Consider the following 56,916-nt stretch of genomic DNA (forward strand, 5'->3'; position numbering starts at 1 on the left):
CTAACAAACGCCTGGCGCATCAGGGCGACAATAATATGGTGAAGTCGATTGGGTTTGTAGTAGGCGACGCACTCTCTTTTGGCGATACTATTGAACGTTTACTGGCGGCTGGCATGATGGTGGTGCTGGGCGTGACGCTGGCGCAGCACTGGAACATCTATGGCGTGCTGATTGGCCTGGTGCTGTTTGTGGTGGTACGACCGCTGGCCGTCTGGCTGGTGACAGTACGCGCCGGGCTGCCGCTGGGACAGCGTCTGATGATTGGCTGGCTGGGCATCCGGGGAATTGGCAGCCTGAACTACATCGCTTATGCCTGGACGCACGGCATGCAAGGCCCGCAGATGGAAATCATGACGAATATGGCGTTAACGCTGGTGGTCTGCAGCGTGGTGGTTCACGGCACCACGGTGACGCCGCTGCTGAACTGGCGTCAGAAGCGCCTCGAAGCCCTTCAGCGCAAGGTTTAACCTGAACGAACAGGAGTTAAAAATGAAAGTCACTCAGATAGTGCTGCTAAGCCTCCTTGCCTCCGGCAGCGCGCTGGCAGCGGACGACGCTGATACTGAGCAGAATGTTTACGCCAGTCAGTTGTGTCACATTGTCAGCGGTGAGAAAAAGGTCGCCACTGCAGATCATTACGTCGAGCAGATGAAATCGACCGTGGCGGGCGGCCAGTCACCGTCGGCGATGAATCAGCCGGAATTTGATGAAGAGTCCGCGCGTGAAGTGGCCAGTGCCTGGCTGCAACTGGGCGACGATGAGCGGGCCAAACTGCGCGTCAACGAACAGCAGTGTGAACAGGCCGTGATGGCCCAATTCCAGCAGGAAGATTAACCACGCAGAATTAAATAAAAACGCGCCTGCCGGGCGCGTTTTTTTATGGCTTTTCAGGGGCCATTGCGTACATAATCGCCACCCATGGCACCAGACTTGCATCTGTTACTTCTTTTGTAGCCTGCCGCAACGGCTTGCTCATTACTCTGGCATCACACAACAGGCAATATGATTACGCGTCGACGCTTTATTCTCGGCACGGGAGCGCTCGGGCTCTCCATGACCACCGGCAAATTATTTGCCCGTGATGACATCATTCCCCTCTGGCCGGACGATCCGCCCGGCGGTGGCGGCCCATCCGGCCAGTTGCATATTAACAGCAGCGGTTCCTGGTCAAATATCGTCAGCCCGGCGATTCAGCGTTTTAAACCGGAAAATCCGAATGGCGAAGCGGTATTAATCGCCGCTGGCGGCGGGTATCGCTGGATCGGCATGGGACGCGAAGCCTGGCCGGTGGCGCGCTGGCTCAATGCCAGTGGCTATACCGCCTATGTGCTCAGCTACCGGTTGCCGCATGAGAAGTGGCAGGCGGGTCGTCTGGCACCGCTGCAGGATGCGCAGCGTGCCATCCGGCTGGTGCGATCTTTCGAACGTAAGGTGCATGTGCTGGGCTTCTCGGCAGGCGGACATCTGCTGGGGCTGGCGGCGGCGCGGCCAGACTTTGAATCTTATCCGGCCATCGATCCGCTGGATGAAGTGGTGCCGAAAGTCGACAGCGTCGGCCTGATCTATCCGGTCATCACCCTGGAAGCGCCTTATCAGCACACCAATACGCATCTGATGATGGTCGGCAAAAATGCCACGCCGCAGGATGAGGCGAACTGGTCAGTACAGAACTACGTGACCCGGCAATATCCGCCGACGTTTCTGGCGCAGGCCGAGGACGATCACACCTCCAATCCGTTTAACACCGAGCTGATGCGCGACACCTGTCGCCGCAACCGCGTACCGGTTGAGCTGATTCAGATTAGCAAAGGCGGACACGGATTTGGCCTCGGCAAGGCGGGTACGCCCGCAGCGTTATGGGATCAGGCGTATGTCCGCTGGCTGGATCGCGTAAGCTGAAGTGCACTGGCGCGGTGCTATGCTGCACGGTCAGAAAGCGGAAGTGGATGCGGCATAAAAAAAACAGGCGACCTTAAGGTCGCCTGTTCTGTTTCTGAAGCCCGGTGCGGATTAACGCATCGTCACAAACTCTTCCGCTGCGGTTGGGTGGATCGCCACGGTGTTATCGAAGTCTTTCTTGGTCGCGCCCATCTTCAGCGCCACGGCGAAGCCCTGCAGCATCTCATCCATACCGAATCCGATGCCGTGAATGCCGACGATCTTCTCATCGGCACCCACACAGACCAGCTTCATGCGGCACGGCTGACGATGCTGGGTGACCGCGGTGTACATGGCGGTAAACGACGATTTATAGACCTTTACCTGATCGTCACCATATTGTTCGCGCGCCTGCGGCTCGGTCAGTCCCACAGTGCCAATCGGCGGATGGCTGAACACCACGGTTGGCACGTTGCTGTAATCCAGATGCTCGTCCGGCTTGTTGTTAAACAGACGCTCAGAGAGACGGCGTCCTGCGGCAACCGCTACCGGCGTCAGCTCAACCGCACCGGTGTTGTCGCCCACGGCGTAGACGCCTGAGACATTGGTGTTCTGGAATTTATCGACGCTGATATAGCCTTTATCGTTCAGCGCCACGCCCGCAGCCTGAATATTGAGATTGTCCGTTTCAGGCTCACGGCCAATCGCCCAGACCAGGCAATCCACGGTGTAGTCGCTGCCGTTTTCCAGCTGCAGCGTCAGGCTGCCATCGCTGTTTTTAACTACAGCTTTTGGAATGGCTTCGGTATGCAGCGCCGGGCCTTCGGTGTTCATTACTTCGACCAGCGTCTCGGTGAGCAGCGGGTCGAAGCTGCGCAGCGGCGCATGTTTACGCACGAACAGGTGGGTTTCTGACCCCAGCGCGTTTACGACGCCCGCCAGCTCAACCGCGATATAGCCCGCGCCGACAACCGCGGTGCGTTTTGGCAGCGCATCCAGCTCGAAGAAGCCGTCGGAATCAATGCCGTACTCCGCACCCGGAATAGAAGGGTGAACCGGACGACCGCCGGTGGCGATCAGAATGTGGTTAGCCGTAATAATCTCGCCGTTCACTTCAACGCTGTGCGCATCGACAAAGCGGGCAAAGCCTTTGATCACTTCAACTTTGTTTTTACCCAGCACGTTGTCATACGAGCTGTGGATGCGATCGATATAGGCGCTGCGGTTTTTGACCAGCGTGGCCCAGTCAAAGCGATTGACGGTGGTGTCGAAGCCATAATCCGGGCCATAAAGATGGATAGCTTCGGCGATTTGCGCGGCGTGCCACATGATTTTCTTCGGCACGCAACCCACGTTCACGCAGGTGCCACCCAGCTCTTTTGCTTCAATCAGGGCGCATTTCTGGCCATACATAGCCGCACGGTTAATCGAGGCGATGCCGCCGCTGCCGCCGCCAATGGCGAGATAGTCGAAATGTCGGGTCATTGAAGTATCCATCCGGTTGCATAAAAAATTGGGGTTGAGTGTAACGCTGCGGGTCGAAATGACGCAAAGTTTGCGCCTATGATTGTAATAGGGTTCTGTTTTTTCACTCGCTGACAGGGAAGCATACCATGCACCTTACTTTTCTTGGCACCGGCGGCGGTGCTCCCAGCCTGCAACGTAACGTGACCTCCATTGCTTTTACCCGCGCGCTGAGTAGTGAAACCTGGCTGTTCGACTGCGGGGAGGGCACGCAGTTACAGTTTATGCGCTCCAGCCTGAAACCGGGCAAGCTGGATAAGATTTTTATCACCCATCTGCATGGCGATCATATCTTCGGCCTGCCGGGCTTACTCACCAGCCGGTCGATGGCCGGACTGACCTCACCCATGACGGTTTATGGCCCCAGAGGATTAAAAACCTTTGTTGAGACGGCGCTATCGATCAGCGGTTCCTACACCGATTATCCGCTGAACATTGTTGAGATTGAGGCGGGCTGGACGCTGGATGACGGTGAGTTTCGTATCAGTGCCTGGCCGCTGAGCCATCCGGTGGAATGTTTTGGCTATCGCATTGAACAGCATGACAAACCCGGCCTGCTGGATGCCGAGCGGCTGAAAGCCGAAGGCGTGCCTCGCGGCCCGTGGTTTCAGCAGCTGAAGCAGGGGGAATGTGTGACGCTGGAAGATGGGCGGGTAATAAACGGCGCTGACTACCTTGGCCCGGCGACACCCGGCAAAAAGCTGGCCATCTTTGGCGATACGGCTCCCACGGAGGTTGCGCTGCAGCTGGCGGCAGATGTTGACCTGATGGTGCATGAAACCACGCTGGAGGCGGCGATGGTGGAGAAAGCCAACGGGCGCGGCCACTCCACAACTCTGCAGGCGGCGGAGGTGGCAAAGCGCGCCGGGGCAAAGCGGATGATCGCTACCCATTTCAGCTCCCGCTATCTGGCAAAGGACATGAGCCGCCTGCTGGCGGAGTGCCAGACCATTTTCCCCCGCACCGAGCTGGCCTCGGACCTGGCGGTGTTTACGGTTTAGTGATGCAGTGCCGGATAAGTAAACAGCAGCAGATGGGTGAGGTTAAGCGCGAAGTGCAGGGCGGTCGCCAGCCATAAGCGGCCGCTCCAGTGCCACGCCAGAGCGTAAAGCAGCCCGGCCAGCGTCGCGAAAACTACCAGCAGTACGCCGCCGGTTGCATGCGCCAGCCCGAACAGCAGCGTGCTAATCAGCAGCGCGGGCATCCCACCCAGCTTCTCTCTCAGCCGCTGTTGCAGATAGCCCCGGAACAGCGCCTCTTCGGCCAGCGAGACAAAGAACAGATTCGCCAGCATAAACGCGGGCAGCCAGGGCGGAAAGTGAGGCTCAACGGCCAGACCACCCAGCAGCACGGCACTACCCAGCAGCAGCGGCACTGCTGCGATTAACGCCAGCGCAGCGATCCACGGATATCGTGGTGGACAGGCCCGGGCGCGGAACAGCGTCGGCAGGCAGGCCAGCAGCACAAAGGGGATGAGCGCTTTATCGAAGTTGAAGGAGAAACTGAACGGCAGGCTCTGTGCGCCCACCTTTACCTCATCGACGACGAGAGGATTGTGAAAGCCGGGAAAGAGATGGAGGAACAATCCCAGCGAAATCAGCACCAGCAGCGCTTCGCTCAGGATGTGCTGCCGCGAACGGATTGGGTCAAAGCGGCGCAGCGCGACCAGTGCCGCGATCACGGCCAGCAGCGGCAGCACTGGCCATGTCAGGACGTCATAATAAAACCCCAGCAGCGCGGCGAGCGCTAACAGCATCAGCGCCAGCCGCCGGGCGGGTTGCAGCGCGCCGAGCGCGCCTGCCAGCAGAATCCACATAATCGGTTATTCAGGAACGATCTGATTCACCACGAAGTGACCGGTACCGGCCGGAACCAGTTTTTTGTGCAGCCACGGCAGCAGGGTATTCATCTGATCGGCCAGCTTCCACGGCGGGTTAATCACGATCATGCCGGAGGCGGTCATGCCGCGCTGATCGCTGTCCGGACGGGCAGCCAGTTCGATCTGCAGGATATTGCGGATGCCGGTCGCTTCCAGGTCGCGCAGCATGTGTTTGATCTGCTGACGTAACACCACCGGATACCACAGCGCAAAGACGCCGGTGCCAAAACGTTTATGGCCTTCCTGAATGCCTTTCACCACTGCCTGGTAGTCGCTTTTCATCTCATAAGGTGGGTCGATCAGCACCAGACCACGACGCGACGGCGGTGGCAGCTTCGATTTCAACTGCTGATAACCGTCGGCACGGTCAACGCGTGCGCGGTTATCTTTACTGAATTCGTTGCGCAGCAGCGGGTAGTCGCTGGAGTGCAGCTCGGTGAGTTGCAGCCGGTCATCTTCACGCAGCAGATGACGGGCAATCAGCGGTGAACCCGGATAGTAGCGCAGAGAAGGGCCACGATTCAGCGCACCGATCGCGTCAAAATAGGGTTGCAGCAGTTCCGGTGCATCGGGCTGTTGCCAGATACGCGAGATGCCTTCCAGATATTCACCGGTACGCTCGGCGTGCTCGCCGCTCAGCTGGTAGCGGCCTGCGCCTGCATGGGTATCCAGATAGAAAAACGGTTTCTCTTTCTCTTTCAGCGCCGTGATGATCAGGCTCAGAACGGTGTGCTTCAGCACGTCGGCATGGTTGCCCGCATGGAAGCTATGGCGATAACTCAGCATTGTTTATCCTGTTGAATGTATAAGGTTTTAATTGATGGAAAATCAATTTATACCAATTATTACCTCACGTATTACCCACAGAACGACGCACAGCAACCGACGCAGGAAAAGCATGAGAATCGGCGATTATATCAGGGATGGACTGGCGATGGGCCAGAAGCGTGATAACAAATCGGGATGACAGGGCGCGGCATCCTGTTGCAGGCATGCAGGTACGGAAAGCTGCCCGACGCGCCCACCGTAATCACAGTCATAGTTTAAAAGCAGCGGGCTTTCGGGTAGCCATTCGCGCGTTTCTTCCCCACCTCATCCTGCCCCCCATTGATTTTCACTACACTAAGCCGCATGTTACTTAGATTGCGTTGCGCGACCCGCTGCGCCCCATACATCGATAAAGGACTGCGCTATGACCAATCCGCTACTGACATCTTTTACGCTTCCCCCTTTTTCTGCCATCCAGCCTGAACATGTTGTTCCTGCCGTGACGGAAGTGCTGAGCCAATGCCGCGCAGAAGTCGAAAAAGTGGTGGCGCAGGGTGCGCCGTACACCTGGGATAACCTGGTTCAGCCGCTGGCGGAAACCGACGATCGCCTGAGCCGTATTTTCTCTCCGGTCAGCCATCTTAATTCGGTAAAAAACAGCCCGGAGCTGCGCGAAGCCTATGAGCAGACGCTGCCGCTGCTCTCTGAATACAGCACCTGGGTCGGTCAGCATGAAGGCCTCTATCAGGCGTATCGCAACCTGAAAGAGGGCGATCAGTACGCGGCTCTGGATCTGGCGCAGAAGAAAGCGGTCGATAACGCCCTGCGTGATTTCGAACTCTCTGGTATCGGTCTGCCAAAAGATAAACAGCAGCGCTATGGCGAAATCGCCGCGCGCCTCTCTGAGCTGGGTTCGGCTTACAGCAACAACGTGCTTGATGCCACCATGGGCTGGAGCAAGCTAATCACCGATGAAAGCGAACTGGCCGGTATGCCGGAAAGCGCGCTGGCGGCGGCGAAAGCCCTGGCTGAAGCCAAAGAGCAGGAAGGCTGGCTGCTGACGCTGGATATCCCAAGCTATCTGCCGGTCATGACTTACTGCGACAACGCGGCGCTGCGCGAAGAGATGTATCGCGCCTATGCGACGCGTGCCTCCGATCAGGGTCCGAACGCCGGTAAATGGGACAATGGTCCTATCATGGCGGAAGAGCTGGCGCTGCGTCACGAGCTGGCACAGCTGCTGGGCTTCGACTCCTACGCGGATAAATCGCTGGCGACCAAAATGGCGCAAAGCCCGTCTCAGGTGATCGACTTCCTGAATGACCTGGCTGAACGCGCCCGTCCGCAGGGTGAAAAAGAGCTGGAGCAGCTGCGCGCCTTTGCGCAGAAAGAGCATGGCGTTGAGCAGCTGAATCCATGGGATCTCACCTATTACGGCGAAAAGCAGAAGCAGCATCTCTACACCATCAGCGATGAGCAGCTGCGTCCTTACTTCCCGGAAGAGCGCGCGGTCGCCGGTCTGTTCGAAGTGGTGAAACGCATTTACGGTATCACTGCGAAGCAGCGTACCGACGTTGAGGTTTATCATCCTGACGTGAAGTTCTTCGATCTGTTCGATGAAACCGGTGAACTGCGCGGCAGCTTCTATCTCGACCTCTACGCCCGCGAGCACAAACGTGGCGGTGCGTGGATGGATGACTGCGTCGGCCAGATGCGTAAAGCCGATGGCAGCCTGCAGAAGCCCGTTGCTTACCTGACCTGTAACTTTAACCGTCCGGTGAAAGGCAAACCTGCGCTGTTCACCCATGACGAAGTGATTACCCTGTTCCATGAGTTTGGTCACGGCCTGCACCACATGCTGACCCGCATCGAAGCGCCTGGCGTTTCCGGTATCAGCGGTGTGCCATGGGATGCGGTCGAACTGCCAAGCCAGTTCATGGAAAACTGGTGCTGGGAGCCGGATGCGCTGGCCTTTATCTCCGGTCACTTTGAGACCGGCGAACCGCTGCCGAAAGAACTGCTGGATAAAATGCTGGCGGCGAAAAACTATCAGGCCGCGCTGTTTATCCTGCGTCAGCTGGAGTTCGGCCTGTTCGATTTCCGTCTGCACACCGAGTTTAATCCGGAGAAAGGCGCACAGATTCTGGAAACCCTGCGCGAAGTGAAAAGCCGCGTGGCGGTCGTTCCGAGCCCGGAGTGGGGCCGTTTCCCGCACGCCTTCAGCCACATCTTTGCCGGTGGCTATGCAGCAGGTTACTACAGCTATCTGTGGGCGGATGTGCTGGCGGCGGATGCGTACTCCCGCTTCGAGGAAGAGGGCATCTTTAACCGTGAAACCGGTCAGTCGTTCCTGGATAACATCCTGACGCGTGGCGGTTCTGAAGAGCCGATGGAGCTGTTCAAACGCTTCCGTGGCCGTGAGCCGCAGCTCGATGCGATGCTGGAACATTACGGCATTCAGGGATAAGTCGGTTCGTGAAAATCTGTTTGCTCGATGAATCAGGCGCCGGAGACGGCGCCTTATCACGTTTAGCGCAGCGCTGGCAGCTGGAGCACGACGAAGATGCGCTGCTGGCACTGGTGCAAACGCCGATGCACCTTGAGCTGCGCAAGCGTGATGAGCCAAAGCTGGGCGGTATCTTTGTTGATTTCGTCACTGGCGCGATGGCGCATCGCCGTCGCTTTGGTGGTGGACGCGGTGAAGCTGTCGCCAAAGCGGTGGGTATCAAAGGCGGTTATCTGCCGGATGTGGTTGATGCGACGGCCGGACTGGGACGTGATGCGTTTGTGCTGGCGGCGCTCGGCTGCCGGGTGCGGATGCTGGAACGCCATCCTGTCGTGGCTGCGCTGCTGGAAGATGGCCTGCAGCGTGGTTATCAGGATGCGGAAATTGGTCCCTGGCTGCGCGACCGCCTGACGCTGATTCATGCAGCCAGTGCGCAGGCGCTGGGCGAGATTACGCCGCAGCCGGATGTGGTCTATCTCGATCCGATGTATCCCCATCGCCAGAAAAGTGCGCTGGTGAAAAAGGAGATGCGGGTCTTTCAGTCACTGGTAGGGCCGGATGAAGATGCCGATGCGCTACTGGAACCGGCCCGGCGGCTGGCGAAGAAACGGATTGTGGTGAAGCGGCCAGACTATGCGCCGCCGCTGGCGGGTGTTTTGACGCAGGCGGCGGTCGTAACCAAAAGCCATCGCTTTGATATTTATCCTCCGCTTTAACTGCTTTAAACGCATAAAAAAGCCGGCTCCGTGCCGGCTTTATTCATTTAAGCGGCTGAATTACGCCTCGTCTTCATCGCGCAGCGGCACAATCAGCATGTCGATGTGCACGGTGTTGATCAGCTGGCGGGCTGAAGACATCAGCTTGCTCCAGAAATCCTGATGATGACCGCACACCACCAGGTCAACGTCATATTTTTTGATCGCATCAACCAGCACCTGGCCGAGGTCGCCACTGCCGCTCAGCGTCTCACTGATCGGATAGCCCGCGGCATCTGATAATCCTTTCAGCGCCGCATGCGTCTCTTCAGAGATGCGCTTCTGCATATCCCCTAAATTGACATCAATCAGGCCGGTGTAGAGGTCGGAGTAATTCACATCAACGTGAATCAGGGAAATTCTGGCATCGTACGGGCGAGCCAGTGAGACGGCCTTATCCACCAGTAACTGACTTTCGGGAGAAAGGTCTACTGCAATCAGGATGTGTTTATAAGCCATGATAAAACTCCTTTCACGAGATTAAGGATGGCATCCGGTGTTCCTGCCGCGTCACAGCTTAGCGAAATCCTTTGCGCGAGCGGGCGATGAGCGCCACCAAAGTGTCTACCTGCGTTGCAGGTGATGATGTTGTTATGTTCTGAGTATAGCCTTCTCTCACTGCAAATGCTGCCGTTGCCGCCTGGCTTATGAATAAGATCAAGGCTATGCCAGATTTACTCGCGCTGAACGAAAATCATCGTTGGAAAAAATGTAAAGAATTCTCCTACACTGAAAAAAGGCGGTCCGGTTCGCAGCCGCTCAGGGGGTCGAAAATTTTCGCAGTCCGGTGATTCAGTGGCTGGTTTTTTCTGCAGGCGGATACAGTGTCTGACGCTGGGTCTGTTACTGCGATGCCAGTCGGGAGGGGGAGAATATGATCAACACTATTGCGCTTTTTTGGGCTCTTTGTGTGGTGTGTATCGTGAATATGGCGCGCTATTTTTCATCGCTGCGTGCACTGCTGGCGGTATTACGGGGCTGTGATCCGCTGCTGTATCAGTATGTCGATGGGGCGGGATTCTTCACCTCTCACGGTCAGCCGAGCAAGCAGGTGCGGCTGGTCACCTATATCTGGGCAAAGCGCTATCTTGATCATCATGACGATGAGTTTATCCGGCGCTGCGAGCGGGTGCGGGGGCAGTTTCTTCTGACCAGTGCACTGTGCGGACTGGTAGTGATAAGTCTGGTGGCGCTGGCGATCTGGCATTAAAAAAGGGCGACTTACGTCGCCCTTTTGTCTGCTGGCATCACACCAGTTTTAAGGCAATCCAGTAGAGCGAACCTGACAGCAGAATACAGACCGGCAGGGTGAAGATCCACGCCATGGCGATGTTCTTGATGGTCCGGCTCTGCAGTCCGCCCCCGTCAACCAGCATCGTACCGGCTACCGATGAAGAGAGGATATGCGTAGTGGAGACGGGCATGCCGGTATAGCTGGCGACGCCAATCGACACCGCGGCGGTCACCTGCGCTGACATGCCCTGTGCATAGGTCATGCCTTTTTTACCAATCTTCTCACCAATGGTGGTGGCAACACGACGCCAGCCAATCATGGTGCCGATGCCCAGCGCCAGCGCCACGGCCACAATAATCCAGATCGGCGCATACTCGATAGTGCCAAGCAGGTCGCTTTTCAGCTTATTGAGGAAGCGTTTGTCATCGGGCGAGGTCTCTTCCAGACGGGCCGCTTTATCGGCGGTGTCTGAGATACATAGCAGCAGACGACGCATCTGACCGCGCTGATCAACCGTCAGCTGGTCATAGCTCTGCAGATTATTCAGCAACACCTGAGCACGCTGAACTGCCTGCAGTGCGCGCGCGCTGTCACAGTGAAACTCCTGCGGGCTGGTCGCTGGCACTTCTTCCGGCGTAGGCAGCTTAGGCGGTGCCATCTGGATGATGTGCGTCAGCGAGGCATTATGCTGCTGGTAATACTGCTCCAGGTGATTAACTGCATCGCGGGTACGCGTAATGTCATAACCGGAGGCATTCATATTCACCACGAAACCGGCCGGTGCCACGCCAATCAGGACCAGCATGATCAGGCCAATGCCTTTCTGACCGTCATTCGCGCCGTGCGAATAGCTCACGCCAATTGCCGAAACAATCAGGGCGATACGGGTCCAGAATGGCGGCTTTTTCTTGCCGTCGATCTTCTCGCGGTCAGCAGGCGTCATATGAATACGCGCACGCTTTTTGGTATTGCTCCAGTAGCGACGCAGAATGAAGATCAAGCCGCCCGCCATCACCAGGCCGACAATCGGCGACAGGATCAGAGAAAGGAAGATGTTCAGGACTTTCGGGATGTTGAGTGCATCAACTACCGAGGTTCCGGTCATCAGGGCGTTGGTCAGACCGATACCGATAATGGCGCCGATCAGGGTATGGGAGCTGGAGGCCGGCAGACCGAGATACCAGGTGCCGAGGTTCCAGATAATCGCCGCCAGCAGCATAGAAAACACCATGGCGAGACCGTGAGCCGATCCAACATTTAACAACAGATCGGTGGGAAGCATATGAACAATAGCGTAAGCGACACTCAATCCACCGAGCAGCACGCCAAGGAAGTTGAATACACCCGCCATCACCACAGCAAGCTGGGCACGCATGGCACGCGTATAGATGACCGTCGCAACTGCGTTGGCCGTGTCGTGGAAACCGTTGATCGCTTCGTAAAACAATACAAACAGCAGGGCAAGAACCAATAACAGGCTAGTACTGAGGTCTAGACCAGCAAACAGATGTAGCATAAACGTTACGCCATTTTTGGAGGACATGAACGCGGCGCATTATCCGCGACAACGTGCTGTATGGGAAAGGAAAATATAGCGTTAATTTGACCTTTCGTCGTAAGGCTGAAGAGTAACTCAGCTAAAAAGGGTTAGATATTAAGCAGATACAATATGACACATTTACGGCAATTTTTTGACGCTGGCGTCTCAGTGAGCAGATCACTACAATCTGCGCCTTTCCAGTTAAGTGAGTGAACCGCAGTGGAACAGTTTGACGTTATCATCATTGGTGCCGGCGCCGCCGGGCTGTTCTGTGCCGCCCAGGCCGGACAGCGGGGTCGCCGCGTGTTACTGCTGGATAACGGCAAAAAGCCGGGACGCAAGATTCTGATGTCGGGCGGTGGCCGCTGCAACTTCACCAATCTCTATACCGAACCGGCGGCCTATCTGTCGCACAATCCCCACTTCTGTAAATCGGCGCTGGCGCGTTATACCCAGTGGGATTTTATCGATCTGGTCAATCGTCACGGGATTGCCTGGCATGAGAAAACGCTGGGCCAGCTCTTCTGTGATGACTCGGCTCAGCAGATTGTCGATCTGCTGCTGGCCGAATGTGACAAGGGCAATGTCACCCTGCGGCTGCGCAGTGAAGTGCTCAGCGTGGCGCGCGATGAAAGCGGCTATACCCTGCAACTCAACGGCAGTACGGTTCAGGCGGAGAAGCTGGTCATCGCCAGCGGCGGCCTGTCGATGCCAGGTCTGGGGGCTTCGCCATTTGGCTATAAAATTGCGGAGCAGTTCGGCCTGAGCGTCTTTCCGACGCGGGCGGCGCTGGTGCCTTTTACTCTGCACAAGCCGCTGCTGGAGCAGCTGCAGACGCTGTCAGGCGTTGCGCTGGAGACCACGATTGATGCGCAGGATGGCACCCGCTTCAAAGAGGCGATGCTCTTCACCCATCGCGGCCTGTCCGGTCCGGCGGTATTGCAGATTTCCAGCTACTGGCAGCCGGGTGAATTCGTCACTATCGATCTGTCGCCCGCCACACCGCTTGAGGCGTTTCTGACGGCACAGCGTGCAGCACATCCGAATCTCAGCCTGAAAAACAGCCTGGCGAAAATTCTGCCGAAGCGTCTGGTGGAAGTCCTGCAGGCGCTGAAGGTGGTGCCGGACATCACGCTGAAGCAGCTCAACAGCAAACAGCAAACGGAGCTGGCGCAGACGCTGCACGCCTGGCGCATCCAGCCAAACGGCACAGAGGGCTATCGTACGGCAGAAGTAACGCTGGGCGGCGTGGATACGACGCAGCTCTCCTCGAAAACTATGGAGGCGCGTGCGGTGCCGGGGCTTTACTTTATTGGCGAAGTGGCCGATGTCACCGGCTGGCTGGGCGGCTATAACTTCCAATGGGCGTGGAGTTCTGCCTGGGCCTGTGCCCAGGCGTTGTAACGCGCGTTTACCAGCGCTGATGGACGTGAGGCGCGATCTTCTCCTGATAGATCTGCTTCAGCGCCGCCATCGTCTCCTCAGAGAGCGCATCGACGTCGCTGGCGCGGGCATTGGCTTCAGCCTGTTCACGGTTTTTCGCGCCAGGGATTACCACGCTGACATCTTCGTTCATCAGGATCCAGCGCAGCGCAAACATCGCCATGGTGGTATCACCCGTCACGAAGCGGCGAATCTCCTCAACTGCTTCCAGCGCCACCTCATACGGCACGCCAGAGAAGGTCTCGCCCTTATCGAACGCTTCGCCATTGCGGTTAAAGGTGCGATGGTCGTCAGCGGCAAACACGCTGTCGGCATTCATTTTACCGGTCAGCAGACCTGAAGCCAGCGGCACACGGGCGATGATCGCCACATCACGGCGTTTCGCCTCACTCAGCAGCAGTTCTGCCGGACGCTGGCGGAAAATGTTGTAGATCAGCTGAATCGACGAGACGTTGGGAAATTCCAGCGCCTTCAGCCCTTCCTCGACTTTCTCAACAGAAACACCGTAGTGACGGATTTTTCCGGCGGCCACCATCTCATCCATCACCGCGAAGACGTCCGGGTTGTAGTAGACCTCGGTCGGCGGGCAGTGCAGCTGTACCAGATCCAGCGTTTCGGTCTGCAGATTTTCACGTGAGCGATCGATAAAGGCGTTGAGATTTTCGGCGTTGTAGCCCTCAGCCACGTGCGGTGAAAGCCGACGCCCCAGCTTGGTGGCGACAAACGGGCGTTCCCCGCCGTGCTGGTTCAGCACCTCTGCGATAATCTTTTCTGAGCGGCCATCGCCATAGACATCGGCGGTATCAATAAAGGTGATGCCCGCATCCAGCGCGGCGTTCAGCGCGGCTTTGGCATCCTCCATGCTCACTTCTCCCCAGGTTCCGCCAATGGCCCATGCGCCAAAGCCAATTTCAGAGACGCGCTGACCGGTACGGCCCAGTGTTCGTAATTTCATGCAAACCTTCCTCGATGCGTTTCAGACAGGGTGACAGAAAAGGGCTAACCATTGAGCTTAGCGCTTTCCGGCGGTGAGGCGATCCGGCGTTGTTGCATACCAGACCGGTATAAACAGGAGGCTTTTTGCGGCAGGCTGCTGGTTACGTTGAAGATTTCTGCAAAAAACAGGCCGGATCGTGTGGATACCGCTTCGCTAATTAATTGATTTTAAGAAATTTCACCTGAAATTAAACAGGCGAGAGTGTGGATTCGGTCACATACTTCAATTTTCAGGCCAACAAGTGGATCGCTATGTTTAAATTTGTTAAGTCGGTCTTTGCCAGTCCCGAGAAGTTTCTGCAGATCATGACCCGTCAGGATATCAACGACTCCATCGCCGAAGGTGAGCGCATCATTATTGATGAGAACGGCAATATCTCGGTCAATACGCTGAGTGAGGAAGTCCACGAAGATTTTGCCCGCCATGTGAATACGTTAAAGGGAGTGTAAGGTGGGTACCGCAATATTTATGGTGCTGATGGTCAGTGGTTACTGGTACACCAGCCGTGATTTAAACAGCCGCTTTAAAATCCGCCGCTCGTCGGGCTGGGATGTCTATTTTCTGGTCGCGCTCTACGGCTGTATTTTTGTTCTGCAGGGCGTGTTCGCCACTGGCATCGTCTGGCTGCTGCTGCTCTGTATGTCCGGTATCGCCAATGCCCTGCAGATGATCCCCGGCGTGCATCTGAAGTGGCAGGTGGAGTTCATGAACTGGAGTTTCCTGGGCATCCAGGCACCGGTTGTCATTATGCTCGCCTTCGCCATTCTGCTCTGCCTCTATCGCTCAAACTGGGCGGGCAGCGCACGCCTGAATGTATCAGGGCGTAAAGACCTCTATCAGCGGCTGTCACGCTCCAATGGCGTAGAGCAACTGCTGTTTCAGTGCATGGAAGAGGGCGAGCTGGCGTGGATTACGCTGAAGTCGCGCCGTATTTACATCGGCATGGTGCATGCCTCAACCTTTGAATATGAGAGCACTAAAAACATTGTGCTGATCCCGATGCTGAGCGGCTATCGCGACAGCAAGACGCTGAAGCTGGCGGTGGAGCATAACTACAGTAAGTGGTACGCCGAGCATGAGATCACGCTTGACTCGAAGCCCAAAGATGCGATGTCGTTCCGAAAAGTGATCATGGTGGACCAGATTGAAAGTCTGTCACTGTTCGATCCGGCCAGCGCCACGGCACTTTCGATGGGACATCCGCAGGAAGTGGAGAAGAGTCAGGGTAATGATGACGACAGTCCGGATAGCAATGAAAGCCGTGACGAGTCGGATTAAAAATGCTCACCGGGTTTTCCCTGATTAAACAGCCTCATCAGGGAAAACCGGGTTCATCTCACACCATATTTTCCGCCGTAAACAGCCGGAATGCGACTTTACCCGCCTGATAGACATCCGGCTGATAACCGGTTTCCAGATGACTCAGCATCAGATCGATCGCTAACCGGGCATGATGCCGGGCATGTTGATCCAGCGTAAACGCCACTTCATCGTTCAGCAGTAGCTGGCGAGTCACATCATAAAGCTCATGGGTGATGTAGGTGCATTTACCCAGCAGCTGATGGGCGCGCAGGGTGTCGCTGACGTCCGTGTTGCCCATACCGGTGTTGTAGACCCCGGCAATCGCCTGTGACGAACGCAGATTGCGGGCCAGTTCGCTGCGGATGGTTTCCCGCTGATCCTGACCCGACAGCACTTCACGCAGATAACGCTGCGGCGCACGCTGCTCCATGGCTTCACGGAAACCGGCGATACGCTGACGGTGGGCGCGATAATCAAAGCGGCCGCTGACCATCAGAATGTCGCCGGGCTGGTTCAGGGTTTTACTCATCAGCAGGCCCGCGGTGCGGCCTGCCTGATACTGGTCGATGCCAACATGACACAGGCGATCAGCGTCGGGCAGATCGGTGACGATGGTGATCACCGGCACATTGCGGCTGCGGCACAGCGCCAGTGCCCGATAGACAGGCGGTGAGTCATGTGCAAACACAATAATGCCGTCGCGGGTGCTGCTGCGGGCGACCATGCTCTGTGCCAGCTGCTCGGGCTGCGCTTCGGCCACCAGCGTTTTATGCAGCTTCAGGCGGCGATAGCCAAGCTGACTGGCGATCTCGCTGAAACAGGAGGTGAGCTGCTGAAAAAAGGATGAGCCGTTGTTACTGAGGAAGACTTCGATTTGCCACGGATGCTGATACTCCTCTGGCAGCAGACGCCGGAGTCCCGCTTCACGCGCGGCCTTCAGAACTTTGCGGCTGGTCTCCAGCGAGACGCCGCCACGCTCATTCAGCACCCGGTCGACCGTCGCAATCCCGACGCCCGCCATTTTTGCCACCACCTCTAAGGTGAGCTTTTTCATTCAGACTCCACGGGTAAATGGCGATTAGCTGCTGCCTGTCAGACTGTTTATCTCTTCTAACCGGTTAAAAGTAAAAGATAAAGTAATTTGATGATGGAAAACCATCAACAGCGTTGCGCCATGCGCTTTTACCCTCAGTGCGGTTGTCAGGCTAAAAAGCACAGCGGGCCGCTGTCCGGGCGGAAATACCGTTAAGCTTGTAGCGAGACAATTAACGAGGAGTGAATATGGCGCAGCAAAAAGAAGTTCTGATTATTGGTGCTTCACGCGGTATCGGTCTGGCGGTCGTGCAGGCGTTTGCCGGTGAGGGCTGGCAGGTCACGGCCACCCATCGCAGCGGTGTTCCGGAACAGGGCAACAGGCCAGGTATCGACTGGCAGGCGCTGGATATGACCGACGCATCGGCAGTTAAGCAGCTTGCCGTCCAGCTCAGTGGCAACGCGTTCGACGCGATTCTGATCAATGCCGGAATTTCCGGGCCTTCGCACCAGAAGGTGTCGCAGAGTGACGATCAGGAACTGGCACAGCTGTTCCTGACCAATGCGATAGCCCCGGTTCGCAGTGCAGAGATTCTGCTGCCGCTGCTGAAGCCGGAGGGCGTACTGGCGCTGACCTCATCCCAGCTCGGCAGCCTGAATGAAAACCCGGAGGCACAGATGCCGATTTACTCGGCCAGTAAAGCCGCACTGAATATGCTGAGCCGCACGCTGACCCCGGCGGTTGAAGCACAGAACGGGACGCTGCTGACGCTGCATCCCGGCTGGGTGAAAACGGACATGGGCGGCGAGAGTGCGCCCCTGACGGCAGAAGAGAGCGCCGCCGGTATCGTTCAGCAGCTGACCCAATGGCGCGGACGTGGGGGGCATCACTACGTCGATTACGCCGGCCAGCAGCTGCAGTGGTAAGTGGATACGGGGCGGTTACGCCCCGATGTCCCGCAGTGCCTTACCCTTCATCAGGTTGCGTTCAATGTGCTCCAGCGTCACATGTGTGGTCTCGGGTACCAGCATCATCGTCAGCACGATAAACACCAGATTGAGCGCGCCGTAGAACCAGAAGGTGTTGGCATTCCCCAGCTGATCCAGCATCGTCAGGAAAGTGGCTCCCACTATCATGTTGCCGACCCAGTTGGTGGTGGTGGAAGCCGTAATGCCGAAGTCACGCCCTTTCAGCGGCTGAATTTCTGAACAGAGCAGCCAGATGACCGGTCCGGCCGCCATTGCAAAGCCAACGATAAACATCAGCAGCATCGCGACCGCAAAGTATTTGCGGAAATCTGTTTCGACGCCGATATGCAGCAGCGTTCCCAGTACGCCCATGCCCACCGCCATCACCAGAAAACTGGTGGTCAGCATCGGCTTGCGACCCCAGCGATCGACAAAAAAGATGGCAATCAGCGTGGCCAGCATGTTGACCAGCCCGACAATCACCGTGCCCCACATCTGCTCACTGGTGCTGGAGAAACCGGCAATATTGAAGATTTTAGGGGCGTAATACATCACCACGTTCATGCCGGTAAACTGCTGCATTACCTGTAGCAGCATCCCCAGCCAGACCGCGCGGCGGAAATTGCCATTAGAGCGGAACAGCGACCAGCCGCGCTGTTTCACCTGGAGGCTTTCCCGGATCTCTTCCAGCTCCTCCCGCGCCTGTTCGCTGCTGTTACGCAGCCGATCCAGCACGCGCTGCGCCTCGTTGAAGCGTCCGTGCGCCGCCAGCCAGCGCGGACTGTTGGGCAAAAACAGCACGCCGATAAACAGGATCACCGCCGGAATAGCGATAACGCCGAGCATCCCGCGCCAGTTGCCGCTGTAGCTGAAGGCGGTGTCGGAGAGATAAGCGACCACGATGCCGGTGGTCAGCATCAGCTGGTACATCGAAATCATTGAGCCACGAATACGTTCCGGCGCAATCTCCGCCAGATAGAGCGGCGCGGTGTAAGAGGCGATCCCTACCGCCAGCCCCAGCATCACGCGGGCACAGACCAGCGACTCCACATCGGGAGAAAAGGCGGACCACAGCGAGCCAATCACAAACAGCGTCGCGCCCGCCAGCATGCTTTTCTTACGTCCCAGCTTTGAGGACATCCAGCCCGCCGCCAGCGCACCCAGCGCCGCACCAAACATCATCGAACTCACCACCCACTCCTGCTGATGGTTGGTAATCTGCAAATCTTTCGCCAGGAACGGCAAGGCCCCTGCGATGACGCCGATATCCAGACCGAACAGCAGGCCGGACAGCGCCGCCATAAAACAGACGAACCAGGTAAAACGGTTCTGATGACTTCCCGATTTTTTAGTCGCGACCATGCGAGTCTCCTTGCGGTGATTCAGTGTCAATATTGTTAATGTTATGTAAACATAGTCGATATCAATGTGGGTCCGATCACACTTCCGGCTATCGCCGGGGTCGCACAACATGACTGTGAAAAGAAAGCATCAGAGATCAGCAGGTTGATGCAGAAACGGCAAAGCGCAGCCGGGGCACGAATACGCAAAGCAGCCTGCATCAGGTCAGATTTTGCAACTGACCGCCTGCGGCATTACACTTCCGCCTTTCTGCTATTGATTGAAGGTGCTTATGTCTGAACCTTTCCAGCGTCAGCCGCTGCCCTTGCCGGGCGGCCATAAAAAAGTTTTACTGCACTCCTGCTGCGCACCCTGTTCGGGGGAAGTGATGGAAGCGATGCTGGCTTCCGGCATTGAATACACCATCTATTTCTACAACCCGAATATTCATCCGCTCAAAGAGTATGAGCTGCGCAAAGAGGAGAATATTCGCTTTGCCGAGAAATTTGGTGTGCCGTTTGTCGATGCTGACTACGACCGGGATAACTGGTTTGAGCGGGCGCGCGGGCTGGAGTGGTCGCCGGAACGGGGTGAACGCTGCACCATGTGCTTTGATATGCGCTTTGAGCGCACGGCACTCTATGCCCATGAGAACGGATTCCCGGTAATGACCAGTTGTCTGGGTATTTCACGCTGGAAAGATATGAAGCAGATTAATAGCTGTGGTGTCCGCGCAGCGGCGGCGTATCCGGATCTGCTCTACTGGGATTTTAACTGGCGTAAAGGTGGCGGATCGGCGCGCATGATTGAAATCAGCAAGCGCGAGAGCTTCTATCAGCAGGAATATTGCGGCTGCGTCTATTCACTGCGCGACACCAATCGTCATCGCGTCACCCAGGGACGTGAGCGTATTAAGATTGGTGTGCAATATTATCAGCCGGATGAATCCTGATTAACTGATATCGCAGAAAGCATCTGCCTGCGCATAGCCGCGCGCTGAGCGCGTACAGGCCGGACTGTTACGCCACAGCTTTGCTTTATACTGCTTGGCCGGACGTAGCTGCACAGCGCGCAGGGGTCGTCAACGTCGGCCATCTGCTGCTTCGCTTCTTCACTCATCAGTCGTTTACGGCAGGCGCTTGGCGTGCAGCCCATAATCTGCTTAAACGAGCGGGTAAAAGATTGCTGGCTTTCAAAATGGTATTTCAGCGCCAGGCTGATGATTGGCGTGCGGCTGTTTTTTAAATCATTCACACTGGCGTTAAGTTTTTTCTTACGAATATAGCGCGCCAGCGTTTCATTATGATAACGGGCAAAGAGTTTCTGTAAATACCATTTCGAATACCCGGCTTTTTCTGCAATATCATCCACGCTTAAACGCTGGTCGAGATTATTATTAATCCACTCAGTGACAGAGACGATCACGCTTTCGTTATATCTGTTTTCTTTCATGGCTGTTCTCCCCTGTTTAATTCAGCGGAATTATGAATTATTTATCTTAATGTGCTTATTCTTTGCGTAAAGTTCTTTCAGTATTTGAATCGTTATCTCTGAAGATATTCATATGAACAGCAGTTATTAATAAAAAAGATGAATTGTAATTAGTCTGTTGTTAATTATAAGGGAAATAATTGATCCAGGGCGGATAACGATAAACGCGAGCAGAGTATTTCGCTTGCCGCTTCGCGGTTAAGGCGGCCAGCGTCTGTGAAATCAACGCCATAGCACGGACCATCAATAGATTTTCTGCCGCGACATGCCAGGCTTACGACTCACCTTTAACCTGGAGAACCCCGGATGAGCCCGACATACGCGTTGAAAAAACCGCTTGCCGCTTTGCTCACCTCGCTGGCTTTATTTGCGCATGCGCCCGCCAGTGCCGCGCCTGTTTATGGCGAACAGCTGGAAGGATTTCATTACCCCTATCCTCTGCAGCATTTCGATTTTCAGTCCCAGCAGCAAACGCTGAGTATGGGCTATATGGATGTGAAGCCGGTGCAACAGGCCAACGGCAAAACGGTGGTGCTGATGCACGGTAAAAACTTCTGTGGTGCAACGTGGGAAGAGACCATTCGTGCGCTGAGCCAGCAGGGCTATCGCGTTATCGCGCCTGACCAGATTGGCTTCTGCAGCTCGACCAAGCCCGCCAGCTATCAATACAGCTTTCAGCAGCTGGCTGAAAACACCCATCAGCTGCTCGCCCGGCTGGGTGTGGAGAAGGCGGTAATTATCGGTCACTCTACGGGCGGAATGCTGGCCACGCGTTATGCGCTGATGTACCCGGAACAGACGCAGAAGCTGGTGCTGGTCAACCCGATTGGGCTGGAGGACTGGAAGGCCAAAGGCGCGCCGTGGCGTTCGGTAGATCAGTGGTATCAGCGTGAACTCAAACTCAGCGCAGAGGGCATTAAGAAGTATGAACAGCAGACTTACTATGTCGGGCGCTGGAAACCGGAATATGACAAGTGGGTCGATATGCTGGCCGGACTCAACAGCGGGCCGGGACATCAGAAAGTGGCGTGGAACTCCGCCCTCATCTACGACATGATTTTCACGCAGCCGGTATTTTATGAATTTGGCGATCTGAAAGTCCCGACCACTCTGATGATCGGCACCTCAGACACCACGGCCATCGGCAGTGATATCGCTTCTGCAGATGTGAAAGCCCGGCTGGGCGATTACGCGGTGCTGGGTAAAGAGGCCGCAAAACGCATTCCGGGCGCGCGTTTAATTGAATTTCCCGGGATGGGGCACGCGCCACAAATGGAAGAACCGGCAACGTTTAATCAGACGCTGCTCGACGATCTGGCGCGGCCCTGAATGGTCAGGCGCTGCGGCGCCTGATCTCAAACCGCTACGCGTTTCTGCTTTTTCCTGAGGTACATCTGCTCATCGCTGTCGTGCAGCAACTGTTCCAGCGACTGCGGATGCGCTGCGTCAAACTCCACCACGCCGGACGAAAATTGCAGGCGGTAACGACGATTCAGACTGACGGACTGCTGTTGCAGATAATGGTCGAACCGGGCGAGTAACGCTTCGCTCTGCTGCTGCTGCAGGCCGTTAAACAGCACCACGAACTCATCGCCGCCCAGACGGGCAAACAGATCGGAGTGCTTAAACACCACCTTCATCGCATCGGCAAAGTCCATCAGCGCGCGGTCGCCTTCACGGTGGCCCAGCGTGTCGTTAATCTGCTTAAACTTGTCGAGATCGAGAAAGGTCAGGCAGGCGGGCCGGTTTTTCATCAGGCACTCATTCAGTACCATCTGCCCCAGCGTCATAAAGCCGCGGCGGTTGGTAATCTGGGTCAGCTCATCGCAGGTGGCGGTCTGAAAGGCGACCAGTTCCGCTTCGGCCATCGCGGCCAGGTCGCGCATCGTGGCCTGATCCTCTTCGTTGAACTGACGCGGTTCGCGGCCAATAATGCAGAGCGTACCCATTTTCGCGCCGCCGGGCGCACGCAGCGGACAGCCTGCATAAAAGCGAATATGCGGTTCGCCGGTCACCAGCGGATTGTCATGAAAACGCGCATCTTTTTGCGCATCTTCAACGATCATGATCTCATCCTGCAGGATGGCATGGCCGCAAAAGGAGATGTTGCGGGGTGATCCTTTAGGTTCATAGCCCTGAGCAGATTTAAACCACTGATGGTCATTTTCCAGCAGGCTGACTAACGCGATAGGGACGTCATACAGGCGGCGCGCCAGGCGGGTTAAACGATCAAACCGCTCTTCCGCTGGCGTGTTCATGATGTTCAGCGCACGCAACTGCGATAAACGTTGTGCCTCGTCGGCAGGGATTTCAGGTGCTTTCATCACAGAGACCTTTATTGTTTTAGCGGAAGCCAGGTTCTGGTGTTTGCCTTACGGCGAAGAAGAAGAGCGTGACATAGCAACCACGCTCTTTATGAGGAGGGGATCAGAGCACTTTTTGTTCTGCGAGATCAAGGGCGAAATAGCTGAAAATCAGGTCCGCACCGGCGCGTTTAATCGCACCGAGACTTTCCAGCACCACATTACGCTCATCAATGGCACCGGCCTGTGCGGCAAATTTGATCATTGCATATTCGCCACTCACCTGATACGCCGCCAGCGGCAGTTCGGTGCGTTCACGAATGTCGCGCAGAATATCCAGATAGGCACCTGCCGGCTTCACCATCAGTGAATCCGCGCCCTGAGCCGCATCAAGCAGCGATTCACGGACCGCTTCACGGCGGTTCATCGGGTTCATCTGGTAGGTTTTACGGTCGCCTTTCAGCGCCGTTCCGGCGGCTTCACGGAACGGGCCGTAAAACGATGAAGCGAATTTGGTGGAGTAGGACATGATGGCGGTCTGGGTAAAGCCCGCCGCGTCCAGTGCCCGGCGAATCGCCTCAACCTGACCATCCATTGCCGCTGACGGCGCAATGAAATCCGCACCGGCTGCGGCGGCAACCACGGCCTGCTTACCCAGATTGGCCAGGGTTGCATCGTTATCGACGCCGTGATCGCAGAGCACGCCACAGTGACCGTGGCTGGTGTATTCGCAGAAGCAGGTGTCAGACATCACGATCATTTCCGGCACGGTGTCTTTGCAGATGCGGGACATGCGTGCCACCAGACCGTTTTCGTTCCAGGCATCGCTGCCGGTCGCATCGGTATGGTGCGAAATACCAAAGGTCATCACCGAGCGAATGCCCGCTTTGGCGATGCGCTCAATCTCATAAGCGAGACGTTTTTCCGGAATACGCATTACGCCAGGCATCGCCTGAATCGCTTTGTAATCGTCGACTTCTTCTTCAACAAAGATAGGCAGAGCCAGATCGTTCAGGCTCAGAGAAGACTCCTGGAACATTTCACGCATTGAAGCGCTGGCGCGCAATCTTCTTGGGCGCTGGATAAGGGAATAATCAGACATTTTCATTCTTACGCAGGTGAAAAAAGTGACGACAGTTTACTCTCTTTGCCCGCGAGGCATGAAGGTTTGTGTGCGGTAATAAGAGGGGAAAAGGACTCTCCCGCCGGGCGGCGGGAGAGCAGAACGATTACTCGTTGATATCCGGATGCTGCTGCACCAGGTTTTTACGTTTCGCTTCCAGGCGGGCAATTTCTTCGTCGATATCTTCGATTTTGTGCTCGATGTTATCGTGATGCTCCTGCAGGATTTCGCGCGCTTCTTCCATGTCTGAGGCCGCTGGCGTTGCACCTTTCAGTGGCTTGTTCGCCGTCTCTTTCATGAACAGACCGGTAATCAGACCAATCACCGCCACCACCATCAGATAGTAGGCTGGCATGTAGAGGTTGCTGGTGGTTTCTACCAGCCAGGCCGCCAGCGTTGGCGTCAGACCGGCAACCAGTACCGAGATGTTAAACGCACTCGCCAGCGCACTGTAGCGGATATGCGTCGGGAACATCGCAGGCAGTGACGAAGCCATTACGCCGGTAAAGGCGTTGAGGATCACTGCCATCAGCAGCAGACCGGCAAAAATCAGGCCCAGCACGCCACTGTTGATCATCATAAAGGCGGGAATTGCGAAGACCAGCAGGGCAATACTGCCGATGATGACAAACGGACGACGGCCAAAACGGTCACTCATCATGCCGATCATCGGCTGAACAAACAGCATACCGATCATAATGGCGATGATAATCATCACGCCGTGATCTTCGCTGTAGTGCAGGTTGTGCGACAGGTAGCTCGGCATGTACGTCAGCAACATGTAGTAGGTAACGTTCGTCGCGATAACCAGACCGATACAGGAGAGCAGGCTGCGCCAGTGTTTGGTCGCAATCTCTTTAAACGAAACCTGCGGACCATCCTGCAGGCCTTCGCGGTCGCCCTGTTCCAGTTTGTCCACGTGCTGCTGGAATGCCGGGGTCTCTTCCAGCGCATGACGCAGGTAAAGACCGATGATGCCCAGCGGCAGCGCGACGAAGAACGGCAGACGCCAGCCCCACTCAAGGAATCTCTCTTCCCCGATAATGGAGGAGATCAGCACCACCAGGCCCGCACCGAGCACGAAGCCCGCAATCGAACCGAAGTCGAGCCAGCTTCCCATAAAGCCACGTTTACGGTCAGGCGAATATTCGGCGACAAAGATTGAAGCACCGGTATATTCACCGCCTACCGAGAAGCCCTGTGCCATCTTAGCTAACAGCAGCAAAATCGGCGCCCAGATGCCGATGGAGGCATAGGAGGGTATCAGGCCGATACAGAACGTACTGACCGACATGATGATGATGGTGATGGAAAGGATTTTCTGACGACCATATTTGTCGCCCAGCATACCAAAGAACAGACCACCCAGCGGACGGATCAGGAAGGGTACAGAGAAGGTACCCAGCGCGGCGATCATCTGCACGCCTGGTGATGCATCCGGAAAGAAGACTTTACCCAGTGCATAGGCCACAAAGCCATAAACACCGAAGTCGAACCACTCCATCGCGTTACCCAGAGAGGCCGCGGTGATGGCTTTACGTAAACGGGCATCATCGATGATGGTTACATCATCGATCCCAATTGGTTTTACACGCTTCCTACGCAATTTCATAGAATTACCCTGTAATGGAACACGAAAGTCCTCAACGGCGCGAGCCGGGGTGAAGCAGTCAGACCGCTGCGTTGAGAAATTTAAGCATAGCTTCAAATAAGCACGGTTTACGCGCCCGCTGACACAATAATTACTGTTGTTATTATTGCGAACAGCGACAGAGTATACCGTTTTTGTGTGATATCTGTCATGTTTGGGCTACATACAGGCTATTTCTGCTCCTGATACGGCTGTTTAGCTGCGCAAAAAAATTATCACGCTGCGTGACGACCGCCGTTTTTTTCAGCAAATTGGGGGCGGGAAGGGGTAATGAGCGGCGATACCGACGCCGCAGGTGGCTATTCGCTATACAGAGCAGGATGGCAGTAAGCCATGCGACATAACGAAAGACGCGCAGACGCCGATATTACGCGGCAAGCCTGTTCAGTTCAGGGTCGGTTCAGATGCTGGCTGTCTGATGAGTCTCAGGGGCGTGATTCGCTTTAACCGACTGTTCGCCCTGTCTGGCGAGCCAGGCAATCAACGCCGCGTTGTCCATCGGGCGGGCATAATAAAAGCCCTGGATAAAGACCACGCCGCGCCGTTGCAGATAGCTGAACTGCAATGCGTTCTCGACGCCTTCCCCCAGCACTTCCAGCTCAAGCTCATGACTGAGCTGAATGATTGCATCCAGCACCGGGGTTCTGCCCTCCAGGGATTCAATCGCGTTGATAAAGCCGCGATCGATCTTCAGATAATCCATAGTGAAGGTCTGTAAGTAACTCAGCGAACAGTGACCGGTACCAAAATCATCAATCGCCACTTTCATTCCGCAACCGCGCAGCTGCTCCAGTTTGCGTGCCACCTCAACGCCATCTTTGATCAGGCTGCGTTCGGTCAGCTCCAGGGTAATCAGGAACCGCTTATCTTTAACCCGGTCAGCAAAGTGCAGCATATCGTCTACAAAGTCCGGGTGCTGCAGATGATCGGCCGCCACATTAATGGCCAGATGGAAGCCTGGCTCAACCTGCCATGCCTGCACATCCTCTGCAATTAAATCGAGCAGATGACGGGTCAGCGGCACAATCATGCCTTCCGCTTCAGCGGCACCGATAAAAATATCGGGCCGGATGCCGTTACCGTCGGGCGTTGTCCAGCGCAGCAGTGCCTCTGCGCCGCTACAGCGCTGCAGCCGGTTGTCATAGACCGGCTGATAGTGCGCCCTGAACTGACCGCTGGCGATGGCCCGCCGAATCTCATCGCGCCAGGAAATACGCCGTTGCAGCCAGTTCGCCATCAGCATCATCAGCAGAATCGAGAAAATTACCGCCATCGGCATGATGATCAACATCACCTGACGCCAGGCCAGGATCAGCTCAGAGGGTGAGGCAATAAGGGTGACAGAGAGCGGATAGCGGCTGGAGCTGGCCTGATAGATCAGCGGTTCAAACCAGCCGGACAGGGCAATTTGCGGATCGCCAAACGAGATCGGCGCGCCGTCGTTGAATTCCATGCTGAAATGATAGAGATGGGTACTGCTGATGGCGCGCATAAAATCGATCAGATACTGGCCATCAACGACTGCCCAGAACCCCTCACCATCGGGCAGATCGCGCATAAAAATCACTGCGGGACGGTCCGGCACACCCGCCGTTCCGGCAATCGACAGGCTCCACCAGGCTTTTCCGGTGACCGGCGCATCACGCATGATCATATCGCTCAGAAAAGCAGGCTTCGTACCATAGACTGAAGAGCAGGCAATTCTGTTTTCTTCCATTTTACCAATGGCGCGAAAATAGGGATTCAGCGCACCGATGCGCTGTAACTGGCTTTCAATCTGGCTGCAGGGCTGATGCTGAAACTGGCGCAGCTCAGTAATCATATTCCAGGCGCTGTCGCTCATTCTCTCAGCCTGAGATAACAGCGTCTTTGCCGCGCTCATCTGCTGCTGCCGCACGGTGTGGCGCGCATCAAGGGCCGTGAAAAAAATGCCAATAATCAGAGGCAGCACGCCGGAGATAATAATCACCAGCCTGGCGTAGTCGCGTTTTCGTTTCAGTAGCGGCACCGCTAAATCCTCTGGATATTATTGGTATTATACGAAGGGGCTAATCAGTGGCGCAGCATAGCATTTCTCCGGGCGGTGCAGATTAGCGTTTTTGCCATTAGCTGAACTGACTCAGGTCAATTATCGACCAGACTTTACATTTTATTGACAGGTTGTTTTGCCTTTATTGGTATTCAGCAAAAAAACAGGCGAGAACGGAGGCAGGGCAGAAGGAGGAATTGCCGCCGCCGCCTGGGGTAACCCTGGCCCGCCTGAGAGCGGGCGCAGGGTAAAGGTGATTCTTAATCAGCAAAATAGATCTGTTTCAGCGCCACTTCAACGCCGCGCAGCTCAGCCAGTCCTTTCAGCCGGCCAATGGCAGAATAGCCGGGATTGGTACGTTTATGCAGGTCGTCCAGCATCTGATGGCCGTGATCGGGGCGCATCGGAATCGCTCGCTGATTGCCCGCCCGCCGCCGCCGCTGCTCTTCCGCCAGAATGACCCTGATGACGCCGACCATATCGACGTCGCCCGCCAGGTGCGCGGCTTCATGGAAGCTGCTGGGGTTTGCCTCGCGCTTTGTGGCGCGCAGGTGGACAAAGTTGATGCGGTCGGCATAGGTTTCCGCCATCTCAACCAGCGCATTGTCGGCACGCACGCCATAGGAACCGGTACAGAAGCAGAAACCGTTGTGCAGACTGTCCACGGTTTCCTTCAGCCACTGCATATCTTCCTGGGTAGAGATAATGCGCGGCAGGCCCAGAATGGGGCGCGGCGGATCGTCCGGATGCACCGCCAGTTTAATCCCCACTTCCTCCGCAACCGGCACAATAGCGCGCAGGAAGGTTGCCATATGCTCGCGCAGTTTCGCTTTGTCGATGCCGTCATACTGCGCCAGCTGCGCCTGGAACTGCTCCAGGGTGTAACCCTCTTCGGCACCGGGCAGACCGGCGATAATATTGCGTACCAGCGTGCTTTTATCCTCAGCGCTCATGGTGGCAAAGCGCTGAGCGGCGGCCTGCTGTTCAGCCGGGCTATAATCCTGCTCCGCGCCCGGACGCTGCAGCAGATAAAGTTCGAAGGCGGCGAAAGCGTCGGCGTCGAAGCGTAGCGCTTTTGCGCCATCCGGCAGCGTCCAGGCGAGGTCGGTGCGTGTCCAGTCCAGCACCGGCATAAAGTTGTAGCAGACGGTATCAATGCCGCAGGCGGCCAGATTGCGTATCGACTGCTGATAGCTGGCGATATAGCGAAGGTAGTCACCGCGCTGGGTTTTTATCGACTCATGAACCGGGATGCTCTCCACCACCGACCAGACCAGACCCTTTTCCGCCAGCAGTGCCTGACGCGCTTTAATCTCCTCAACCGGCCACACTTCACCGTTAGGGATATGGTGCAGCGCCGTCACAATACCGGTTGCGCCCGCCTGACGCGCATCATCCAGGGAGACCGGATCGTTCGGGCCGTACCATCGCCATGTATGTTCCATTTTTACTCCTCAACTGTGATGTGGCCCAGTGGTCAGGCCGCTGGGCCAAGAGTATGATAGTGGACACATCAGGGCCGTGATCCGGATCGCAGCATGACAAACTGCATCCGGCAAGTGAGCGGTTTATGCGGAATAAAAGGAGAGGATAATGAGCCTGCCAGTCATCAAGACGGAGCGCCTGTATCGTCAGATCGCCAACGCCATTATGGCCGGCATCACGCGCGGTGATTTTGTGGCGGGCGGCCTGCTGCCACCCGAACGCGAGCTGGCAAAACAGCTGGGTGTCAGCCGTTCGTCAGTGCGTGAAGCATTGATTGCGCTGGAGATGACCGGCTGGGTCGATATCCGCACCGGCAACGGTGTCTACGTCGCTCAGCCGCTGCCCCAGGCCGCCATCCCGCAGGAGAGTGAAACCTGCAGCCTGCAGGATCTTTTGCAGGCGCGTGAAGCCTTTGAAGGCATGCTGGCAGGATTTGCCGCCCGTAACGGTACCTCCGGGCAGCGGGAGGCACTGCTGGCGCTGACCGCTGAACTGCAGCACTACAATGAAAACGATGCGGCGTTTCTGGAGCAGGATAAACGCTTCCATCTGCTGATCGGCGAGATGAGCGGTAATGACGTGTTACGCGACCTGCTGGAGCAGCTCTGGAACCGGCGTCACAGCCCGCATGTGCAGCGGCTGGAACGCCATTATGCCGATAACAGCTTTGCGCAGGCGATGAACGCTGACCATCAGCAGATTACCAACGCGATTGTGGCAGGCGACGAAGCAGCGGCCCGCCAGGCGATGGAGAGCCATCTGCAGCACGTGCAGCAGCAGCTACTTGGTTAATCCCCGGACGCGTTTAGGTCGTCCGGTGCCGAGCATAATCGCCAGACGGCTGCCGCCCGGCGTGGTCTCCATCAGGATTTTGGTAATGCTGGTCAGCGGCACCGAGAGCAGCATACCGACCGGACCGAGCAGCCAGCCCCAGAAGACCAGTGACAGGAACACCACCAGCGTTGATAAGCCCAGGCCGCGACCCATCAGGCGCGGTTCAAGCATGTTGCCGAATACCATATGAATCGCGGTAAACAGCGCAGCCACCATCGCGGCATCAAACAGGCTGTTCAGTAACAGCGCCTGCAGAAAGGGCGGAATGCCGGCAATAATCGGGCCGATATTAGGAATATAGTTGAGGATAAAGGCCACGACGCCCCACAGCAGCGCGAACTTCACATCCAGCAGATAGAGACTCAGCCAGACGGCGATGCCGGTGATGAGACTCACCAGGGTTTTCAGCGCCAGATAGTGTGTTACGCCTTTCAGCGCCTTATGCAGCCCGGCGATACGGATTTTCGGGTTCACCAGCGCGTTACGCATTTTGTAAGGCAGATGATGAACTTCAAACAGCATAAAGACCACGGTCAGCACCAGCAGCACAGTATTGGTCATCGCGCCGGAAAAGCCGCTGAGCGCCGCGCTCGCCAGGTTCACCATAGTATTCGGGTCGAAACGCTGCACCAGCGCGTCGGTAGAAATATTGAGATGAAAGCCCGCCGCCAGATGTTGCAGCACCGTCATTTTCTGTTCCATGGTGGCGCGCAGTTGCGGGTAAAGGTCAGAAAACTCGCTCATTGAGCTGGCAATGATGGCACCCAGCAGCAGGATGCCGCAGAAGATCACGGTAATGACCAGCCCAATCGCCAGTCCACGACGGAAGCCACGACGCATCAGCATTGTCACCAGCGGGTTGAGCACAATGGCAAAGAACGCCGCCAGCAGAAGCGGGACCAGAATATCGGACGCGGCCCGAACCCCGGCAAGAATGATGACCAGCATCGCTAGTTTTATCAGAATATTTTGTCCAATCTTTTCCCGTTGCAGCTCGCTCATTGCCTCTCCCGTGACGTAATCTGGCTGTTGGAAGTGTAGCTGAAAGAAAATTAACAAACTGATTTATCAGAGAAACGGTAAAGCGCGGCGGCATAATAGCGAGATAATCAGTGCCACCGCACTCAGCTATGACGGCAGGACCGCGACCTCCTGCTGTTGCTGTTTTTGCGCCGCGTTCTGCTTCCCGATAACCGTACCAGTGTGATGCGCCGGTGGCGAAAGCGGGTATAGTTAAAGGATAAACCTTATCATTCAGCCAACTACGTGCGAGAACCTATGCCTGAACAGCCTGCAGCGGAACAGAATGCTCCATCCGGAAGCCTGAACATCTCGCTGCTGATCCTCTCTATCGTCGCCTACAACTTTGCCAGCTATCTCACCATTGGTCTGCCGCTGGCGGTCCTGCCTGGCTGGGTGCATGACCAACTGGGCTTCAGCGCATTCTGGGCGGGCGTGGTGATCAGCCTGCAATATGTGGCGACGCTGCTGAGCCGGCCACATGCCGGGCGCTATGCCGATCTCTGGGGACCAAAGAAAGTGGTGGTGACGGGCCTGGTAGGCTGTCTGATCAGCGGCTTGTGCATTCTGCTGGCGGCGCTGATCGCATCCCCGCTGTGGAGCCTGATACTGCTCTGTGTGGGCCGGTTGATTCTGGGTGTGGGCCAGAGCTTTACCGGCACCGGCACTTCGTTGTGGGGGGTAGCGCGGGTCGGTTCACTGCACATTGGCCGCGTAATTTCCTGGAACGGCATCGTCACCTATGGCGCGATGGCGATAGGTGCGCCGCTGGGCGTGGTGATCTTCCGGGCCGGCGGGCTGCTGTGGCTATCGCTGGTGATTGTGGCCATCTGCGTGGTGGGCATCGTCTGCGCGGTCCCGCGTCCGGCGGTAAAAGCCAGCCGTGCCAGACCGCTGCCGTTTCGGGCGGTGCTGGGGAAAATCGCTGGCTTTGGCGCGATTCTGGCGATGGGGTCAGCGGGTTTCGGCGTGATTGCCACCTTTATCACGCTGTTCTATCAGGATAAAGGCTGGGAGGGAGCCGCCTTTGCGCTTTCCCTGTTCAGCAGCGCTTTTGTCGGGGCGCGCCTGCTGTTCCCGAATGCGATTAACCGTCACGGTGGCCTGCGGGTCGCCAGCGTTTGTCTGGCGGTTGAGGCTGCCGGGCTCTTTCTGGTCGCCGCCGCAGGCGATCCGTGGATGGCAAAAGCGGGCGCGTTTCTGACCGGCGCCGGGTTTTCACTGGTGTTTCCGGCACTGGGCGTGGTGGCAGTAAAAGTGGTGCCGCAGCAGAATCAGGGCAGCGCCCTGGCGACCTATACCGCTTTTATGGATCTGTCGCTGGGAATAACCGGGCCACTGGCCGGATTCATCATGAACTATGCTGGTGTCTCCCGCGTCTACTTGCTCACGGCGCTGCTGGTCTGCGTCGCTTTCTTCTGCACGCTGCGCCTGCAGCGGCGTCAGGCTTCAGAGCCCGTAAGCGGGGATTCGTCAGGATAAAAAAATGGCCCAGCAGCGGGCCATAACGTCTTTTCAGACACAGATAAACCAATAAATTTCGGGCGCGAACAGGTTTCAGGCCTGCAGCAGTTCAATACTGTGGCGGATCTGGCGTTCAATCTCCGCCGGTGTCCAGCTGTTGAGCTGACCGGAGAACGGCTCAAAAGCGTAGACGCCCTTGTAGCCGAGCATCTCCAGCCGTTTAACCTGCACCACGCTCTTCAGCACATCGTTGTCACTCAGCATGATGCGTTCGTCATCGGTCAGTTCGGCAGTCGGGCGCCGATCTTCCACACCCGAAAGATGCACCAGCCCAATCTGGTCAATATCGATACCCGCCGGAAATTCCTGTTCAGCCTGTTCATAGAGATGATGGTGAAAGGTATCCAGCAGCAGCCTGAAGGGCACATCCGCCGCGGCGATCAACTGCTGCGCCTGTACGATCGAACGCAGTGAGCTGACCGGAAACCCCAGCGGTTCCACCAGCCCCTGAATGCCATAGTGTGCAAAGCGCGGCGCCAGCTGCTGCATTGCCGCCTGCGTCTGCTGAGGCGACACGGTAATCCCCTCATTTAGCGGACACATCACCAGTGCCTTTGCGCCGATCTGTTGTGCTGTCTGTAACAGCGACTCGGCCCGCGTCAGCAGCGCGTCATCGATCCGGTTAAAGGGATAGAGCGCATTAATCGTGACGATATCGATGTGATATTTATCCGCCAGGGCGCGCAGCTGATCGGTGCTGAGGTCATCGGTGACGCTGCCGCCCGGCATGTCATTACGCAGTTCGACCTTGCTTAGCCCCAGACGCTGAACCAGCTGAAAGAAGGCCTCCAGCGAGAGCCGGGGCGCAATTTTGCGGTTGATACAGAAACGGGTGGGATCGATGGCCATGCGCTGACTCCGGGACAGGAGAAGGATGGGCTAAAGAAAACATTTATTTCATTAATAGTGAATTATGAAATGCAGATTATTAGATCGGTCTCGCATTAATTTCATATTCCGTTTCAGTCCGATGCATAAACGCTGGATCAACTTCGCAGGAATACCCGCTCTATCCGCCTCTGCTATTTGCCTGTCAGGCTAAGGCTGAGCGCTGGTAAACGCCTCCCGCCATCGGAACATCGTCATTGGCTTGAGGGCGGCAAAAATGCGATCCGTGCCGCTAAAAGCAAATTTTCCAAAAAGAACTATTTGAAAAATTTATTCCACTGTAATAGCTTCATAGCACGCTTTCAGGTTTGCCTGGTCAGGCAGTGTGGCAGGCCACAGGGCCCGTCTGCAGGGAACTTAACCATCTTAAGAGGCAACATCATGACAATCATAGGTAACTTTATTGGCGGTAAAACGACTTTCAGCGCCAGCAACGAAACCATTCCTGTTTACGATCCGGCAACCGGCAAAGTGGTACGTGAACTGACGCAAAGTACCGCTGATGAAGTGGCCCAGGCGATTGGTGTCGCGCATGACGCATTTGCTGCCTGGTCAAAAACCTCGCCGCTGCGTCGCGCCCGCGTTCTGTTTAACTTTAAAGCCCTGATGGAGCAGCATCGTGAAGAGATGGCGGCGCTGATTGTCTCTGAGCATGGCAAAGTCTGGTCTGATGCGTTAGGTGAACTGACGCGCGGCATTGAAGTGATTGAGTTTGCCTGCGGAATCCCCCATCTGCTTAAAGGTGAATATTCCCCGAACGTCGGCGGCGGCGTTGACAGCTTTTCGCTGATGCAGCCGGTGGGTGTTGTAGCGGGTATTACGCCGTTTAACTTCCCCGCGATGGTGCCGCTGTGGATGTTCCCGATCGCGCTGGCCTGCGGTAATACCTTTGTTCTGAAGCCCCCGGCGCTGGATCCCTCTGCGGCCGTGCGTATGGCTGAGCTGCTGACCGAAGCGGGCCTGCCGGATGGCGTATTCAACGTCGTACACAGCTCTAACGAAGATGCTGAACAGCTCTATAAAGATCCGCGCATCGCTGCGGTGAGCTTCGTCGGCTCGTCCGGCGTGGCTGAGCATATCTATAAAACCGCCAGCGCCCACGGTAAGCGGGTGCAGGCATTTGGCGCGGCGAAAAACCACGCTATCGTTATGCCGGATGCCGATCTGGATGCCACCGTTAACGCGATTATGGGCGGTGCGTTTGGCTCGGCCGGTGAACGCTGCATGGCGCTGCCGGTTGTGGTCGCGGTGGGCGATGACACTGCTGACAAGCTGATTGCCCGTCTGACGCCACTGGTGAAAGCGCTGCGGATCGGTCCTGGGATCAATCAGGGTGCCGATGAAAATGAGATGGGACCGGTTGTCTCAGCCGCGCACCAGAAGAAGGTGCTGGGTTATATCGATAAAGGTGAGCAGGAAGGCGCGAAGCTGGTGGTCGATGGCCGTAACGTGCAGGTTGCAGGTCACGCCGAAGGTTACTACGTGGGCGGCACGCTGTTTGATAACGTCACCTCTGAGATGGTGATCTGGCGTGAAGAGATTTTCGGGCCGGTGCTGAGCATCATGCGCGTACCGGACTACGACAGCGCGCTGCAGCTGGTCAACAGCCATGAATTTGGTAACGGCAGCGCAATTTTCACCAGCAACGGTCACACCGCGCGTGAGTTTGTGCAGAACGTTGAAGCAGGCATGGTTGGGGTTAACGTGCCGGTTCCGGTGCCGATGGCATTCCACAGCTTCGGTGGCTGGAAGCGTTCCGTGTTTGGCGCGCTCAATGTTCACGGGCCGGATGGCGTGCGCTTCTATACCCGCATGAAAACCGCCACCGTGCGCTGGCCGTCCGGTCAGCAGACCGTGTCTGAATTCAGTATGCCAACCTTAGGCTGATCTATTTCAACGCTGATTGCGACCGGCAGGAGACTCTGCCGGTCGTTTTGTTCGCGGGCACCTCGCCCGTGAACCTACCGCAGCGTCAATCGTGACAGAGAGGAGGATCAGGATGTCTTTACTGTCGAAAGCACAGGCCCCTGACGCACAGGGTCGTATTCAGCATGTGACGCCTGAGCGCGCTGGCTGGCGTTACGTTGGCTTTGATGCTTATCTGCTGAAAAAAGGGGAAACCCTGCGCCTGACCAGCGGTGATAAAGAGCTGTGTCTGGTGCTGGTGGCCGGGCTGGCCTCGGTGAAAACCCGCCATGCTGAGTTTCCCGGAATCGGTAAGCGCATGTCGCCTTTCGAACGCGTGCCGCCGTATTCCGTGTATGTGCCGCATGACGATGAAGTGGAAGTCTATGCTGACAGCGATCTTGAACTGGCCGTCTGTAACGCGCCCGGTCAGGGCAATCTGCCTGCAAGACTGATTGCGCCAGCCGATGTTGGCGTTGAGCATCGCGGTAAAGGGCGCAACCAGCGTCTGGTGCATAATATCCTGCCTGATACTGAACCCGCTGACAGTCTGCTGGTGGTGGAGGTTTATACCAACGAAGGCGATACCAGCTCCTATCCCAGCCACAAGCATGATCAGGAGGAGAGTGAAAACGAAACCTACCTGGAAGAGACCTACTATCACCGTTTCGATCCGGAACCTGGCTTTGCCATGCAGCGCGTTTACACCGACGATCGCTCACTGGATGCCTGTATGGCACCCTATAACCGCGACGTCGTGATGGTGCCGCGTGGCTATCATCCGGTGGCGACGCTGGCCGGCTACAACAATTACTACCTGAACGTGATGGCAGGGCCGGTACGGCTGTGGAAATTCAGCTGGGAGAAAGATCATGCCTGGGTGAACAGCGACAGCTATCCACGATCAGAGTAAGGCTCAGCGGTTTTATCCGTGTGTGCATAGTGCGGAAAAAGCATCAAAAAGGGCAGCCGATTGGGCTGCCCTTTTTACTGTGCGAAACGCAGGTTACTGAGCGGAGCTATCGGCGTTGTTCAGCGCCAGTGACACCGCCAGCGTCTGTGCCAGGCAGAGTGAGGCGACCTGCGAACGGAAGCCATCGACCTGCGCTTCACGCACCACGAAGCAGACATCGCTGAAGGCAGCCAGCGGGCTGACCTGGCTGTCGGTAATGGCGATCTGATGCGCGCCACGCTTGGCCCCCATTTCGACGACCTCGACCGCTTCACGCGCATAGGGCGAGTAGCTGATCGCAATCACCACATCTTTCGGATTTACCAGGCTGAGCTGCTCGGTAAACATCCCGCCCAGACCATCAATCAGAAACGCACGACGCTCCAGATGACGCAGCGCGTAGACCAGATAGGAGGCGACGCTGAATGAGCGACGCAGGCCAATTACATAGATGTTCTCAGCCTCATTCAGCAGTTTTACTGCTTTGTTCAGCTGCTCAGGATTCACCTGCATCGCCAGCTGCTGCAGCGCCTGGCTGTTCACCATGGTAAAGACGTTGAGGATCTCCGCCGGACTCTCAGGCGCACTGGCGCTGTCGTCCGTTGAGGTCTGACGAAACAGACGCGCGCGCTCGGTATAGTTGACCGTCTCTTCCATCAGGTGCTGACGAAAAACCTGTTTCATTTCGTTGAAGCCGCTGAAGCCAAACGCATTCGCAAAACGGATCAGCGTCGATGGCGGTACATCGGCCTGCTGAGCAATCGAGGCGACGGTATCGAAAGCAATACTGTTACTGTTATCAAGGATGTAGCGTGCAACCTGTTTAAGACGCTTGCTCAGCGTTTCGTAGCGGCGACGAATATCGTCCTGCAAGAGAGAAAGTTGGGTGGGATTATTGTTCATCACTTCTGCCCGTATCATTAGAATAATGGCTGCATAATGAGCGCTATAGTATCAGATGGATGGAAAATTTCATTTGTTTGCGTCAACGAAGCGGTTTATTTCATGGCTTTATGAAATGGTTCACAGATTGGCTTTAGCACCCGAGGCGCGCCTCTGCACAGGTCATAACAGGATGAAAACCGACGTGGAAAGTCAGTGAGGGGAAGAGGGATGCGAGTAAAAGCGCCATCCTGGCTGGGATGGCGGCAGAATGCTGAAAAATCGGGTCTGACAGCAACGCATTAGCCAAATGAGCAGGGAACACGGTCAGAGGAGGAAAGCGTCCCGCGTCAGGGACAAAAACGCCGGGAGCGTTTTTGAACAACGCAAAGCGTTGGCCCGGCTACGGGCGCACCTCAGGGATGAGGTGCGTAATTGCGCGGGCCGAGCATGCCATGGATGGCGGCTTTTGCGTCTTTCCGATCTGACCGTGTTCCCTGTGACTGCACGGTCTAAGAGCGGCTTTTTGGCAGAGCAGCAAATCACGCGCGGGCAGCGCGCCAGTACGCAATCAGCCGCAGATAGTTGCCTTTTACGGTCTCAATCAGTGCCTGATCGTCCAGTTCACCCTGCAACCATTGACGCGAAGGCTGACCAAAGATGGTGCGACCCACCGCAAAACCTTTTACCCATGGCGCGTTGGCCGCCGCAGCGAAGCCCGCTTTAAGCTTCTCTTCGGGTGCATCCAGACCCAGCAACAGAATGCCGCGACAGTGAGGATCCTGCTCCTCAATCAGACGACTGATCGCCTGCCAGCTCTCTGCGGATAGCGGAGGCAGTTTCCACCAGTCCGGCTGTATACCCAGACTGTAGAAATGGCTCAGCATATCAAGGTAATAGGCTTCATTCTTATCCGGGTTGCTCTCGGGAAGAATCACTTCCAGCAGCAGCTCATGGCCACTTTTGTTACAGCCTTTCCAGACGTCGAGCACCAGATCATCCTGCTCTTTACGCAGTTCGGCACTGTCATGCGGATGATAGAAGACCAGACATTTCACGACATGCTCGGCCGGCCAGTCGATCAGCTGCGAGCCGATGTTGCCATGCTCCAGACGCAGTGGACGTGAGCTGGGCAGCTCGATCGGGCGGCCAATCCACCACTTCTTACCTGTGATGGCATTCAGGGCTTTCTGACCATACGTGGTATCCGCCAGAATGCCGCTTTTGTTCTCTAATCCCGCCTCACTGGCCGCCTGCTGAGCGGCTTCCAGCAGCAGCAGTTTCAGCTGTGGAATACGGCTCTCATCAACACCCGCTTCCTGCGCCATATCCGCCAGCTGTTTGCGATGGTCAAAAGCGAACACGTTCAGCTCCGGCCATTGCTGCTTACGGGTGGTCACACGGTGCAGATGGTTCAGACGACTGTCGAGATCGGGACGTTTCACCTCTGTGTCGCGGCTCAGAAAATCATCCAGCTCCGCTTTGGTTGGCATGGCAGGGGCACAGCCGTGGCGTGACACCACCAGCGCGCCACAGGCGTTGGCATAACGGCACGCCTGCTCCCAGCCTTCATCATTCAGCCAGCCGCGCAGCAGGCCAGACATAAAGGCATCGCCTGCACCCAGCACGTTGAGCACGTCGACGCGCACGCCGGTGTGCAGCTGAGTCTGTTCCCAGCTATCCGGAATTTCACCTTCAAACACCACACAACCCAGCGGACCGCGTTTGCAGACCAGCGTCGCCTGGCTCGCCTGACGCACGTTCTTCAGCGCAGTCAGGGTATCAGTGCTGCCTCCGGCAATATGAAACTCCTCTTCGGTGCCGACGATCAAATCGAAATAGTGCACCACTTCCTGCAACTGCTGAGTGACCTGAGACGACTCAATGAAACGTGTTTCACCGTCACCCAGAGAGGTCAGTCCCCATAACACCGGGCGGTAATCGATATCCAGCGCCGTGCGCAGGCCATTGCGGCGGGCGATATCCAGCGCTTTCAGCACCGCTTCACGGGTCTGCGGATGAGATAAGTGCGTGCCGGTGACCGCCACCGCGCGGGACGAAGTAATAAAGGCTTCGTCGATATCGTCCGGTACCAGACCCATATCAGCGCAGTTATCACGGTAGAAAATCAGCGGAAAAGTCTCTTCATCTTTAATCCCCAGAATCACCATGCCGGTCAGGCGTTTTGCATCGGTGATCAGGGCATCGGTGTTACAGCCCACGCGCTGCAATTCCTCACGCAGAAAGCGACCATTGTGCTCATCTCCCACCCGCGCCAGCATCGCCGATTTCAGCCCCTGAATCGCGGTGCCATAAGCGACGTTGCCCGATGATCCGCCCAGATATTTAGCAAAGGAGGTGACATCTTCCAGCCGTGCCCCAATCTGCTGGCCATAAAAATCAACGGCGATGCGCCCGATACAAATCACATCAAGCGGCTTCTGTTGTGTACTCATACCTGTGGTTTCCTTCTGTGATTCGCAGAGCTGGCGGGCGAAAAGACCGATCCAGGCAGGCTCTGCTTCCGGGTCTGTGGGTATCTGACTGGCTATGAGGGAAGTATGAGGAATAAAAATTCCATATTCAATATGAAATGAAATATCCATCGCAATTTTGTGAACCAGGTAAAACTCCTGATTGCCACCCGCCTGTGCGGTCTCTGCTGTCACGATGTGCGGTATGTCAGGGTTGTGAAGGCGATCGCAGGAATCCGTACGCCAGTCAGGCAAGCTGCCCCATTGAAATGAATTTTTTCATCATGAACCACTCTCTGCTAAACGTTCCAGATTTTCCCGTCGTGATCGCTCGCCAGACCTGTTGCCATCGTTAAATTTGATCTCACTCGCAAAATGAAATGTTTCTTCTGTAATCGTGTTTTATGAAAAATATATTTGTTTATAATCGCCTCACGTTTCAGTTATTCCGGCCGCTTTTCCGCCAATGACAACGCCTTGCGCGCTGTCGCGGAAGTCGGGGTCCACCAGCATGTAAGGAAGAAACATGGGCACAATCAGACTGACCACGGCACAGGCGCTGGTTAAATTTCTTGATAATCAATTCATCGATGTTGATGGCACTGAGACGAAATTCGTCAAAGGCATCTTCGCGATTTTCGGCCATGGCAACGTGCTGGGGCTGGGCCAGGCGCTGGAACAGGATAGCGGCGATCTGGTGGTCTGGCAGGGTCGTAACGAGCAGGGCATGGCCCATGCTGCCACCGGCTTTGCCCGTCAGTCGCTGCGCCGTCAGATTATCGCCTGCAGTTCGTCTGTGGGACCGGGTGCGGCTAACATGATTACTGCCGCCGCCACTGCGACCGCTAACCGCATTCCTCTGCTGCTGCTGCCTGGCGACGTCTTCGCCACCCGTCAGCCCGATCCGGTGCTGCAACAGATTGAGCAGAGCTACGATCTCAGCATCAGCACCAACGACGCCTTCCGCGCCGTCAGCAAATACTGGGATCGCGTCAGCCGCCCTGAGCAGCTGATGTCCGCCTGTATCAATGCCATGCGCGTACTGACCGATCCGGCTGAAACCGGCGCGGTCACGCTGTCGCTGCCGCAGGATGTGCAGGGTGAGGCCTGGGATTACCCGGACTACTTCTTCCAGAAACGCGTGCACCGTCTGGATCGCCGCCTGCCGGTGGCGGCCCAGCTGGCGGATGCCCTGACGCTGATTAACCGTAAGCGCAAGCCGATGATTATCTGCGGCGGCGGCGTGAAGTACTCCGAAGCGGGCGAGGCGCTGCGCCAGTTTGCCGAGCGCTATCAGATCCCCTTTGCCGAGACGCAGGCGGGCAAAGGCACGCTGGTCTCTGACCATCCGCTGAATGTCGGCGGCGTAGGCGAAACCGGCTGCCTGGCCGCGAACCTGCTGGCGAAAGAGGCCGATTTAGTCATCGGCATCGGCACCCGCTACACCGACTTTACCACCGCATCGAAATGGATTTTCCAGCATCCCGATGTCAGCTTCCTGAACATCAACGTCAGCAACTTCGACAGCTACAAGCTCGATGGCGTACAGCTGCTGGCCGATGCCCGTGAAGGGCTGACCGCGCTCACCGCTGCACTGGCCTCACAGCACTACAGCAATGACTGGGGCAACCAGATTGAGCAGGCGCAGAGCCAGCTGCTGAAAGAGACGCAGCGCGTCTATCAGGTGGAATATCACGATGGCGACTTTGTGCCGGAGATTGCTGACCATCTCGACCGCGAAGCGGTGTTCGCAGAATTTAACCGCCTGACTCAGTCACTGCTGACGCAAAGCAGCGTGCTCGGCACCTTAAACGAGCAGCTGCCGAAAGATGCGGTGGTTGTTGCCGCTGCGGGCAGCCTGCCGGGCGACCTGCAGCGCGTCTGGCGCACCAAAGATTACAACGCCTACCACGTTGAATATGGCTACTCCTGCATGGGCTATGAAGTCAATGCCGCGCTGGGTGCGAAGCTGGCGCAGCCGCAGCGCGAGGTCTATGCGCTGGTCGGCGATGGCTCCTTTATGATGCTGCACTCTGAGCTGGTCACCTCGATTCAGGAAGGGGCGAAGATCAACGTCGTGCTGCTGGATAACATGACTAACGGCTGTATCAACAACCTGCAGATGGAACACGGTATGGACAGCTTCACCACCGAGTTCCGTTTCCGTAACGCGGAAAGCGGCAGGCTGGACGGCGGCTTTATCCCGGTCGATTTCGCGGCCATTGCTGCCGGTTATGGCTGCAAAACTTATCGCGTCACCAGCCTGGAACAGCTTAAAGCGGCGCTGGAAGATGCGCGCGCCCAGACCGTCTCCACCCTTATCGACATCAAAGTGCTGCCAAAAACCATGATCCACAAATATTTCAGCTGGTGGCACGTCGGCGTGGCGCAGGCGTCGAAAACCGAACGCGCTCAGGCGGTGGCGGACAAGCTCAACAGCCATCTGGATCAGGCGCGCAAATATTGATTTCCGGGCCGTGCTGCGGCCCGTTTTCCTCTTCTCCGTACGAACCCTACACAGGTGTAATTATGACTTTGAAACTTGGCGTCATCGGTACAGGTGCAATTGGTCAGGAACATATTCGCCGCTGCAGCCATGTGCTGCAGGGGGCTCAGGTAGTTGCCGTCTCTGATATCAATGTCGACGGCGCGCGTGCTGCACTGCAACGCCTGAATATTGAGGCGGAGGTGTTTGAAAATGGTCACGACGTGATTCAGTCACCCAACGTCGATGCGGTGCTGGTCACCTCATGGGATCCGACCCATGAAGAGTTCACCCTGGCGGCGATTGCCGCCGGTAAACCGGTTTTCTGTGAAAAACCGCTGGCGATGAGTGCCGAAGGCTGCCGCCGGGTGGTGGATGCAGAGATTCAGGCGGGCAAACGCCTGGTGCAGGTTGGTTTTATGCGTCCTTACGATGCGGGCTACCGTGCCCTGAAAAAAGTGATCACCGATGGCGATATCGGTGAGCCACTGATGCTGCACTGCGCACACCGTAACCCGACCGTGCCAGAGAACTACACCACCCCGATGGCGATCACCAACACCCTGATCCACGAGCTGGATGTGCTGCGCTGGCTGACAAACGACGACTATAAAACGGTGCAGGTGATCTTCCCGCGCGTGACGTCGAAGACCCATGGTCAGCTGAAAGACCCGCAGATCGTCCTGTTCGAAACCCACAAAGGGGTGCGCATCGACGTCGAGATCTTCGTTAACTGCGCTTACGGCTATGACATTCAGTGTGAAGTGGTGGGTGAAGAGGGCATTGCCCGCCTGCCAGAGCCTTCTTCGGTGCAGCTGCGCAAAGATGCCCGCCTGTCGAATACCATTCTGGTGGACTGGAAAGATCGCTTTATCGAGGCGTATGACGTTGAGCTGCAGGCGTTTATTAACGACATCAAAGCGGGTCAGCTTACCGGTCCTTCTGCCTGGGATGGCTTCGCCGCTTCAGTCGCCGCCGATGCCTGCATCAAAGCGCAGAACAGTGGTGCGATTGAGCCGGTAGAGATGCCGCCGCGTCCTGCTTTCTATAACTGATTTAGCTTTCTCTGCGGCCTGGCCGCTCTCCGCCTGGGAATAAGAAGATGAACAAAGAGAATGTAAAACTGGCGATCGCGCCGATCGGCTGGACCAACGATGATATGCCGGATCTCGGCAGTGAGAATACCTTCCAGCAGACCGTCAGTGAGATGGCGCTGGCGGGCTTTACCGGCAGTGAAGTGGGCAGCAAATACCCGCGCGATCCGGCGATTCTGAAACCGATGCTCGATATTCGCGGCATCGAAATCTGCAACGCCTGGTTCAGCACCTTTTTTGCCAACGGCGACAAAGAGAAGACCATCGAACAGTTCATCGAGCACATGAACTTCCTGCATGCGATGGGCGCGCGGGTGATTGGCTGTTCTGAGCAGAGTAAAAGTATTCAGGGCACCACGCTGGCGGTGTTTGAAGAAAAAGCGATTTTCAGCGATGAAGAGTGGCGGTTAACCGCAGAAGGCTACAACGAACTTGCCCGCATCGCAGCAGAGAAGGGAATGCGCGTGACGTTGCATCACCACATGGGCACCGGCATTCAGACCACAGAAGAGATCGACCAGTTTATGGCGATGACCGACGAGCAGGTCGGTTTGCTCTATGACACCGGCCACGTCTACTACTCCGAAGGCTCCCAGCAGAAGATGCTGGCGGTACTGGAAAAATATCTGCCGCGCATCTTCCATGTGCATCTCAAGGATGTGCGTGATGAGGTGGTGGCTGAAGTGCGTGAGAACCATCTCTCGTTCCTGGAAGGGGTGAAAAAGGGCACCTTTACCGTGCCGGGCGATGGCGTGATCGACTTTAAGCCAGTGTTTAAAATCCTGGACGATTTCGGCTACAAAGGCTGGATGGTGGTGGAAGCGGAGCAGGATCCGGCGCTGGCCAATCCGTTTGAGTATGCGGTGAAAGCGCGGAAATATATTCGGGAAAATACAGGGTTATAACGTGCTCTGAATAAAGGCGGGCTTCCCTGTGGGAAGCCCGCCTTTTGTTTTACTTCAGCGTAATGCTTTTCACAATGCTGTCAGCATCGCTCTGGGCCTGCTGCTGATTATCGCCTGGCAGCGTAATCTGCAGCGTCACCAGTTTGCCATCCACTTTTGCCAGAACCACGGAAGACCATGAGGTCTGGTTGTTGGCAGAAATCACGGTATCCAGCTGCTGAGCGGGCTGATCTTTCAGCGTCACAGATTTGTTCGACACCACCTGCAGCTGCGGATCGCGGTTGCGCTGCTGCTGTTCCATGCGCTTCGACAGCACATCCAGCCCGTCACTGGTCGGGTCACCGGCAATCACAATAATGGCGCGGGCACCGGTTTCATCCGCATAAACGTGCATGTTCGTGGTCTGCGAACCCAGTTTACCGCTTTTATCTGACATGCCTGGTGGCAGTGAGAAGCTCAGTTTGCCATCCATCAGCGTGACAGTCTGCGCCGACTGACTGGCACTGACGCCGTTGTCGTTCGCCGCTTCATCTTTCTTCTGGTCACAGGCCGCCAGGCCAAGTACCAGTAAACCCATTCCTACATATTTCACCAGGTTGCGCATCAGAATCCCTTTTTTAAGTTTCCAGTCAGGCATTAATACAACAGGAATCAGGTTGCAAACGCAACCTGATGATTGTCAGAAGATCTTAGCGGGTAATGGCGGAAATTATATAAGTTCTTTGAGCCTGGCCAATCAGACTATTTTATTTGTCATTCTGAACCTGGGCAGTGCTCACAATCCTCACGTACTACGTGTACGCTCCGGTTGTTCCGCGCTGTCCGTGTCCAGACTGCCTGCAACAATGACGCCTGATGGGCCAGGCTCAGCCGAAATTGACCTGGCGGGCGGTCTGGCGTTCAGCCAGACGTTTTAGCGCGGCATTGAGCAGTACGCCGTAGGCGGGCAGGAAGAAGACCATGCAGATCAGCACTTTGAAGCTGTAATCCACCAGGGCGATCTCGACCCAGTGCTGCGCCATAAACGCATCGGGACTTTTATAGAAGGCGATAAAGAAGAAGGCCAGCGTATCGCTGATATTCCCCAGGAACATGGCGCAGCCGGGTGCTATCCACCACTGAGGCAGACGACGCAGACGGTTGAAGACATGAACGTCGAGGATCTGACCCAGTGCATAAGCCATAAAGCTGGCGCAGGCGATACGGGCAACAAACAGGTTCATCACTTCCAGCGCCTGCCAGCCCTGCCATTCACCCTGATAGAACAGCGCCGAAACACCGTAAGAGATAAACAGCGCCGGGATCATCACGGCCAGAATAATGCGTCGGGCCAGCGGTGCGCCAAAAATACGCACGGTGAGATCGGTCGCCAGGAAGATAAACGGGAAGCTGAACGCACCCCATGTGGTGTGGAAGCCAAAGACGGAGATCGGCAACTGAACCAGGTAGTTACTGGAGGTGATCACCAGCAGGTGAAACAGCGATAACCAGAAAAGCGCATGCATGCGCTGACGTGAAGAAAATGCGAGCATATTCAACCTTTTTAATGTTGGGGTGAGGGAACCCATTGCGGGACGCCGTTCGGGCAGCGCCTGGCAGTTTTATGAGCAAAAAGCGGCGGCATATTACCGCGTTGTGCTTTTTATGCAATGGTTAATTTTAACGCAATCGTTATCGCCTTGCTTCACCGCCAGCACGCGCTAGAATGAGCGCCCCTTACCTGAACCGAGTTGATTATGAGCGATGCTTTTTCCTCTGCCGACCATCAGCTGGATGCCCGTGGCCTGCGTTGTCCGGAGCCGGTGATGATGGTGCGCAAAACCGTACGCAGCCTGCAGGATGGCGAGACGTTACTGATTATCGCCGATGATCCGGCGACGACCCGCGATATTCCCGGCTTCTGCCGCTTCATGGAACATGGCCTGCTGGCACAGCAGACCGACACGCTGCCCTATCAGTTTCTGATCCGCAAAGGTATGGCGGGTTAACAGCAGCCGTTCAGGCCGCCGTTAACCGCTCTCTTCAGACAGAGCCTTTTACTCAGGCGCGACGCCGCAGTAACCGCAGCGCGTTGGCGGTAACCAGTGCGGTCGCACCGGAATCTGCCAGCACCGCCAGCCAGAGTCCGGTCAGACCCAGCAGGGTGGTGACCAGGAAAATCGCCTTCAGCCCCAGCGCAATGCCGATATTCTGGCGGATGATGCGCCGCGTACGACGCGCCAGCGCAATCATCGGGGCCAGGTTGCTGAGCTGATTCCGTGTCAGGGCCGCATCAGCCGCTTCCAGCGCGACATCGGTGCCGCTGCCCATCGCAATGCCCAGCGTCGCTGCTTTCATCGCCGGGGCGTCGTTAATGCCATCTCCGATCATCGCCAGCGGCTGCTGCTGACTCAGTTCACGGATAGCTGCGACTTTATCGGCGGGCAGCAGGCTGGCGCGATAATCAATATCGAGCTGGCGGGCAATGGTTGCTGCCGCGCGCGGGTTATCGCCGGTCAGCATCAGGCTCTCGATGCCCAGCTTTTTCAGCGCTTTTAACGCCTCCACGGCATCGTCGCGCAGCTGATCGCGCAGGGCCAGCGCACCGAGCGCCTCGCCATCGCGCATCAGTACCACCAAGGTTTCACCTTCGGCTTCCTGCTGCGCAATCTGCGCGCTTTGCTGCGGCGTCAGGCCGGGCGTATGACCGGGCGTCAGCAGCTGAATCTGCTGGCCTGAGACCCGCGCACTGATGCCGCGTCCCGCCTGCACCTGCTGATCCTGCGCGTCAGGAATGACCAGACCACGCGCCTGCGCGGCCGCCACGATAGCGCTGGCCAGTGGATGGGTCGCACCCTGTTCCGCCGCCGCGCTTAACGCCAGCATCTCTGGCTCGCTGGCTGTGCCAAACCGCAGGATCTGCGTCAGCTGGGGCTTGCCCAGCGTCAGGGTGCCGGTTTTATCAAAGGCCATCCTGCGCAGCGAACTCAGGCGTTCCAGCGCCGCACCACCTTTAATCAGTGCACCCTGACGCGCCGCCGCAGCCAGCCCGGAGGTAATCGCGGCTGGCACAGAGATCACCAGCGCACAGGGGCAGCCAATCAGCAGCAGGGTCAGCCCTTTGTAGATCCACGGCTGCCAGTTGCCTGCGAAGAGCAGGGGCGGCACGACCATCACCAGCAGCGACAGCAGCATGACCAGCGGCGTATAAATGCGGCTGAACTGATCGATAAAGCGTTCAACCGGCGCACGGTGCGTTTCTGCTTCCTCAATCAGCAGCAGGATACGGTCAATTGCGCTTTCACCGGGTTTCGACACCACTTCCAGCGTCACCAGCCGGTCGATGCTGGTGGCCCCGGCCAGGATCTTTTCGCCGCTGGCGCGGGTGACCGGCAGTGACTCACCGGTCAGCGCGCTCTCATCGAAACTGGCGAGCGGGCTGATTAAACAGCCATCGACCGGCAAACGGCTGCCCGCTGCGACTTCAATCACATCACCCGGTTGCAGCGCCGCCAGCGGCACCTCACTGCGTTTGCCCTGTTCCAGTCGAATCGCTGATTCAGGACGCAACGCCATCAGGCTGGTGACGCCGCTGCGTGCCCTGGAGGCAGCATAGCTTTCCAGCTGTTCGCCCAGCTGAAACAGCACCAGCACCATGGCGGCTTCTGCATGCGCGCCAATGATCAACGCGCCTGCCGACGCCAGCGTCATTAATGTCTCAATGGTAAAAGGCGATCCGCTGCGCAGACGCTGCCAGGCACCGCGCGCGACCGGGACCAGGCCGACCAGGGTGGTCAGCACAAACAGCCGATCGCCCCAGACGGGCGCGAACTGGCTGAGAACGCTGCTGGCGAGCACCAGCAGCGCCAGTAAAATCAGTAACCGGTTCTGCTGCCAGCGCGAGCTTGCGGACGGCGTCTCCGAAGGTGTAGCAAGCTGGAAACCGGCTTTTTTTACCGCCTGTTCAACGGCGCTTTGTACATCGTTGTCAGCGTTAACCACCAGCTTCTCGCTGCTGAACAGCACGCGGGCGTCGGTTACGCCGCTTATCTGGCGCACGGCGGTTTCAATGGTGCGGGCGCAGCCCGGACAGTCCATGCCGCTGACCTGCCAGCTAAAGGGCCAGGCGCCTCGCCGGTCGCTTTCCTCAGCGGAGTCGGCCTCATTGCCAGGGCTGCTGTTGCAGTCACAGCAGCAGCCTGCCGTATCCGCCGTCACGGGCGTAGCAGCATGAATAGAAAGGGAGAGTGGACGGGCCTGACGAACCTGGCACAGCGGTTTTGCTGCGGCGTGGCTGGCACGCGGTTTGCCGCAGCCACAGGCGTTATGTTGATGCATATGACCTCCGGAGTGTAAGAGTCGCGGGATGAGCAACGTTGCCCATCCCTTATCCTACACTCTGGAGTGAACTCCAGAGTCAAGACTAATTTCTCAGACGACCCACAGTGAACGCACGATCATAAAGTGACCGGCAAAGTAGCAGGCGGCCACAATCGCGCTGTCAGCGCTGAAGCGACGACGATAGTGCGAGATAAACCAGACCGCGTTGGCGAGCAGCAGCAGACCGGCACCGACCATGATCGAGAAGCTGTAATCGGTCGGACGGAAGAAGTACTGCTCGGTCGCTATCCAGGTCATCACTACCGTCATGCCAATAAAGGTGCAGACAGGCCAGCGCAGATCCTCCAGTCGGCTCCAGATGATGCCAATGAGGGCAGCACCGATGATGAGCAGCGTCAGCGGAATCGGCCAGAAGAAGGTCATGGTCATACTGGCGGCGAAGCAGAGCGTATAGAGCAGGTGTGACAGGAAAAACGCCCCGACGGCATAGAGCATCTGCTGACGCGGCAGCAGTGTTAACGCATCTCCGACCAGCGTCGCAACCAGACCGGCCAGAATCAGATAGTCCGTGGTTTGCAGCACCGGTGCCTGCCAGGCGAGCCCGACCAGCAGCAGCAGCGTGACGGGCTTAAACAGCCAGCGTTGCCATTGTGGGCCGCGATAGGTGGCATCGACATAGAGCCAGCCGGAGAAAAGTACAGCGAGGAAAGACCAGAGCATTGTTTCTCCCTTTTTTACTCAAAATGGTGAAAGATCCCAAAATATCACTTCCAGTTTAGGTTAAGCCTCTGAGATGTGACAATCAGGCAACTCTGGTTGTATGCTTTGCCGCCTGATTTAACAGGCATGAGAGCGCTATGAGCAAACCACCGTTAATCTTTATCATCGTTCTGGCGATTATCGCTGTGCTGGCGAGTCGTCAGTTTATTAAGCAACGCCGTGAGGCTGCGGTGAATGATGCCTCCCCCACGCGTGCTCTGCAGGCTGAAGTCAAAACTAAACGTGAATTCCCTTCTCCCAATCGTCGTTCACGGCAGCGTGAAGTCATCGCCGGGGAAGAGATGCGGTATGAGGTGCTGTTTCATCCGCTGAACGGTGACAGCGACATCAAAGTGCAGCTTAAAGAGGGGGAGTATCACCAGCTGGATAAAGGCGCGAAAGGTGAGCTGAAGATGCAGGGCACGCGCTTTATCAGCTTCACGCCCGTGCAGTAAGGCGGGCATTGCGCCCGCCCGACACTACTTTTTGCGTGGGAAATTTTTCTTCTGCCAGGCGACCAGTTCAAACACGCCAAACAGAAACACTTTCGCCTGGGTGACGCGGTCAATCGGCGGTGCATCTTTAGTCTGCGTCGTGCGCAGTAATACCAATTGCAGACCATGCATCAGGATCATGAAGATCAGTGCCACGTTGATAAAATAAGTCAGTGGCTTCGGGTAGGGATGGACCAGATTAGCCAGTAAAAATCCCCACACGCATAGCATCAACAGACGCCCCAAATTAAGTAACATCCTGCGTCTCCTGTTGACGTTGATACAAACGATAAGCCACTTGTCCGGCTATTTTCTCGCGATAAAGATCCCACTCTGGCGGCACCGGCGGTGCGCCATTTTCCACTTCACTTTCGACGTAAATCAGCGCCTGATCGGCCAGCCAGTTATTCTGCTCCAGCAGCTGTAGCGTCTGCTCCAGCAATCCCTGACGAAACGGCGGATCGATAAACACCACGTCAAAGGGTGTACCCGCCTGTGCCAGCCAGTTTAGCGCATTGGTCTGAACCACGGTGCCATTCGTAGCGCGCAGCGTCTGCAGATTTTTTGTTAACTGCTGTGCCACCGGACGTTCCAGCTCCAGCAGCGTCGCCGATCCCGCGTAACGCGACAGCGCTTCCAGTCCTAATGCGCCGCTACCGGCGAAGCAGTCGAGGCAGCGCGCCTCTGGCAGAACCGGGGCCAGCCAGTTAAACAGCGTCTCGCGAACCCGATCGGTCGTGGGGCGCAGTCCGGCGCTGTCCGGCACCGGCAATTTGCGTCCGCGCCACTGACCACCAATGATGCGAATCTGCCCGGCACCGCCTGTACTGCGGGGGTTTTTATTCATCTTGCTCACAACTCGTCATAATTTGTTGCGTAGTTTAACGGGCGAATCGGTGAGAAGAAACGTTAAAAAAGGGTGCTGTGGTGAGCTGGCTGGAAAGTGTTAGACTACTGAGTTGCTGAAGTCATGCATTATTCTGCGGTTTACGCCGGTCTGGCGCTGACCAATTTCATTGATTTACCCCTGGAAACCACGCGCGACCGGGACAAAGCCATCGAGGAGTGTCGTCACACAATGGCAAAAGAGAAAAAACGTGGCTTTTTTTCCTGGCTGGGATTTGGCAAAGAGGAAGAGAAACAACCTGCAGCGGAGGAGCAGACACCAGAGGTCGCTCAGCCCGAACAGCAGCAGACAGAACAGGAAGCCCCGGCATTAAGCCAGGCTGAAGCACAAGCGGAAGAGACTGTCGTCATCACCGAAACGGTGGCCGGACAGCAGCGTGAGGCGGAAGTCACTGCGGCAGCGCCGCATGAATCAGCACCTGCGGTGCTGGATGAGGCTGAGCCGATTGAGGCCGACCCTGAAGCGCTACTGGAAGTTGCTGCACCTGAACATGACGCGACGCCGGTTATCGACGCCGACGATGTGGTGACGCCGATCGCTGATGCGGAACCCGCAGACGCGCCGTTAAGCGAAGAGGAGCTGACGGCACTGGCGCTCGGCGACGCAGAGATCGTTGACATCCCGCACAGCGAAACCGACGCACCGTTAAGCGAAGAAGAGTTGACGGCGCTGGCGCTGGGCGATGCAGAGATCGTCGAACCCCCGCACAGCGAAGCACCGTTAAACAACGACGTGCTCACGCCACAGGTGCTGGATGACGCAGCGATCGCTGAAACTCAGGATAGCGAAGCAGACGCGCCGCTGACCGAGGAAGAGCTGACCGCATTGGCACTGGGTGACGCCGACGTCACTGACCAGGAACCGACTGAGTCGTTATCCGATACCGTCAGCGATCTGCCGCTGGCCGCCGCGCCGCTCATCGTGCAGGAGCAGGAGCGTCCCAGCAAAGAGGGCTTCTTCTCCCGCCTGAAGCGCAGCCTGGTCAAAACCCGTCAGAACCTCGGTTCCGGTTTTATCAGCCTGTTCCGTGGCAAAAAGATTGATGATGACCTGTTTGACGAGCTGGAAGAGCAGTTGCTGATTGCGGATGTGGGCGTGGATACCACGCGCCGCATCATCACCAACCTGACCCAGCAGGCAAACCGCAAGCAGTTGCGTGACGCGGAAGCGCTCTACGGTCTGCTGAAAGCAGAGATGGCCTCGATTCTGGCGAAAGTGGATGCGCCACTGGACGTGTCAGGCAAAACGCCGTTTGTCATCCTGATGGTGGGCGTCAATGGCGTGGGTAAAACCACCACCATCGGTAAGCTGGCGCGCCAGTATCAGGCCGAGGGCAAGTCCGTGATGTTAGCGGCCGGTGATACCTTCCGCGCTGCGGCGGTTGAGCAGCTGCAGGTGTGGGGCCAGCGTAATAACATTCCGGTCATTGCGCAGCATACCGGCGCAGATTCCGCTTCGGTGATCTTCGATGCCATTCAGGCCGCGAAATCACGCGGCGTTGACGTGCTGATTGCCGATACGGCGGGTCGTCTGCAGAACAAATCGCACCTGATGGAAGAGCTGAAAAAAATCACCCGCGTGATGAAAAAGCTGGATGATTCCGCGCCTCACGAAGTGATGCTGACGCTGGATGCCAGCACCGGACAGAATGCGGTCAGCCAGGCCCGACTGTTTAATGAAGCCGTCGGCCTGACCGGGATTGCGCTCACTAAGCTGGATGGCACCGCCAAAGGCGGCGTGATCTTCTCGGTGGCCGATCAGTTCGGTATTCCGATTCGCTACATCGGCGTCGGTGAAGGCATTGAAGATTTACGGCCGTTTAAGGCGGAAGATTTTATTGAGGCACTGTTTGCCCGAGAGGACTAATTAGGATGATTCGCTTTGAAGAGGTCAGTAAGGCATATCTCGGCGGACGTCAGGCGCTGCAGGGGGTAGATTTCCATCTGCGTCCCGGCGAAATGGCGTTTCTGACCGGCCACTCCGGTGCCGGTAAAAGTACCTTGCTGAAGCTGATTTGTGGCATTGAGCGCCCGAGTGCCGGAAAAATCTGGTTCAGCGGCCATGACATTTCCCGCCTGCGTAACAGTGAGGTGCCTTTCCTGCGTCGTCAGATTGGCATGATCTTCCAGGATCACCACCTGCTGATGGATCGGTCGGTTTATGACAATGTGGCGATCCCGCTGATTATCTCTGGTGCCAGCGGCGAGGATATCCGTCGTCGCGTTTCGGCGGCGCTGGATAAAGTGGGCCTGCTCGACAAAGCGAAAAGTTATCCGATTCAGCTTTCGGGCGGTGAACAGCAGCGTGTGGGCATCGCCCGTGCGGTGGTGAACAAGCCGGCCGTGCTGCTGGCCGATGAACCGACCGGTAACCTGGACGACGCGCTGTCAGAAGACATTCTGCGCCTGTTTGAAGAGTTTAACCGCGTCGGTGTCACCGTCCTGATGGCGACGCATGACAGCGGCCTGATCGCCCGACGCAACTACCGGATGATGACGCTGAATCAGGGACGTCTGCACGGAGGCCACGATGGTCAATAAACGTATTAAACGTCCGGCTGCACCGAAAGCGAAGCAGCCGTCGAAGTCGAAGAGTAAAGCGCTGAAGGGCGGCTGGCAGGAGCAGTGGCGCTATGCGCTGCGCGGCACGCTTTCGGACATGTGGCGTCAGCCGCTGGCGACGCTGCTGACGGTGATGGTCATCGCCATTTCGCTGACGCTGCCCAGCGTCTGCTACATGGTGTGGAAAAACGTCAGTCAGGCGGCCACGCAGTGGTATCCGGCGCCGCAGTTGACCGTTTATCTCTCCAAAACGCTGGATGATACGGCGGCAGAAAATGTGGTGGCACAGCTCAAGCAGGTTGAAGGCGTGGATAACGTCAACTACCTGACGCGGGAAGAGGCGCTGAACGAATTCCGTAACTGGTCAGGCTTTGGTGGCGCAATGGATATGCTGGAGCAGAATCCGCTGCCTGCGGTGGCCATCATCACGCCTAAGCTCAACTTCCAGAACTCAGACACCATGCAGAGCCTGCGCGATCGGGTGAGCAAAGTGCAGGGCGTGGATGAAGTGCGAATGGATGACAGCTGGTTTGCGCGGCTGGCGGCGCTGACCGGGCTGGTGGGGCAGATTGCCTCCATGATTGGCGTGCTGATGATTGTGGCGGTCTTCCTGGTGATCGGTAACAGCGTCCGTCTTAGCATCTTTGCCCGGCGCGACACCATCAACGTGCAGAAGCTGATTGGTGCCACTGACGGCTTTATCCTGCGTCCGTTCCTCTACGGCGGAGCGCTGCTGGGCTTCAGTGGGGCAGTGCTGTCGCTGCTGCTGTCTGAAGTGCTGGTGCTGCGTCTGCAGTCGGTCGTCGCCAGTGTGGCAACCGTATTTGGTACCACTTTCTCGCTGGAAGGCTTTTCCTGGGATGAAGCGCTACTGCTGCTGCTGATTGCGGCCATCATCGGCTGGGTCGCAGCCTGGCTGGCGACGGTACAACATTTACGTCGATTTACGCCGCAGTAAACGCCTGCAACATTTTTTTGTTATAATGGTCCTCTGCTACCGATGGTGGGTACAGAGGATTTTCCCCTCTTCCCTTCCTGTCATCTGTGTGTAAAATATTCACTGCTATAATTGAACTTGTGGATAACTTTATCACTCTAAGTAGCACAGATTGCTTTCGGATCTCGCGTGACGTTGACGTAATGTATCGTCTGCGCAGGGAAATGTGCGGCAATTCCACTGAATTTGTGAGGGTTTGAATGACCAAAGAAATGCAAACTTTAGCTATTGCTCCTCTTGGCAACCTGGAGTCTTACGTCCGGGCGGCGAATACCTGGCCGATGCTCTCGGCAGAAGAGGAAAAAGCGCTGGCTGAACGGCTGCATTACCAGGGCGATCTGGAAGCAGCTAAGACGCTGATCCTGTCACACCTACGCTTTGTAGTTCATATCGCTCGTAATTACTCCGGTTATGGTCTGCCACAGGCTGACCTGGTCCAGGAAGGTAACATCGGCCTGATGAAAGCGGTGCGTCGCTTCAACCCTGAAGTGGGCGTGCGTCTGGTTTCGTTCGCCGTGCACTGGATTAAAGCGGAGATTCACGAATACGTGCTGCGTAACTGGCGTATCGTGAAAGTCGCGACCACCAAAGCACAGCGTAAGCTGTTCTTTAACCTGCGTAAAACCAAGCAGCGTCTGGGCTGGTTCAATCAGGACGAAGTCGAGATGGTTGCGCGCGAGCTGGGCGTAAGCAGCAAAGACGTGCGCGAAATGGAATCGCGTATGGCCGCGCAGGATATGACCTTTGACATGTCTGCCGACGACGAGAGCAGCGAAGGCCGTTCTATGGCACCGGTGCTGTATCTGCAGGATAAAACCTCTGACTTTGCCGACGGCATCGAAGAGGATAACTGGGATGCGCACGCGGCTGACAAGCTGAGCTATGCGATGGAAGGTCTGGATGAGCGCAGTCAGCACATCATTCGTGCCCGCTGGCTGGACGAAGACAATAAAACCACGCTGCAGGAGCTGGCCGATCAGTACGGCGTATCAGCCGAACGTGTCCGGCAGCTGGAAAAGAACGCCATGAAGAAACTGCGTATGGCGATTGAAGCGTAACGCACTTCAACACCTTAAGGGGCGACAGATGATGTCGCCCTTTTTGTTTTCTGCGTCTGGCTAGTCTGCCGCCCGTATCCAGCCGTCACTCTGCGCCCTGAAGCCACACGCCTGCATAAACGCCGCGCGTACCTGCTGATCGTCACTGCCATCATCGGCAATCCACCAGTCCGCGATTGAACCATTCTGCCTGATCGTCTCCTCCAGCAAATACTGGCCTACCCCGCGTCGCCGGGTGACATCGCGCACCGCCAGCCGGTGAACCTTGCCGTGGATGCCGGAAATTTCCAGCTGCAAACCCGCCAGCAGGCGGTCGTTAAATCGCGCCGCGTAAAGACGATGAGACTCACTCAAACCCTGTTCCAGTTTTTCCATCTCCAGATCAGGCCAGACTTTGCCAAGATCGATGCGGTCCTGCGGCGTCAGCGCGGTCAGGCGCTGGATAGTGAGCTTCATAACAAAAACCTCTAAAAAAGGGGAAAGTGTAGCGAAAGTATACAACCAGAGTGCCACCACATTTTCATCAATAAAACAGGTCAAAAGATGGCCTGGATGCCAGGATAACAGGAGTAAACCTGGATGGCGGGCGATCAATCCAGCATAACGCGCTGGCAAAGTGGTTATAAACCGGCCGTTGCATCCAGTGTATTATGCTGTTTAACCCGGTCAATTCTGAATGTGTCAGTTGATTTACAGAAGAAACTTCCTGTTTAATAACCTGAAAAATAAAGCCTTATTACTAATAAATGTCAGAAAAGTACGCTAACTCATTCATCATTAATCAGTTTTCGACTTTATCTGGCAACGCAAGCACTCAACATACACGACAAAACAAATGGGGTAGTCAGGATGAAAATGAAAGGGCGCGCATTACTGGCGGGATGTGTAGCACTGGCGATGAGCCATGCGGCGCTGGCTGAAGATATCAAAGTGGCCATTGTCGGCGCAATGTCGGGTCCGGTGGCGCAGTACGGCGACATGCAGTTCGCCGGTGCAACGCAGGCGATTGAAGATATCAATGCCAAAGGCGGGGTTAACGGCAACAAGCTGGTGGCGGTGAAATATGACGACGCCTGTGACCCGAAACAGGCGGTTGCGGTCGCGAACAAGGTGATTAACGACGGCATCCGCTACGTCATCGGCCACCTTTGCTCTTCCTCTACCCAGCCGGCGTCTGACATCTATGAAGATGAAGGCGTGCTGATGATCACTCCGGCCGCGACCGCACCTGACCTGACTTCCCGTGGCTATAAACTGATTATGCGCACCACCGGCCTCGACTCCGATCAGGGGCCGACCGCCGCGAAATATGTAATGACCGAGCTGAAACCGCAGCGTATCGCTGTGGTGCATGACAAACAGCAGTATGGCGAAGGCCTGGCGCGCTCCGTGCAGGAGAGCCTGAAAAAGCAGGGCGCCAATATCGTAATGTTTGAAGGGATCACCGCAGGCGATAAAGATTTTTCTACGCTGGTAGCCCGCTTCAAGAAAGAGAACGTCGATTTCGTCTATTTCGGCGGTTACTACCCGGAAATGGGGCAGATCGTGCGTCAGGCGCGCGCTGCGGGTCTGAAAACCCAGTTTATGGGACCAGAAGGCGTGGGTAA

General features: G+C 56.5%; 52 protein-coding genes (2 of these 52 cut by a window edge). 27 read left to right on the top strand and 25 right to left on the bottom strand.

Features of this window, described 5'->3' with window-relative positions; all coding sequences use genetic code 11:
• The 3 genes from EGO56_RS01360 to EGO56_RS01370 form a co-directional block, all read left to right on the top strand.
• A protein-coding gene (locus tag EGO56_RS01360) for a cation:proton antiporter (protein WP_135907512.1) crosses the window boundary here: on the top strand, positions 1-467 show its 3' end. The gene continues 880 nt to the left of window position 1, outside the view; 467 of the gene's 1,347 nt are visible here — the last part of the coding sequence; its start codon lies off the left edge, out of view; the stop codon is at positions 465-467.
• Positions 468-489: 22 nt separating this feature from the next.
• On the top strand, positions 490-834 hold the full coding sequence (locus EGO56_RS01365) for a hypothetical protein (RefSeq protein WP_033784234.1): 345 nt from the start codon (positions 490-492) through the stop codon (positions 832-834).
• Between the two features lie 168 nt (positions 835-1,002).
• On the top strand, positions 1,003-1,899 hold the full coding sequence (locus EGO56_RS01370; protein WP_033734349.1) for an alpha/beta hydrolase: 897 nt from the start codon (positions 1,003-1,005) through the stop codon (positions 1,897-1,899).
• A 111-nt stretch (positions 1,900-2,010) separates the two neighbouring features.
• Here EGO56_RS01370 and gorA read toward each other — a convergent pair whose 3' ends face one another.
• Positions 2,011-3,363 (bottom strand): glutathione-disulfide reductase, encoded by a 1,353-nt coding sequence (gene gorA, locus EGO56_RS01375; RefSeq protein WP_135907513.1) that lies wholly within the window; start codon positions 3,361-3,363, stop codon positions 2,011-2,013.
• Positions 3,364-3,491: 128 nt separating this feature from the next.
• Between gorA and rnz the strand changes: the two genes are divergently transcribed.
• A complete protein-coding gene (rnz, locus tag EGO56_RS01380) occupies positions 3,492-4,403 on the top strand; it encodes a ribonuclease Z (RefSeq protein ID WP_135907514.1) in 912 nt (303 codons plus the stop codon).
• Here rnz and EGO56_RS01385 read toward each other — a convergent pair.
• Together EGO56_RS01385 and EGO56_RS01390 are read right to left on the bottom strand one after the other, a co-directional pair.
• Positions 4,400-5,218 carry a CPBP family intramembrane glutamic endopeptidase gene (locus EGO56_RS01385; protein ID WP_135907515.1) on the bottom strand — a complete coding sequence of 273 codons (819 nt, stop codon included), beginning with the start codon at positions 5,216-5,218 and terminating at the stop codon, positions 4,400-4,402. The genes rnz and EGO56_RS01385 overlap by 4 nt on opposite strands.
• 6 nt (positions 5,219-5,224) lie before the next feature.
• On the bottom strand, positions 5,225-6,067 hold the full coding sequence (locus tag EGO56_RS01390; protein ID WP_033734342.1) for a 23S rRNA (adenine(2030)-N(6))-methyltransferase RlmJ: 843 nt from the start codon (positions 6,065-6,067) through the stop codon (positions 5,225-5,227).
• A gap of 406 nt (positions 6,068-6,473) precedes the next feature.
• On the opposite strand from EGO56_RS01390, the gene prlC reads away from it, so the two are divergent.
• Positions 6,474-8,516: an oligopeptidase A gene (prlC, locus tag EGO56_RS01395; protein ID WP_135907516.1), complete on the top strand. Its 2,043-nt coding sequence runs from the start codon at positions 6,474-6,476 to the stop codon at positions 8,514-8,516.
• A gap of 8 nt (positions 8,517-8,524) precedes the next feature.
• Complete coding sequence (gene rsmJ / locus EGO56_RS01400; RefSeq protein ID WP_135907517.1) at positions 8,525-9,271, top strand: 16S rRNA (guanine(1516)-N(2))-methyltransferase RsmJ; 747 nt, start codon at positions 8,525-8,527, stop codon at positions 9,269-9,271.
• A gap of 60 nt (positions 9,272-9,331) precedes the next feature.
• On the opposite strand, the gene uspA is transcribed toward rsmJ, so the two are convergent.
• Complete coding sequence (uspA, locus tag EGO56_RS01405) at positions 9,332-9,769, bottom strand: universal stress protein UspA (RefSeq protein ID WP_003852123.1); 438 nt, start codon at positions 9,767-9,769, stop codon at positions 9,332-9,334.
• Between the two features lie 415 nt (positions 9,770-10,184).
• Here uspA and uspB point away from each other — a divergent pair, with 415 nt between their 5' ends.
• On the top strand, positions 10,185-10,520 hold the full coding sequence (gene uspB, locus EGO56_RS01410; protein ID WP_013359386.1) for a universal stress protein UspB: 336 nt from the start codon (positions 10,185-10,187) through the stop codon (positions 10,518-10,520).
• A gap of 37 nt (positions 10,521-10,557) precedes the next feature.
• Here uspB and pitA read toward each other — a convergent pair whose 3' ends face one another.
• Complete coding sequence (gene pitA, locus EGO56_RS01415) at positions 10,558-12,060, bottom strand: inorganic phosphate transporter PitA (protein WP_133163748.1); 1,503 nt, start codon at positions 12,058-12,060, stop codon at positions 10,558-10,560.
• A 243-nt stretch (positions 12,061-12,303) separates the two neighbouring features.
• On the opposite strand from pitA, the gene EGO56_RS01420 reads away from it, so the two are divergent.
• Positions 12,304-13,488 carry a BaiN/RdsA family NAD(P)/FAD-dependent oxidoreductase gene (locus EGO56_RS01420; RefSeq protein ID WP_135907518.1) on the top strand — a complete coding sequence of 395 codons (1,185 nt, stop codon included), beginning with the start codon at positions 12,304-12,306 and terminating at the stop codon, positions 13,486-13,488.
• A 7-nt stretch (positions 13,489-13,495) separates the two neighbouring features.
• On the opposite strand, the gene EGO56_RS01425 is transcribed toward EGO56_RS01420, so the two are convergent.
• On the bottom strand, positions 13,496-14,482 hold the full coding sequence (locus EGO56_RS01425; RefSeq protein WP_135907519.1) for an aldo/keto reductase: 987 nt from the start codon (positions 14,480-14,482) through the stop codon (positions 13,496-13,498).
• A gap of 293 nt (positions 14,483-14,775) precedes the next feature.
• Here EGO56_RS01425 and EGO56_RS01430 point away from each other — a divergent pair, with 293 nt between their 5' ends.
• Together EGO56_RS01430 and EGO56_RS01435 are read left to right on the top strand one after the other, a co-directional pair.
• Positions 14,776-14,973 carry a hypothetical protein gene (locus tag EGO56_RS01430; protein WP_013359382.1) on the top strand — a complete coding sequence of 66 codons (198 nt, stop codon included), beginning with the start codon at positions 14,776-14,778 and terminating at the stop codon, positions 14,971-14,973.
• 1 nt (position 14,974) lies between these two features.
• The gene (locus tag EGO56_RS01435; protein ID WP_033784226.1) at positions 14,975-15,802 is read left to right on the top strand and encodes a hypothetical protein; all 828 of its coding nucleotides are present in this window, start codon (positions 14,975-14,977) and stop codon (positions 15,800-15,802) included.
• A gap of 58 nt (positions 15,803-15,860) precedes the next feature.
• Here EGO56_RS01435 and EGO56_RS01440 read toward each other — a convergent pair whose 3' ends face one another.
• A complete protein-coding gene (locus EGO56_RS01440) occupies positions 15,861-16,880 on the bottom strand; it encodes a LacI family DNA-binding transcriptional regulator (protein ID WP_135907520.1) in 1,020 nt (339 codons plus the stop codon).
• Positions 16,881-17,107: 227 nt separating this feature from the next.
• Between EGO56_RS01440 and EGO56_RS01445 the strand changes: the two genes are divergently transcribed.
• Positions 17,108-17,785 carry an SDR family oxidoreductase gene (locus EGO56_RS01445; protein WP_135907521.1) on the top strand — a complete coding sequence of 226 codons (678 nt, stop codon included), beginning with the start codon at positions 17,108-17,110 and terminating at the stop codon, positions 17,783-17,785.
• Between the two features lie 15 nt (positions 17,786-17,800).
• Here the strand turns inward: EGO56_RS01445 and EGO56_RS01450 are convergent, their stop codons facing one another.
• Positions 17,801-19,189 carry a sugar porter family MFS transporter gene (locus EGO56_RS01450; RefSeq protein WP_135907522.1) on the bottom strand — a complete coding sequence of 463 codons (1,389 nt, stop codon included), beginning with the start codon at positions 19,187-19,189 and terminating at the stop codon, positions 17,801-17,803.
• A gap of 271 nt (positions 19,190-19,460) precedes the next feature.
• Here EGO56_RS01450 and EGO56_RS01455 point away from each other — a divergent pair, with 271 nt between their 5' ends.
• Complete coding sequence (locus tag EGO56_RS01455; protein ID WP_013359376.1) at positions 19,461-20,120, top strand: epoxyqueuosine reductase QueH; 660 nt, start codon at positions 19,461-19,463, stop codon at positions 20,118-20,120.
• On the opposite strand, the gene EGO56_RS01460 is transcribed toward EGO56_RS01455, so the two are convergent.
• Positions 20,102-20,620: an AraC family transcriptional regulator gene (locus EGO56_RS01460; RefSeq protein ID WP_238348989.1), complete on the bottom strand. Its 519-nt coding sequence runs from the start codon at positions 20,618-20,620 to the stop codon at positions 20,102-20,104. The genes EGO56_RS01455 and EGO56_RS01460 overlap by 19 nt on opposite strands.
• Before the next feature lie 345 nt (positions 20,621-20,965).
• Between EGO56_RS01460 and EGO56_RS01465 the strand changes: the two genes are divergently transcribed.
• Complete coding sequence (locus EGO56_RS01465) at positions 20,966-21,988, top strand: alpha/beta fold hydrolase (protein ID WP_135907523.1); 1,023 nt, start codon at positions 20,966-20,968, stop codon at positions 21,986-21,988.
• 26 nt (positions 21,989-22,014) lie between these two features.
• Here the strand turns inward: EGO56_RS01465 and EGO56_RS01470 are convergent, their stop codons facing one another.
• The 5 genes from EGO56_RS01470 to uxuA form a co-directional block, all read right to left on the bottom strand.
• Complete coding sequence (locus EGO56_RS01470) at positions 22,015-22,983, bottom strand: GGDEF domain-containing protein (RefSeq protein WP_013359373.1); 969 nt, start codon at positions 22,981-22,983, stop codon at positions 22,015-22,017.
• A gap of 103 nt (positions 22,984-23,086) precedes the next feature.
• A complete protein-coding gene (hemB, locus tag EGO56_RS01475; RefSeq protein WP_135907524.1) occupies positions 23,087-24,064 on the bottom strand; it encodes a porphobilinogen synthase in 978 nt (325 codons plus the stop codon).
• A gap of 127 nt (positions 24,065-24,191) precedes the next feature.
• Entirely contained in the window at positions 24,192-25,697 is a 1,506-nt protein-coding gene (gene proP, locus EGO56_RS01480; RefSeq protein ID WP_135907525.1) for a glycine betaine/L-proline transporter ProP, read from the bottom strand.
• A 439-nt stretch (positions 25,698-26,136) separates the two neighbouring features.
• Complete coding sequence (locus EGO56_RS01485; RefSeq protein WP_135907526.1) at positions 26,137-27,744, bottom strand: EAL domain-containing protein; 1,608 nt, start codon at positions 27,742-27,744, stop codon at positions 26,137-26,139.
• Positions 27,745-28,025: 281 nt separating this feature from the next.
• Positions 28,026-29,210 (bottom strand): mannonate dehydratase, encoded by a 1,185-nt coding sequence (gene uxuA, locus EGO56_RS01490; protein WP_135907527.1) that lies wholly within the window; start codon positions 29,208-29,210, stop codon positions 28,026-28,028.
• Positions 29,211-29,358: 148 nt separating this feature from the next.
• On the opposite strand from uxuA, the gene EGO56_RS01495 reads away from it, so the two are divergent.
• Complete coding sequence (locus EGO56_RS01495; protein ID WP_135907528.1) at positions 29,359-30,042, top strand: FadR/GntR family transcriptional regulator; 684 nt, start codon at positions 29,359-29,361, stop codon at positions 30,040-30,042.
• Here the strand turns inward: EGO56_RS01495 and EGO56_RS01500 are convergent.
• Entirely contained in the window at positions 30,031-31,086 is a 1,056-nt protein-coding gene (locus tag EGO56_RS01500; protein WP_013359367.1) for an AI-2E family transporter, read from the bottom strand. The genes EGO56_RS01495 and EGO56_RS01500 overlap by 12 nt on opposite strands.
• A 276-nt stretch (positions 31,087-31,362) precedes the next feature.
• On the opposite strand from EGO56_RS01500, the gene EGO56_RS01505 reads away from it, so the two are divergent.
• Positions 31,363-32,586 carry an MFS transporter gene (locus EGO56_RS01505; protein ID WP_135907529.1) on the top strand — a complete coding sequence of 408 codons (1,224 nt, stop codon included), beginning with the start codon at positions 31,363-31,365 and terminating at the stop codon, positions 32,584-32,586.
• Positions 32,587-32,661: 75 nt separating this feature from the next.
• Here EGO56_RS01505 and EGO56_RS01510 read toward each other — a convergent pair whose 3' ends face one another.
• Positions 32,662-33,477 carry a TIM barrel protein gene (locus EGO56_RS01510; protein WP_135907530.1) on the bottom strand — a complete coding sequence of 272 codons (816 nt, stop codon included), beginning with the start codon at positions 33,475-33,477 and terminating at the stop codon, positions 32,662-32,664.
• Positions 33,478-33,897: 420 nt separating this feature from the next.
• On the opposite strand from EGO56_RS01510, the gene EGO56_RS01515 reads away from it, so the two are divergent.
• Positions 33,898-35,403 (top strand): CoA-acylating methylmalonate-semialdehyde dehydrogenase, encoded by a 1,506-nt coding sequence (locus EGO56_RS01515; protein ID WP_135907531.1) that lies wholly within the window; start codon positions 33,898-33,900, stop codon positions 35,401-35,403.
• Between the two features lie 112 nt (positions 35,404-35,515).
• Positions 35,516-36,334 carry a 5-deoxy-glucuronate isomerase gene (iolB, locus tag EGO56_RS01520; RefSeq protein WP_013359363.1) on the top strand — a complete coding sequence of 273 codons (819 nt, stop codon included), beginning with the start codon at positions 35,516-35,518 and terminating at the stop codon, positions 36,332-36,334.
• A 93-nt stretch (positions 36,335-36,427) separates the two neighbouring features.
• On the opposite strand, the gene EGO56_RS01525 is transcribed toward iolB, so the two are convergent.
• Positions 36,428-37,276 carry a MurR/RpiR family transcriptional regulator gene (locus EGO56_RS01525; RefSeq protein ID WP_033784214.1) on the bottom strand — a complete coding sequence of 283 codons (849 nt, stop codon included), beginning with the start codon at positions 37,274-37,276 and terminating at the stop codon, positions 36,428-36,430.
• A gap of 521 nt (positions 37,277-37,797) precedes the next feature.
• Positions 37,798-39,711 carry a bifunctional 5-dehydro-2-deoxygluconokinase/5-dehydro-2-deoxyphosphogluconate aldolase gene (locus EGO56_RS01530; RefSeq protein ID WP_033734746.1) on the bottom strand — a complete coding sequence of 638 codons (1,914 nt, stop codon included), beginning with the start codon at positions 39,709-39,711 and terminating at the stop codon, positions 37,798-37,800.
• A 544-nt stretch (positions 39,712-40,255) separates the two neighbouring features.
• Here EGO56_RS01530 and iolD point away from each other — a divergent pair.
• From iolD to iolE, 3 genes are all read left to right on the top strand, one after another.
• Positions 40,256-42,196 (top strand): 3D-(3,5/4)-trihydroxycyclohexane-1,2-dione acylhydrolase (decyclizing), encoded by a 1,941-nt coding sequence (iolD, locus tag EGO56_RS01535; RefSeq protein WP_135907532.1) that lies wholly within the window; start codon positions 40,256-40,258, stop codon positions 42,194-42,196.
• 62 nt (positions 42,197-42,258) lie between these two features.
• Entirely contained in the window at positions 42,259-43,269 is a 1,011-nt protein-coding gene (gene iolG, locus EGO56_RS01540) for a bifunctional inositol 2-dehydrogenase/D-chiro-inositol 1-dehydrogenase (RefSeq protein ID WP_135907533.1), read from the top strand.
• Positions 43,270-43,316: 47 nt separating this feature from the next.
• Complete coding sequence (gene iolE, locus EGO56_RS01545) at positions 43,317-44,213, top strand: myo-inosose-2 dehydratase (protein ID WP_135907534.1); 897 nt, start codon at positions 43,317-43,319, stop codon at positions 44,211-44,213.
• A 49-nt stretch (positions 44,214-44,262) separates the two neighbouring features.
• Here iolE and EGO56_RS01550 read toward each other — a convergent pair whose 3' ends face one another.
• The gene (locus EGO56_RS01550) at positions 44,263-44,817 is read right to left on the bottom strand and encodes a DcrB family lipoprotein (RefSeq protein ID WP_033734745.1); all 555 of its coding nucleotides are present in this window, start codon (positions 44,815-44,817) and stop codon (positions 44,263-44,265) included.
• Positions 44,818-45,079: 262 nt separating this feature from the next.
• The gene (locus tag EGO56_RS01555; protein WP_003852182.1) at positions 45,080-45,745 is read right to left on the bottom strand and encodes a 7-cyano-7-deazaguanine/7-aminomethyl-7-deazaguanine transporter; all 666 of its coding nucleotides are present in this window, start codon (positions 45,743-45,745) and stop codon (positions 45,080-45,082) included.
• A gap of 204 nt (positions 45,746-45,949) precedes the next feature.
• Between EGO56_RS01555 and tusA the strand changes: the two genes are divergently transcribed.
• Positions 45,950-46,201: a sulfurtransferase TusA gene (gene tusA, locus EGO56_RS01560; RefSeq protein WP_010253330.1), complete on the top strand. Its 252-nt coding sequence runs from the start codon at positions 45,950-45,952 to the stop codon at positions 46,199-46,201.
• Between the two features lie 52 nt (positions 46,202-46,253).
• Here tusA and EGO56_RS01565 read toward each other — a convergent pair whose 3' ends face one another.
• Positions 46,254-48,530 carry a zinc/cadmium/mercury/lead-transporting ATPase gene (locus EGO56_RS01565; RefSeq protein ID WP_135907535.1) on the bottom strand — a complete coding sequence of 759 codons (2,277 nt, stop codon included), beginning with the start codon at positions 48,528-48,530 and terminating at the stop codon, positions 46,254-46,256.
• Between the two features lie 93 nt (positions 48,531-48,623).
• A complete protein-coding gene (locus tag EGO56_RS01570) occupies positions 48,624-49,253 on the bottom strand; it encodes a lysoplasmalogenase (protein WP_013359353.1) in 630 nt (209 codons plus the stop codon).
• A 137-nt stretch (positions 49,254-49,390) separates the two neighbouring features.
• On the opposite strand from EGO56_RS01570, the gene EGO56_RS01575 reads away from it, so the two are divergent.
• Positions 49,391-49,747, top strand: coding sequence for a DUF2500 domain-containing protein (locus EGO56_RS01575; protein WP_135907536.1), 357 nt, complete (start codon positions 49,391-49,393; stop codon positions 49,745-49,747).
• Positions 49,748-49,771: 24 nt separating this feature from the next.
• Here the strand turns inward: EGO56_RS01575 and EGO56_RS01580 are convergent, their stop codons facing one another.
• Positions 49,772-50,044: a DUF1145 family protein gene (locus EGO56_RS01580; protein WP_003852192.1), complete on the bottom strand. Its 273-nt coding sequence runs from the start codon at positions 50,042-50,044 to the stop codon at positions 49,772-49,774.
• Entirely contained in the window at positions 50,034-50,633 is a 600-nt protein-coding gene (gene rsmD, locus EGO56_RS01585) for a 16S rRNA (guanine(966)-N(2))-methyltransferase (RefSeq protein ID WP_135907537.1), read from the bottom strand. Before rsmD ends, EGO56_RS01580 begins: the two co-directional genes overlap by 11 nt.
• A gap of 231 nt (positions 50,634-50,864) precedes the next feature.
• Between rsmD and ftsY the strand changes: the two genes are divergently transcribed.
• From ftsY to rpoH, 4 genes are all read left to right on the top strand, one after another.
• Positions 50,865-52,559 carry a signal recognition particle-docking protein FtsY gene (gene ftsY / locus EGO56_RS01590; RefSeq protein WP_135910512.1) on the top strand — a complete coding sequence of 565 codons (1,695 nt, stop codon included), beginning with the start codon at positions 50,865-50,867 and terminating at the stop codon, positions 52,557-52,559.
• A 5-nt stretch (positions 52,560-52,564) separates the two neighbouring features.
• On the top strand, positions 52,565-53,233 hold the full coding sequence (ftsE, locus tag EGO56_RS01595; RefSeq protein ID WP_013359348.1) for a cell division ATP-binding protein FtsE: 669 nt from the start codon (positions 52,565-52,567) through the stop codon (positions 53,231-53,233).
• Positions 53,223-54,212: a permease-like cell division protein FtsX gene (gene ftsX, locus EGO56_RS01600; RefSeq protein WP_013359347.1), complete on the top strand. Its 990-nt coding sequence runs from the start codon at positions 53,223-53,225 to the stop codon at positions 54,210-54,212. The genes ftsE and ftsX overlap by 11 nt, the downstream gene beginning before the upstream one ends.
• A gap of 239 nt (positions 54,213-54,451) precedes the next feature.
• The gene (gene rpoH / locus EGO56_RS01605; protein ID WP_003852201.1) at positions 54,452-55,309 is read left to right on the top strand and encodes an RNA polymerase sigma factor RpoH; all 858 of its coding nucleotides are present in this window, start codon (positions 54,452-54,454) and stop codon (positions 55,307-55,309) included.
• A gap of 60 nt (positions 55,310-55,369) precedes the next feature.
• On the opposite strand, the gene panM is transcribed toward rpoH, so the two are convergent.
• A complete protein-coding gene (gene panM, locus EGO56_RS01610; RefSeq protein ID WP_013359346.1) occupies positions 55,370-55,765 on the bottom strand; it encodes an aspartate 1-decarboxylase autocleavage activator PanM in 396 nt (131 codons plus the stop codon).
• A gap of 393 nt (positions 55,766-56,158) precedes the next feature.
• Between panM and EGO56_RS01615 the strand changes: the two genes are divergently transcribed.
• Positions 56,159-56,916, top strand: partial view of a branched-chain amino acid ABC transporter substrate-binding protein gene (locus EGO56_RS01615; protein WP_135907538.1) — the 5' portion only. Its footprint extends 355 nt past the window's final position; 758 of the gene's 1,113 nt are visible here — the first part of the coding sequence; the start codon lies at positions 56,159-56,161; its stop codon lies off the right edge, out of view.

Origin of the sequence: Pantoea vagans (assembly GCF_004792415.1) — a bacterium.
In the GTDB taxonomy this organism is placed as follows: domain Bacteria; phylum Pseudomonadota; class Gammaproteobacteria; order Enterobacterales; family Enterobacteriaceae; genus Pantoea; species Pantoea vagans.

What these genes read in the sequence shown, in the direction of transcription:
- EGO56_RS01365 (WP_033784234.1), top strand. Translation starts at nt 490, where the DNA reads ATGAAAGTCACTCAGATAGTGCTGCTAAGCCTCCTTGCCTCCGGCAGC.
- EGO56_RS01370 (WP_033734349.1), top strand. Translation starts at nt 1,003, where the DNA reads ATGATTACGCGTCGACGCTTTATTCTCGGCACGGGAGCGCTCGGGCTC.
- gorA (WP_135907513.1), bottom strand. Translation starts at nt 3,363, where the DNA reads ATGACCCGACATTTCGACTATCTCGCCATTGGCGGCGGCAGCGGCGGC.
- rnz (WP_135907514.1), top strand. Translation starts at nt 3,492, where the DNA reads ATGCACCTTACTTTTCTTGGCACCGGCGGCGGTGCTCCCAGCCTGCAA.
- EGO56_RS01385 (WP_135907515.1), bottom strand. Translation starts at nt 5,218, where the DNA reads ATGTGGATTCTGCTGGCAGGCGCGCTCGGCGCGCTGCAACCCGCCCGG.
- EGO56_RS01390 (WP_033734342.1), bottom strand. Translation starts at nt 6,067, where the DNA reads ATGCTGAGTTATCGCCATAGCTTCCATGCGGGCAACCATGCCGACGTG.
- prlC (WP_135907516.1), top strand. Translation starts at nt 6,474, where the DNA reads ATGACCAATCCGCTACTGACATCTTTTACGCTTCCCCCTTTTTCTGCC.
- uspA (WP_003852123.1), bottom strand. Translation starts at nt 9,769, where the DNA reads ATGGCTTATAAACACATCCTGATTGCAGTAGACCTTTCTCCCGAAAGT.
- uspB (WP_013359386.1), top strand. Translation starts at nt 10,185, where the DNA reads ATGATCAACACTATTGCGCTTTTTTGGGCTCTTTGTGTGGTGTGTATC.
- pitA (WP_133163748.1), bottom strand. Translation starts at nt 12,060, where the DNA reads ATGCTACATCTGTTTGCTGGTCTAGACCTCAGTACTAGCCTGTTATTG.
- EGO56_RS01425 (WP_135907519.1), bottom strand. Translation starts at nt 14,482, where the DNA reads ATGAAATTACGAACACTGGGCCGTACCGGTCAGCGCGTCTCTGAAATT.
- EGO56_RS01430 (WP_013359382.1), top strand. Translation starts at nt 14,776, where the DNA reads ATGTTTAAATTTGTTAAGTCGGTCTTTGCCAGTCCCGAGAAGTTTCTG.
- EGO56_RS01440 (WP_135907520.1), bottom strand. Translation starts at nt 16,880, where the DNA reads ATGAAAAAGCTCACCTTAGAGGTGGTGGCAAAAATGGCGGGCGTCGGG.
- EGO56_RS01445 (WP_135907521.1), top strand. Translation starts at nt 17,108, where the DNA reads ATGGCGCAGCAAAAAGAAGTTCTGATTATTGGTGCTTCACGCGGTATC.
- EGO56_RS01450 (WP_135907522.1), bottom strand. Translation starts at nt 19,189, where the DNA reads ATGGTCGCGACTAAAAAATCGGGAAGTCATCAGAACCGTTTTACCTGG.
- EGO56_RS01455 (WP_013359376.1), top strand. Translation starts at nt 19,461, where the DNA reads ATGTCTGAACCTTTCCAGCGTCAGCCGCTGCCCTTGCCGGGCGGCCAT.
- EGO56_RS01460 (WP_238348989.1), bottom strand. Translation starts at nt 20,620, where the DNA reads ATGAAAGAAAACAGATATAACGAAAGCGTGATCGTCTCTGTCACTGAG.
- EGO56_RS01465 (WP_135907523.1), top strand. Translation starts at nt 20,966, where the DNA reads ATGAGCCCGACATACGCGTTGAAAAAACCGCTTGCCGCTTTGCTCACC.
- EGO56_RS01470 (WP_013359373.1), bottom strand. Translation starts at nt 22,983, where the DNA reads ATGAAAGCACCTGAAATCCCTGCCGACGAGGCACAACGTTTATCGCAG.
- hemB (WP_135907524.1), bottom strand. Translation starts at nt 24,064, where the DNA reads ATGTCTGATTATTCCCTTATCCAGCGCCCAAGAAGATTGCGCGCCAGC.
- proP (WP_135907525.1), bottom strand. Translation starts at nt 25,697, where the DNA reads ATGAAATTGCGTAGGAAGCGTGTAAAACCAATTGGGATCGATGATGTA.
- uxuA (WP_135907527.1), bottom strand. Translation starts at nt 29,210, where the DNA reads ATGGAACATACATGGCGATGGTACGGCCCGAACGATCCGGTCTCCCTG.
- EGO56_RS01495 (WP_135907528.1), top strand. Translation starts at nt 29,359, where the DNA reads ATGAGCCTGCCAGTCATCAAGACGGAGCGCCTGTATCGTCAGATCGCC.
- EGO56_RS01500 (WP_013359367.1), bottom strand. Translation starts at nt 31,086, where the DNA reads ATGAGCGAGCTGCAACGGGAAAAGATTGGACAAAATATTCTGATAAAA.
- EGO56_RS01505 (WP_135907529.1), top strand. Translation starts at nt 31,363, where the DNA reads ATGCCTGAACAGCCTGCAGCGGAACAGAATGCTCCATCCGGAAGCCTG.
- EGO56_RS01510 (WP_135907530.1), bottom strand. Translation starts at nt 33,477, where the DNA reads ATGGCCATCGATCCCACCCGTTTCTGTATCAACCGCAAAATTGCGCCC.
- EGO56_RS01515 (WP_135907531.1), top strand. Translation starts at nt 33,898, where the DNA reads ATGACAATCATAGGTAACTTTATTGGCGGTAAAACGACTTTCAGCGCC.
- iolB (WP_013359363.1), top strand. Translation starts at nt 35,516, where the DNA reads ATGTCTTTACTGTCGAAAGCACAGGCCCCTGACGCACAGGGTCGTATT.
- EGO56_RS01525 (WP_033784214.1), bottom strand. Translation starts at nt 37,276, where the DNA reads ATGAACAATAATCCCACCCAACTTTCTCTCTTGCAGGACGATATTCGT.
- EGO56_RS01530 (WP_033734746.1), bottom strand. Translation starts at nt 39,711, where the DNA reads ATGAGTACACAACAGAAGCCGCTTGATGTGATTTGTATCGGGCGCATC.
- iolD (WP_135907532.1), top strand. Translation starts at nt 40,256, where the DNA reads ATGGGCACAATCAGACTGACCACGGCACAGGCGCTGGTTAAATTTCTT.
- iolG (WP_135907533.1), top strand. Translation starts at nt 42,259, where the DNA reads ATGACTTTGAAACTTGGCGTCATCGGTACAGGTGCAATTGGTCAGGAA.
- iolE (WP_135907534.1), top strand. Translation starts at nt 43,317, where the DNA reads ATGAACAAAGAGAATGTAAAACTGGCGATCGCGCCGATCGGCTGGACC.
- EGO56_RS01550 (WP_033734745.1), bottom strand. Translation starts at nt 44,817, where the DNA reads ATGCGCAACCTGGTGAAATATGTAGGAATGGGTTTACTGGTACTTGGC.
- EGO56_RS01555 (WP_003852182.1), bottom strand. Translation starts at nt 45,745, where the DNA reads ATGCTCGCATTTTCTTCACGTCAGCGCATGCATGCGCTTTTCTGGTTA.
- tusA (WP_010253330.1), top strand. Translation starts at nt 45,950, where the DNA reads ATGAGCGATGCTTTTTCCTCTGCCGACCATCAGCTGGATGCCCGTGGC.
- EGO56_RS01565 (WP_135907535.1), bottom strand. Translation starts at nt 48,530, where the DNA reads ATGCATCAACATAACGCCTGTGGCTGCGGCAAACCGCGTGCCAGCCAC.
- EGO56_RS01570 (WP_013359353.1), bottom strand. Translation starts at nt 49,253, where the DNA reads ATGCTCTGGTCTTTCCTCGCTGTACTTTTCTCCGGCTGGCTCTATGTC.
- EGO56_RS01575 (WP_135907536.1), top strand. Translation starts at nt 49,391, where the DNA reads ATGAGCAAACCACCGTTAATCTTTATCATCGTTCTGGCGATTATCGCT.
- EGO56_RS01580 (WP_003852192.1), bottom strand. Translation starts at nt 50,044, where the DNA reads ATGTTACTTAATTTGGGGCGTCTGTTGATGCTATGCGTGTGGGGATTT.
- rsmD (WP_135907537.1), bottom strand. Translation starts at nt 50,633, where the DNA reads ATGAATAAAAACCCCCGCAGTACAGGCGGTGCCGGGCAGATTCGCATC.
- ftsY (WP_135910512.1), top strand. Translation starts at nt 50,865, where the DNA reads ATGGCAAAAGAGAAAAAACGTGGCTTTTTTTCCTGGCTGGGATTTGGC.
- ftsE (WP_013359348.1), top strand. Translation starts at nt 52,565, where the DNA reads ATGATTCGCTTTGAAGAGGTCAGTAAGGCATATCTCGGCGGACGTCAG.
- ftsX (WP_013359347.1), top strand. Translation starts at nt 53,223, where the DNA reads ATGGTCAATAAACGTATTAAACGTCCGGCTGCACCGAAAGCGAAGCAG.
- rpoH (WP_003852201.1), top strand. Translation starts at nt 54,452, where the DNA reads ATGACCAAAGAAATGCAAACTTTAGCTATTGCTCCTCTTGGCAACCTG.
- panM (WP_013359346.1), bottom strand. Translation starts at nt 55,765, where the DNA reads ATGAAGCTCACTATCCAGCGCCTGACCGCGCTGACGCCGCAGGACCGC.